General features: G+C 69.2%; 44 protein-coding genes and 6 pseudogenes (1 of these 50 only partly in view). 29 read left to right on the plus strand and 21 right to left on the minus strand.

Annotated features, from left to right (window positions below; translation table 11 throughout):
• Positions 1–120: the beginning of a hypothetical protein gene (locus ACWCPI_RS33570; RefSeq protein ID WP_451041724.1), read on the minus strand. The gene continues 240 nt to the left of window position 1, outside the view; 120 of the gene's 360 nt are visible here — the first part of the coding sequence; the start codon lies at positions 118–120; its stop codon lies off the left edge, out of view.
• A gap of 338 nt (positions 121–458) precedes the next feature.
• Between ACWCPI_RS33570 and ACWCPI_RS33575 the strand changes: the two genes are divergently transcribed.
• Positions 459–3,266: a BTAD domain-containing putative transcriptional regulator gene (locus tag ACWCPI_RS33575; protein WP_451041725.1), complete on the plus strand. Its 2,808-nt coding sequence runs from the start codon at positions 459–461 to the stop codon at positions 3,264–3,266.
• A 26-nt stretch (positions 3,267–3,292) separates the two neighbouring features.
• A pseudogene (locus ACWCPI_RS33580) lies at positions 3,293–3,437 on the plus strand (IS630 family transposase); the annotation flags it as partial.
• A 38-nt stretch (positions 3,438–3,475) separates the two neighbouring features.
• On the opposite strand, the pseudogene ACWCPI_RS33585 reads toward ACWCPI_RS33580, so the two are convergent.
• Positions 3,476–3,739: pseudogene (locus tag ACWCPI_RS33585) on the minus strand (hypothetical protein); the annotation flags it as partial.
• A gap of 197 nt (positions 3,740–3,936) precedes the next feature.
• Here ACWCPI_RS33585 and ACWCPI_RS33590 point away from each other — a divergent pair.
• A pseudogene (locus tag ACWCPI_RS33590) lies at positions 3,937–4,349 on the plus strand (ATP-binding cassette domain-containing protein); the annotation flags it as partial.
• 551 nt (positions 4,350–4,900) lie between these two features.
• Here the strand turns inward: ACWCPI_RS33590 and ACWCPI_RS33595 are convergent.
• The 4 genes from ACWCPI_RS33595 to ACWCPI_RS33610 form a co-directional block, all read right to left on the minus strand.
• Positions 4,901–5,350: a hypothetical protein gene (locus tag ACWCPI_RS33595; protein ID WP_451041726.1), complete on the minus strand. Its 450-nt coding sequence runs from the start codon at positions 5,348–5,350 to the stop codon at positions 4,901–4,903.
• A gap of 77 nt (positions 5,351–5,427) precedes the next feature.
• The gene (locus tag ACWCPI_RS33600) at positions 5,428–6,537 is read right to left on the minus strand and encodes a helix-turn-helix domain-containing protein (protein WP_451041727.1); all 1,110 of its coding nucleotides are present in this window, start codon (positions 6,535–6,537) and stop codon (positions 5,428–5,430) included.
• 183 nt (positions 6,538–6,720) lie between these two features.
• The gene (locus ACWCPI_RS33605; protein ID WP_388811572.1) at positions 6,721–6,999 is read right to left on the minus strand and encodes a hypothetical protein; all 279 of its coding nucleotides are present in this window, start codon (positions 6,997–6,999) and stop codon (positions 6,721–6,723) included.
• 1,326 nt (positions 7,000–8,325) lie between these two features.
• Positions 8,326–8,565, minus strand: coding sequence for a hypothetical protein (locus tag ACWCPI_RS33610; protein WP_451041728.1), 240 nt, complete (start codon positions 8,563–8,565; stop codon positions 8,326–8,328).
• A 586-nt stretch (positions 8,566–9,151) separates the two neighbouring features.
• Here ACWCPI_RS33610 and ACWCPI_RS33615 point away from each other — a divergent pair.
• Positions 9,152–9,406 (plus strand): hypothetical protein, encoded by a 255-nt coding sequence (locus ACWCPI_RS33615; RefSeq protein WP_451041729.1) that lies wholly within the window; start codon positions 9,152–9,154, stop codon positions 9,404–9,406.
• Positions 9,407–10,118: 712 nt separating this feature from the next.
• Here the strand turns inward: ACWCPI_RS33615 and ACWCPI_RS33620 are convergent.
• The gene (locus ACWCPI_RS33620) at positions 10,119–11,372 is read right to left on the minus strand and encodes a cytochrome P450 family protein (protein WP_451041730.1); all 1,254 of its coding nucleotides are present in this window, start codon (positions 11,370–11,372) and stop codon (positions 10,119–10,121) included.
• A 509-nt stretch (positions 11,373–11,881) separates the two neighbouring features.
• Complete coding sequence (locus ACWCPI_RS33625; RefSeq protein WP_451041731.1) at positions 11,882–12,397, minus strand: N-acetyltransferase family protein; 516 nt, start codon at positions 12,395–12,397, stop codon at positions 11,882–11,884.
• A gap of 880 nt (positions 12,398–13,277) precedes the next feature.
• On the opposite strand from ACWCPI_RS33625, the gene ACWCPI_RS33630 reads away from it, so the two are divergent.
• From ACWCPI_RS33630 to ACWCPI_RS33650, 5 genes are all read left to right on the plus strand, one after another.
• The gene (locus ACWCPI_RS33630) at positions 13,278–14,231 is read left to right on the plus strand and encodes an alpha/beta fold hydrolase (protein WP_451041732.1); all 954 of its coding nucleotides are present in this window, start codon (positions 13,278–13,280) and stop codon (positions 14,229–14,231) included.
• A 96-nt stretch (positions 14,232–14,327) separates the two neighbouring features.
• Positions 14,328–15,884 carry a GMC family oxidoreductase gene (locus ACWCPI_RS33635; RefSeq protein ID WP_451041733.1) on the plus strand — a complete coding sequence of 519 codons (1,557 nt, stop codon included), beginning with the start codon at positions 14,328–14,330 and terminating at the stop codon, positions 15,882–15,884.
• Between the two features lie 567 nt (positions 15,885–16,451).
• Positions 16,452–17,153, plus strand: coding sequence for an RNA polymerase sigma factor (locus tag ACWCPI_RS33640; protein WP_451041734.1), 702 nt, complete (start codon positions 16,452–16,454; stop codon positions 17,151–17,153).
• Positions 17,150–18,256, plus strand: a complete 1,107-nt coding sequence (locus ACWCPI_RS33645; RefSeq protein WP_451041735.1) for a CU044_5270 family protein — start codon at positions 17,150–17,152, stop codon at positions 18,254–18,256. The genes ACWCPI_RS33640 and ACWCPI_RS33645 overlap by 4 nt, the downstream gene beginning before the upstream one ends.
• A 541-nt stretch (positions 18,257–18,797) precedes the next feature.
• Positions 18,798–19,604 (plus strand): calcium-binding protein, encoded by an 807-nt coding sequence (locus ACWCPI_RS33650; RefSeq protein ID WP_451041736.1) that lies wholly within the window; start codon positions 18,798–18,800, stop codon positions 19,602–19,604.
• Positions 19,605–20,452: 848 nt separating this feature from the next.
• On the opposite strand, the gene ACWCPI_RS33655 is transcribed toward ACWCPI_RS33650, so the two are convergent.
• Complete coding sequence (locus tag ACWCPI_RS33655; protein ID WP_451041737.1) at positions 20,453–22,369, minus strand: pentapeptide repeat-containing protein; 1,917 nt, start codon at positions 22,367–22,369, stop codon at positions 20,453–20,455.
• Between the two features lie 566 nt (positions 22,370–22,935).
• On the opposite strand from ACWCPI_RS33655, the gene ACWCPI_RS33660 reads away from it, so the two are divergent.
• The 3 genes from ACWCPI_RS33660 (at position 22,936) to ACWCPI_RS33670 (ending at position 28,621) form a co-directional block, all read left to right on the plus strand.
• Positions 22,936–24,039 carry an AI-2E family transporter gene (locus ACWCPI_RS33660; RefSeq protein WP_451041738.1) on the plus strand — a complete coding sequence of 368 codons (1,104 nt, stop codon included), beginning with the start codon at positions 22,936–22,938 and terminating at the stop codon, positions 24,037–24,039.
• 441 nt (positions 24,040–24,480) lie between these two features.
• Positions 24,481–26,400 (plus strand): hypothetical protein, encoded by a 1,920-nt coding sequence (locus ACWCPI_RS33665; RefSeq protein WP_451041739.1) that lies wholly within the window; start codon positions 24,481–24,483, stop codon positions 26,398–26,400.
• Between the two features lie 328 nt (positions 26,401–26,728).
• Positions 26,729–28,621, plus strand: coding sequence for an ATP-binding cassette domain-containing protein (locus ACWCPI_RS33670; protein ID WP_451041740.1), 1,893 nt, complete (start codon positions 26,729–26,731; stop codon positions 28,619–28,621).
• Positions 28,622–28,734: 113 nt separating this feature from the next.
• Here the strand turns inward: ACWCPI_RS33670 and ACWCPI_RS33675 are convergent, their stop codons facing one another.
• Positions 28,735–30,468, minus strand: coding sequence for a S8 family serine peptidase (locus ACWCPI_RS33675; RefSeq protein WP_451041741.1), 1,734 nt, complete (start codon positions 30,466–30,468; stop codon positions 28,735–28,737).
• A 725-nt stretch (positions 30,469–31,193) separates the two neighbouring features.
• Here ACWCPI_RS33675 and ACWCPI_RS33680 point away from each other — a divergent pair.
• From ACWCPI_RS33680 to ACWCPI_RS33715, 8 genes and pseudogenes are all read left to right on the plus strand, one after another.
• Positions 31,194–31,541, plus strand: a complete 348-nt coding sequence (locus tag ACWCPI_RS33680) for an ASCH domain-containing protein (RefSeq protein ID WP_451041742.1) — start codon at positions 31,194–31,196, stop codon at positions 31,539–31,541.
• A gap of 150 nt (positions 31,542–31,691) precedes the next feature.
• Positions 31,692–32,541 (plus strand): IS5 family transposase gene (locus tag ACWCPI_RS33685; protein ID WP_451041743.1). Its coding sequence is split into 2 segments (ribosomal slippage): positions 31,692–32,102 and positions 32,104–32,541, totalling 849 coding nucleotides; the frame shifts between segments, so codons are not numbered across the junction.
• A 31-nt stretch (positions 32,542–32,572) separates the two neighbouring features.
• Positions 32,573–32,962 (plus strand): hypothetical protein, encoded by a 390-nt coding sequence (locus tag ACWCPI_RS33690; RefSeq protein WP_451041744.1) that lies wholly within the window; start codon positions 32,573–32,575, stop codon positions 32,960–32,962.
• A 376-nt stretch (positions 32,963–33,338) separates the two neighbouring features.
• Positions 33,339–34,139, plus strand: coding sequence for a hypothetical protein (locus ACWCPI_RS33695; protein ID WP_451041745.1), 801 nt, complete (start codon positions 33,339–33,341; stop codon positions 34,137–34,139).
• 105 nt (positions 34,140–34,244) lie between these two features.
• Positions 34,245–34,615: pseudogene (locus tag ACWCPI_RS33700) on the plus strand (IS5/IS1182 family transposase); the annotation flags it as partial.
• A 6-nt stretch (positions 34,616–34,621) separates the two neighbouring features.
• A complete protein-coding gene (locus ACWCPI_RS33705) occupies positions 34,622–34,768 on the plus strand; it encodes a hypothetical protein (protein WP_451041771.1) in 147 nt (48 codons plus the stop codon).
• Between the two features lie 653 nt (positions 34,769–35,421).
• The gene (locus ACWCPI_RS33710) at positions 35,422–35,658 is read left to right on the plus strand and encodes a Rho termination factor N-terminal domain-containing protein (protein ID WP_451041746.1); all 237 of its coding nucleotides are present in this window, start codon (positions 35,422–35,424) and stop codon (positions 35,656–35,658) included.
• Positions 35,659–37,774: 2,116 nt separating this feature from the next.
• Positions 37,775–38,707, plus strand: coding sequence for a PIN domain-containing protein (locus ACWCPI_RS33715; protein WP_451041747.1), 933 nt, complete (start codon positions 37,775–37,777; stop codon positions 38,705–38,707).
• A 64-nt stretch (positions 38,708–38,771) separates the two neighbouring features.
• Here ACWCPI_RS33715 and ACWCPI_RS33720 read toward each other — a convergent pair whose 3' ends face one another.
• Positions 38,772–40,862: a HEAT repeat domain-containing protein gene (locus ACWCPI_RS33720; protein ID WP_451041748.1), complete on the minus strand. Its 2,091-nt coding sequence runs from the start codon at positions 40,860–40,862 to the stop codon at positions 38,772–38,774.
• Positions 40,859–41,536, minus strand: a complete 678-nt coding sequence (locus ACWCPI_RS33725) for a DUF7019 family protein (protein ID WP_451041749.1) — start codon at positions 41,534–41,536, stop codon at positions 40,859–40,861. The genes ACWCPI_RS33720 and ACWCPI_RS33725 overlap by 4 nt, the downstream gene beginning before the upstream one ends.
• 193 nt (positions 41,537–41,729) lie before the next feature.
• On the opposite strand from ACWCPI_RS33725, the gene ACWCPI_RS33730 reads away from it, so the two are divergent.
• The gene (locus ACWCPI_RS33730) at positions 41,730–42,272 is read left to right on the plus strand and encodes a GNAT family N-acetyltransferase (protein WP_451041750.1); all 543 of its coding nucleotides are present in this window, start codon (positions 41,730–41,732) and stop codon (positions 42,270–42,272) included.
• A 118-nt stretch (positions 42,273–42,390) separates the two neighbouring features.
• On the opposite strand, the gene ACWCPI_RS33735 is transcribed toward ACWCPI_RS33730, so the two are convergent.
• The 8 genes and pseudogenes from ACWCPI_RS33735 to ACWCPI_RS33770 form a co-directional block, all read right to left on the minus strand.
• Positions 42,391–42,936 carry a hypothetical protein gene (locus ACWCPI_RS33735; protein ID WP_451041751.1) on the minus strand — a complete coding sequence of 182 codons (546 nt, stop codon included), beginning with the start codon at positions 42,934–42,936 and terminating at the stop codon, positions 42,391–42,393.
• A 499-nt stretch (positions 42,937–43,435) separates the two neighbouring features.
• A pseudogene (locus ACWCPI_RS33740) lies at positions 43,436–43,591 on the minus strand (VOC family protein); the annotation flags it as partial.
• A complete protein-coding gene (locus ACWCPI_RS33745; RefSeq protein ID WP_451041752.1) occupies positions 43,591–43,980 on the minus strand; it encodes an ATP-binding protein in 390 nt (129 codons plus the stop codon). The pseudogene ACWCPI_RS33740 and the gene ACWCPI_RS33745, both read right to left, overlap by 1 nt.
• A 309-nt stretch (positions 43,981–44,289) precedes the next feature.
• Complete coding sequence (locus tag ACWCPI_RS33750; protein ID WP_451041753.1) at positions 44,290–45,285, minus strand: hypothetical protein; 996 nt, start codon at positions 45,283–45,285, stop codon at positions 44,290–44,292.
• A gap of 342 nt (positions 45,286–45,627) precedes the next feature.
• Positions 45,628–46,407, minus strand: coding sequence for a glucosamine-6-phosphate deaminase (locus tag ACWCPI_RS33755; protein WP_451041754.1), 780 nt, complete (start codon positions 46,405–46,407; stop codon positions 45,628–45,630).
• Position 46,408: 1 nt separating this feature from the next.
• Positions 46,409–48,097, minus strand: coding sequence for a phosphoenolpyruvate--protein phosphotransferase (gene ptsP, locus ACWCPI_RS33760; protein ID WP_451041755.1), 1,689 nt, complete (start codon positions 48,095–48,097; stop codon positions 46,409–46,411).
• On the minus strand, positions 48,094–48,360 hold the full coding sequence (locus tag ACWCPI_RS33765) for an HPr family phosphocarrier protein (RefSeq protein WP_451041756.1): 267 nt from the start codon (positions 48,358–48,360) through the stop codon (positions 48,094–48,096). Before ACWCPI_RS33765 ends, ptsP begins: the two co-directional genes overlap by 4 nt.
• Before the next feature lie 47 nt (positions 48,361–48,407).
• Complete coding sequence (locus tag ACWCPI_RS33770; protein WP_451041757.1) at positions 48,408–49,658, minus strand: PTS transporter subunit EIIC; 1,251 nt, start codon at positions 49,656–49,658, stop codon at positions 48,408–48,410.
• A 313-nt stretch (positions 49,659–49,971) separates the two neighbouring features.
• Between ACWCPI_RS33770 and ACWCPI_RS33775 the strand changes: the two genes are divergently transcribed.
• From ACWCPI_RS33775 to ACWCPI_RS33805, 7 genes and pseudogenes are all read left to right on the plus strand, one after another.
• Positions 49,972–50,700, plus strand: coding sequence for a GntR family transcriptional regulator (locus ACWCPI_RS33775; protein ID WP_451041758.1), 729 nt, complete (start codon positions 49,972–49,974; stop codon positions 50,698–50,700).
• 246 nt (positions 50,701–50,946) lie between these two features.
• On the plus strand, positions 50,947–51,177 hold the full coding sequence (locus ACWCPI_RS33780; RefSeq protein ID WP_451041759.1) for a PTS transporter subunit EIIB: 231 nt from the start codon (positions 50,947–50,949) through the stop codon (positions 51,175–51,177).
• A complete protein-coding gene (locus ACWCPI_RS33785; RefSeq protein WP_451041760.1) occupies positions 51,174–51,638 on the plus strand; it encodes a PTS sugar transporter subunit IIA in 465 nt (154 codons plus the stop codon). The genes ACWCPI_RS33780 and ACWCPI_RS33785 overlap by 4 nt, the downstream gene beginning before the upstream one ends.
• The gene (locus ACWCPI_RS33790) at positions 51,635–52,399 is read left to right on the plus strand and encodes an HAD family hydrolase (protein ID WP_451041761.1); all 765 of its coding nucleotides are present in this window, start codon (positions 51,635–51,637) and stop codon (positions 52,397–52,399) included. Before ACWCPI_RS33785 ends, ACWCPI_RS33790 begins: the two co-directional genes overlap by 4 nt.
• Positions 52,396–53,412, plus strand: coding sequence for a Gfo/Idh/MocA family protein (locus ACWCPI_RS33795; protein WP_451041762.1), 1,017 nt, complete (start codon positions 52,396–52,398; stop codon positions 53,410–53,412). Before ACWCPI_RS33790 ends, ACWCPI_RS33795 begins: the two co-directional genes overlap by 4 nt.
• The gene (locus tag ACWCPI_RS33800) at positions 53,409–54,440 is read left to right on the plus strand and encodes a Gfo/Idh/MocA family protein (protein WP_451041763.1); all 1,032 of its coding nucleotides are present in this window, start codon (positions 53,409–53,411) and stop codon (positions 54,438–54,440) included. The genes ACWCPI_RS33795 and ACWCPI_RS33800 overlap by 4 nt, the downstream gene beginning before the upstream one ends.
• Positions 54,441–54,614: 174 nt before the next feature.
• Positions 54,615–54,860, plus strand: a pseudogene (locus tag ACWCPI_RS33805) (lanthionine synthetase LanC family protein); the annotation flags it as partial.
• A gap of 353 nt (positions 54,861–55,213) precedes the next feature.
• Here ACWCPI_RS33805 and ACWCPI_RS33810 read toward each other — a convergent pair.
• A complete protein-coding gene (locus ACWCPI_RS33810) occupies positions 55,214–55,633 on the minus strand; it encodes a winged helix-turn-helix transcriptional regulator (RefSeq protein WP_451041764.1) in 420 nt (139 codons plus the stop codon).
• Between the two features lie 87 nt (positions 55,634–55,720).
• Here ACWCPI_RS33810 and ACWCPI_RS33815 point away from each other — a divergent pair, with 87 nt between their 5' ends.
• Positions 55,721–56,542: an NAD(P)H-binding protein gene (locus tag ACWCPI_RS33815; RefSeq protein ID WP_451041765.1), complete on the plus strand. Its 822-nt coding sequence runs from the start codon at positions 55,721–55,723 to the stop codon at positions 56,540–56,542.
• Positions 56,543–56,633 lie beyond the last annotated feature (91 nt).

Genomic DNA, 56,633 nt, shown 5'->3' on the forward strand with positions numbered 1-56,633 from the left:
GGTGCCCTGCGCTGCCCGGCCGGTGTGGGCGTTGATGGTCGCGCCAGCCCCAGCCGTGGAAAGGGTCGCTGTAGCGGCCGACACGGCGAGAACAGTCATGACATTGAGCACTTTTCGCATGTTCGCTCCCTTTTTCGGTGCAGGTGTGGTGTTCTCACCATGCCTCGGCTGTCTTGGGAGAACCTTCGGGATGTCTGGAATCAGGCTGCACCCGCTGGTCAGCAGCGGGTAAACCGGAATGACTTGACCATGACGGGAGCGTGGGCGCCGACGAGCCGCGGGCCAGGATCCGCAACGCCTCGCTCGCGTCGACTGGTGGTCGCGAGCAGCAGACGCGTCAGCCAACCGTCTGCGGGCTTTGGGTTGCCAAAGCTTGATCAGACATCAAAACGCCATGTCAGTGCCGGACGGGCCGGTGGCTCGACAGGGCCACAGTGGGCGGGGGGAAGAAGTTGGCGGTGCAATTCCGGGTGCTGGGCCCCATAGAGGTATGGCGGGGTGAGACGCCGATCGATGTGGGGCACGCGCGGCAGCGGTTGGTTCTGGGGGCCCTGGTCATGGAAGTCGGTCGGGTGTTGCCCGCAGGCGTGCTGGTCGACCGGGTTTGGGGTGCGTGGGGGCCGCGGCGGGGCCGGGATGTGCTGTATGGGTATGTGTCGCGGTTACGACAGGCGCTTGCCGATACCGGAGCAGGGCCGATAAGGGAGCGGGACGGGTACAGGCTGAAGGTAGAACCGGAAGCGGTGGATGTGGTCCGGTTCCGCGACATGGTCAGCCGTGCCCGTGCGATGAGTGGCGGCGAGGCGGCCGTAGCACTGTGGCAGGACGCACTCGAGCTGTGGCGTGGGGACGCGTTCGGCGGGACGGACGCCCCGTGGTTCAGCGCCCAGCGGGCTCTGCTGGACGCCGAGCGACTGGCTTCCCAGTTGGACCTGGTGGAGGCGCGGCTCCAACTGGGACAGCACGCCCAGGTTGTGGCCGAGTGTGCCGCAAGGGTGCAAGCCCATCAGCTGGACGAGCGCGCGGCTGCACAGCTGATGCTGGCCCTGTACAGGTGCGGGCGGCAGGCGGAGTCGCTGGAGTGTTACGAGCGCACCCGGCGACGGCTGGCGGACGAGATGGGGATCGATCCGGGCGCATCTCTGCGAAAGCTCCACCAGCAGATTCTCACTGCTGACCCGGAGCTCGATCTTGCCCCTCCTGCTCCCGTCACGATGGTCACCACAGGCACCGGTCCGCCCGTCCCCCGGCAACTACCCGCTCCTCCATCGTCTTTCGTAGGTCGTGCCAGAGAACTCGCCCTGCTCGATGCCTGGTCGGAGCAGTCGTCCGATGAGGATCCGGTGCTGGTCATTTCGGCGATCGGTGGTGTGGGGGGCGTCGGGAAGACCTGGCTGGCGTTGCGCTGGGCCCACAAACACCGCGAGGCCTTCCCCGATGGGCAGCTGTACGTGAACCTGAGAGGCTTCGACCCTTCAGAGCAACCCGTGTCACCGCAGACGGCGATGCGCGGCTTCCTCGACGCTCTCGGCGCCGATCCCGCACGCATTCCGGCGGATCTGGACGCCCAGGCCGCGCTCTACCGCAGCCTGATCGCCGGCAAGCAGATGATCGTAGTTTTGGACAACGCTCGCGACACAGCCCAGGTCGCCCCGCTGCTGCCTGGAAGTCCGACGTGCGCCGTCCTGGTCACCAGCCGCAATCAGCTCACCGGGCTGGCTACTGCCCACGGCGCGCGCCCGTTCACTGTGGACGTCCTCAGCGACACCGAGGCGCGCCACCTCCTCGTACGCCACCTCGGCGGGGATCGCGTCGCCGCCGAACCAGAAGCGGCGACCGCCCTGCTGCACCATTGCGGGGGCTTGCCGTTGGCCATCAGCATCCTGGCTGCCCGCGCCACGACGACCTCTCGTATGCCTCTGGCCGAACTCGCCGAAGAACTCCATGAGGCACAGACCCGACTCGACGCCCTGGACACCGGCGACATCACCGCCGACGTCCGGGCGGTGTTCGCCTCCTCGTATCAAGCGCTCGACCGGGATGCCGCGCAGGTGTTCAGGCTGCTCGGAATCGCGCCGGGATCCGACATCAGTCTGCCCGCCGCCGCCAGCCTCACCGCCCTTGAGGTCCCACGGATTCGCGAGCTTCTGAGCAGACTTCAGGCCGCCCATCTGGTTCACGAAGACGCCCCCGGCCGCTACCGCATGCATGACCTCATCCGTCTCTACGCAGCCGAACGGGCGCGAGAAGAGCTGACCGAGGGAAGTGAGGAGGCGCTGCTGCGGCTGGCGGATTTTTACCTGCATACCGCCCACGCCGCCGCCGGGCATCTGGACCCGCAACGGGATCCCATCCTCCTGCCGGATGCTCAGCGCGGTGTCACGCCGCAGAGGATTGCAGATCACAGTGCCGCCCTGGACTGGTTCACCGCTGAGCACGGCTTGCTTCTCAGCATTGTCGACAAAGCGGTCAGGGCTCGTTTCGACGCGCATGTCTGGCAGCTTGCTTGGGCCCTGGAGACGTTCTTCGACTACCGCGGTCACTGGCAAGAGTGGGCAGCCACCCAACACGCAGCGCTCGAAGCGGCGCAGCGGCTCGGCGACCGGTACTGGCAGGCGGGCGCGCACCGCAGCCTCGGCAGTGTCTACACCCAGATGGGTCGGCTCGACAGCGGACACACTCATTTCCTCCGTGCCCTCGACCTGTATCGGCAATTGGGCGATCGTGTCAGCCAGGCCCACACCCACCGTGGCCTGGGCTGGGTGTGTGACCGGCAGGGACGCCGGCGCGACGCGCTCGACCACAATGAGCAGGCGCTGATTTTCTACAGAGACAGCGGTCACCGGGTCGGCCAGGCGAGAGCACTGAACAACGCTGGTTGGCTGCACATCATGCTCGGCGACTACCGGACGGCACTCGACTATTGCTCCCAGGCGATGGCCCTCAATCAAGAGATCGGTGACCCGCACGGCGAGGCAGGTGCGTGGGACAGTCTCGGCTACGCTCACCACCACCTGGCCGAGCACAGCGATGCCATCCGCTGCTTCCAACGGGCCCTCGAACTGGACCGAGGGTGCGGTGACCGGTACGGCGAGACGGAGATCCTGTGCCATCTCGGTGACACCCACCTCGCTGCCGGCGACCCCGACGCGTCTCAGTTGGCCTGGCACCAGGCCCTGGAGATCGCTGATGAGATCGGCCACCCCTCCGCTGACGAACTCCGGAACAAACTCAGCGGCAAGCCGGTTGCTGAGGCCGACCGGTAGGCGGCGAGCCGGTGCGACGCGGCTGACTCTCCAACGTCGACTTCAGCGCCCTCCGAACACCTCATCCAGCGCAACCGAGGCGGTCTACGGCGTATCCGGTACCGCAGCGGCCAGCGGCCTCATAGACGGGGCTGCCTCGCCGAGACCGGATTGACCATCAGACCCGCCTGAGCAACGGCGAGACATCACAAGCTCAACCTCAGTGAGAGGTCGGTCTCGTAGTCGCCCAGCAGGATGGTTGCTGCGTCGCTGCCGCGCTGGTTGCCGATGCGGCCGTAGTCGTCGGGGGCTTGGACCTTGGTGAACTTGCCGTCCTTGTAGATCAACAGGCCGTCCTCGCAGCCGATGCCGATGGCCTCGCCCTTGACCACGACCTCGCCGTGGACACCAGGGTCCAGGGCGAGGGCGCCGGTGCGCCGGTCCTTGACCGCTACCGCCTCGGTACCGGGCGCCGCCTTGGCCCTTGCGTCGGACGAGGTGCTGTCCTTTCCTCCACAGGCGGTCAGGACCGCAAAAGCCGCCAGGCGAGGGCCGTGCTCGTGAAGGCTCGGTTGCGTATCGGCTTGTTCACGGGTGTGTTCCTTTCGGCGCCGCGCGAGCGCGGCCGGGGGGGGAGGTCGTCGAGCACGTGGACGGCGTGGACGAGACAACGCACCGCGCCGACGCCGACCGCTGGGGCGACCGCGGGCCGTGGCGCCGGCTGACGCGGCAGGATCGAGTCAACGTGGACCAAACCATGGAGCGTTCGGCATCACCGACCTCGCCACCCGCCAACTCGGAGAGCTCTCCGGCGGACAGCGACAACGCGCCCTGATCGCCCAGGGACTCGCCCAGGAGTCGGACCTGCTCCTCCTGGACGAACCGACCACAGGCCTGGACCCCGAGGCACGTGACCGGATCGCCGCGCTGCTGACGGAGCTGCTCGCCGACGGCAGGACCGTCGTCCGGGCCACACACGACCTGGAAGCCGCCCGCTCGGCGGACGCCTGCCTCCTGTTCCGCGACGGTCAGCTGGTGGGTCAGGGTCGCCCCGAGCCACTTCTCACCGCCTCAACGCTCGCCCAGATCTGGCAGCCGACGTGAGGCGACGGCCCCTTCCTCTCTCGTAGCCGCGGTGCTCACGTGCCGCTGTCGCACGTAACCGCGGCCGCCACAGGTCAGGGCAGGCCCGGCCCAGGGCTCTCGTACGTCGATGGGTATACGCCGATGAGAGCCGACCCACCCTTCGAGCCCTCTCCCCCCAGTCCCACAAGGCGTGGGCTCGTGGCCACGAAACAGGGCCACCACAGCCGGCAGGACCGGTGCATCGCCGGCACCGCTCCTCACCCGCCGCACCCGGCGGGGCGGTGCATCGTCGGCACCGCCCCGCACTCGCATTGCCCGCCGCGCCCGCCCGGGCCCGCGACGAGGGGTCCACAGCCCTCCGGCCGGCCGCACCCAGAACGGGTTTGCCGCCGCTGCGCGTCGTTCGCGCTTTGAGGGCGCCAGGCCGGCCGGTGGTGCGCTCATCATGCCCCCGGGGCCGCCGGTGACGTGCCCATCAACCCCCCGGGCCGGCCGGTGATGTGCTCATCGCCCCCCGGGCCGCCGCCCGTCCCGAAGCCCCGTCGGCCGCGACCGGCAGGCGCACCGATTCAGGCAGCGCGGAGGGTTTCGGGCCTTGGTGCGAGGTGTCGTACGGCATGGCGGCGCGCCGGGGTCGCCGACAGAACCAGATAACGCACCTTGCTCGCGTCCAGGCCCATCACGCAGGCGGCGGCCGTACTGCTGTAGCCGAGCCGGCAGTGCAGGACCAGCGCGTCGTACTGCTGCGCGGGGCAGCTGTCGAGCACGCCGGGCACCGGGACCGCGGCCCGGACACGCGCGCGCAGCACGGTCCAGGCCTTGCCCGGCGGGTTGAGGTTGCTGACGATGTCGCACCAGCCGACGGCGAGTTCGCCGAGCACGCCGCAGACCAGCCGGTGCGCCTGCTTCGGTGGCAGATGAGCGCGCGCGTAGTCCAGGTAGCTGTCGCGGTTGAGGACGCAGAACGCCTCGAAGGCAGGCGGCAGCGCCGGGTCGAGGCCGGTCGGTTCACGCCGCACGGTATGGCTGGTTCGCGGGCGTACACGGCACGTCGGAGCGGTGGGAGTACGGACAGGCTGGCGTGTGGTGTGCATGATCATCCGATCACCTCGGTGACGGGGCCGCCCGCGGAAGACAGCGGGGCGGCCACAGCGGCACATGCGGCATTCCAGAGGGGCCGAAGCGGCTGGGCTTCGGCGTCGAGGGCGTGCGCGAGTTCCTCCACGTCTTCCCAGGACGGCACGGCGGTGCCGTGGAACATGCCGGTGATGGCATGCGCTGTCAGACGGGTGTGCTCGCCGAGCTCGTCGGCAGGTGGCCGGGCAGCGGCCAGGTGCAGTCCGCGCAGGGCCGCCGGCAGACTCTGACGCTGGGCCGGGAGGTGGGCGCGGGCCGCCTCCCACAGGGGCCGGACCTCCGCCGGATCCCCTTCGCAGGCGAGCGTGAACAGCCGCGCGACCTTCCATGACGGGCATCGTTCGCCGCTGAGGACCCGTGAGACGTAGGAGGCGGACACTCCGGTGTCGTCCGCCAGTTCGCGCCGGGTCTTGCCGCTGACGTGCTGCAGGTGCGCCAGAGCGCGGGTGAGCACGGCGGCAGGGCCTGCCCGGTGACGGGCGGGGTCTCTGGCCCGGGACGGAGTCACGTCCGCTGCACCATCGGGCGTGCGGCGGTGCCCGGGTATACGGGCGGCCGAGACCGTACGAGGCGCAAGGGTGGGCGCTGAGGCGGCCTGGCGCGGCAGGCGGACGCGGGTACGGGTGCGCAGCGGGCGGCTCTCGATACGGCGACGCACGGCGTCTGCAGAGAGCTTGCGGGTGATCTGTTCCGAGGGCAGACCCAGGCACTGGGCGATGTCGGCGTTCTTCTGCCGCTGGTCGCGTGCCTGCTGGATCAGGGCGGCCTTGAGGTCTTCCAGGTCACCCTCCACGAGACGCAGCAGCGTCAGGGCGGACAGGGGCTGGCGGTCCCGGGTCAGCTGCAGCATGTGCGCGACCACTCGGGCCAGGTCATCGGCGACCTGGGCGGCGAACGCGTCATGGGCGAGCGTGTCGGGGGTGGGCGACTTCTCGCGGGCCCTGCGGTACGCGCGTCCGCAGGCGTCGCTGCAGTAGTTTCGCGGACGCCCCGAACCGGCGCTGCGGCCTATCGGGTTACCGCAGCCGGGGTTGAGGCAGTAGACGGGACCGGGGTCTTTGGGTGTCATGACAAGGGCATCCCTTCCAAGAAGTACCGCTGGGAACCGCGACGTACGGAAATGGGCAGATTCGGCAGATGCCGTCCACCGCCTGCTTCTCCCCTATCCGCACCCGCGGTTGCGTGAGCGCCACAGGCCCGGTGTCCGCCGCCCGGCCGGCCGTTGCCGCCGGGCGGCGGACACCTGTTCTCGTCAGGCGCTGCGAAGCCGCCGGTAGCGCAGGTGCGAACGACGGGTTGCCGCCAGCAGCACGCAGACCGCCGCTGCGGCGAGTTCGTACGCCTCGGGCCGCAGGACCAGCACGACTCCCAGGACAGGGGCCGCGATGAACGCCCCTACCTGCATCATGACTTCCTTGTCACGCAGATCGCGGGTTTCAACCGCGGCCTGGTGCGGGATGTTACGGTCGGACCGCTTGGGCCAGTGCCGATCCAGTGGCTGGCCGAAGCCGGAGATTCGGTCGGGGAGCATTCCAACTCCTTGGTCGAAGAGAAGAGTTGAGTTGGGCCCCGGTCTGGTATGCCGCCGTGCCGGGGCTCACTCGTGCGTGGTGGGGACGCTACATGCTCACTCAAACGAATGCCTACCACTACGGTACGTAAATGACATCGCTGCGGTATCCGACCGCTCCGCACGTGCACAACGGTCAACACCGCACACACGGCGATCAGATTCGGTCCTCACGCCTCCCCGAACGCCCAGCTCTGCGCCAGGACAACACAACCAGCCGCAAGACACGGTCACCCCGCCAGCCCCACACGCCGTGGCGGCAACTCCGCCCGGCCCCTTGAAAGGATCCGGCCCCGCCGGGCGGCCCCACCCCACATCGCGCCCCGCCCCACCGGACGGCTTCGCCGCACCGGACATGACCTCATGAACCTCCCTGCACCAGCGGCCGTCCCACCCCCCGATCGCTCAGGCCGCGGAGCCGAGCCCATCCGCCCGCACAGGCTGACCGAAACACACAAGCCGGCTGCACAAATGGTGGTGAGCCGACAGGAACGGAGCCGGTCGCGTTGCTGCCGCCGAAAACGAAGCGATCGACGACAACCGCACAACGACAGGGACCGGTGAAGGTCCTCGACGACGACCGCACACAGGCAGGGACCGGTGAAAGTCTTGGCCCAGCCCGCGAACGACCCGCTGGGGGCGACGGCAGCCCGCGGCACCGGGGACCCAGGGGACCGGGACAGCCCCGCCATGAAAGATGCGCCAACGCTAACCCCACGGCGCAGGCGGACAGAGGCGGGATTGCACCGGTCACCCGGTCGGGGCGCCGGACAACGAGGCAGGAATCGGCCTTCGCGGCCGCCAGGCGGTCGGCCTCCGTCCCGAGTCCGCCGATGAGCGGGCGGGCCGGCCGGGGCTGGAGCCGGTCTTGCGGACGGCGAGGTGGTACAGGCGAAGGCAACACGCGGCGACGCAACTGCCGCCCCCTCCCCCTCACTCCCCCGGCCAGCCCGCCACCAGAACCCGGGCGCTCACGCGGTGGCCGGTGAGGAGGAGCAGGCACGCTGCTCGTCAAGGCTCCTGCCGTCGATGATCACCAGCACGGCACTACGCCGCAGCCCTACTCACCCGGGGCGCCAGGTGCCGGGCAGTGTCGAGCAGCGCCTCGGACCCGGCGGGCACGTCCACGACGTCACGCCGGCATGGACGCCACCCACCTACGACACGGAGCCGCCCACCCCCTGGACGGGCTCGGCGATCAGGACGGCGGGCGGCTCGCCCCCGTCGGCCGCCGGCATCCACCTCCCCTGGCTCGTCTGCCCGCTCCGCACACCCATCCGAGATTCGTCAAGGAATCCGGCTCGCACAGGCGAGAGCCTTGCGGATCTCACTGACGGGGTCGGTCTCGTGGTACGGCCGCTCGCTGATCTCGATGTGGTCCAGGAATTCCTGAGACCGCACCGCGTACGCGAAGTGGAACAGGGGCTCGACCAGCTCCAGCGCGCGTTCCGGCGCCGAGCCGGGCTCGTGCTCCCGCCAGGCCCGCGTCCACACCTCGGCGATCTGCGTCCACCGCTCCGCGTCCACGAACTGAGCGGGCGCAGCCGTCCAGGGCCGGGTGGCCGAACGCGGAGTCGGCGTAGTCCACGATCACCGTCCGGCTGCCGTCAGAGCGCCAGTTGCCGGTCGAATCCGGGCATCTTCTGGGTCAGGCCCGAATGCGGCTCGCAACCGCTCGTGGTCTCGGGGCTGGGCCTGCTGCGTCATTGGTCGTGGCAGGCGCAGGACGATCACGGCGGTGCCGTCGGTGAGGCCGGCTGGGGGGATCAGGTCTTGCAGGAGCGGGTCCGCGAAGGTCCGGGGGCCGGTGGTTTCGTGCCGGGTCAGGAGGCGGCGAGGCGGTGCCGGCCATGTCGATGTCTTCGCGGCGGCCTTCGATGCGTCCGTCGTTTCACAACACCAGGCGAGCCGTCGTTGCAGGAGAGGCGGCCTGGGGACGGGGTGCGTGTTCGGAACAGGCTGTGAGCGGGGGGGCGGCAGCCTGGAGGAGGAAGGTGAGGGTGCCGCGGATGTCCGGGCACCGATCGCTCCACAACCCCGTTCGGGCTGTCCGCCTCAACCGATCAGCCGTGCTCAGGAAGCACTGTGCGGCACGGGCATGCAGCGTGTCCCCATGAACACACAAAAGGACACCCAGGTGAGTACGCTCACGGGTCGGCCGAAGAAGCCCGGCCTGCCGCTACGTACATTCAGCGCCGTCTTGGTCATCGCAGTGGCGTCCGGGGCGATGACGGCGGCCTCCGCAGTGGCTGCGCCCCTCGATCGTCAGGAGGCTGCGAAGACGATGGTCGGCCATTCGAGTTCGCGTGGAGACGGCGGCACCGACAACTGCATCCTCACCATTGCGCTCCCTCTCTGCTTGGGTTGAAGCCCCGGTGATGCGCTCATGGGGCGACCTTGACTGCGGATACCAGTCGTCTCGAACGAATCCAGGACTCCGGAAGTAGGCCCTCCAGATCCATATCCCCCGGCATGCTCGCGGCCTGCGCCAGATGGGTGACGAACTCGGTCAACGTGTAGGCGTAGCCGTCACGTACCCGAATCCGTCCTCAATCGGGTTGGCCGGCCCCCTGCGGTCGTGCCGAAGAAGGCGAACGAGCTGCTCGCCACCACGCTGCTGGACCTCGTGACGCTGAGACGGGATCGGTCCGGACAGGACGTGACCTCCTGGCTCATGGCTCATGGGGCCCACCATGGGACCCACCCCGCTGGGCTCGCCGACGAGGAGATGGTGCACACCCTCGTCCTCCTCATAGGCGTCGGCACCGAACCCCAGCAGCACCTGATCGCCACAGTCTGCGGCTGCTGCTGTCCGCAGAAATTGCTGGACCGCCTCCCCGACCTGCACTCCGTCAGCCGCCGATCAGTTGGTACAGCGACCGGGCCCCTTCCACCGTGCGCTGGTCACGCTGCCCGTGACGTTCCCGTCGGCTGTCGTGGGCCGATCCGCCGCGAACGGCGAGCAGCCCTCGCGCCTTGTCGCCGGTCCCGCGGCGGGCGGGCGCGCCGCAGGGCCGGCGATCCGACCGGCGCGGCACGGCTTGGCCGCCCGGCTACTCAGCTGGTGGCGGAAGGAGTGATCAGGACAGATGAACCGGCAGGGAGCGGTGGCCGTTGGAGATGAAGGAGTCGACCGGCTCCAACTCCTCGCTTGCGACGGCGAGTCGCAGCCCGGGGAAGCGGTCGAACAGAGCGGGGAGGGCGACTCGCGCTTCGAGCCGTCCCAACGGGGCGCCAAGGCAGAAGTGCACGCCGTACCCGAAGGACAGGTGCTCCTTGTCGAGGCGGGTGACATCGAAGGAGGCGGCGTCGGGGCCGTACTTCTGCGGGTGCCGCCCGGCGGCGGCGTACGCGGCGAGGATCGCCTCGCCCTTGCCGATCACCACCCCGTCCGGACCGCCGAACCGGCTCATCACCAGGTCCTCGACGGCGTACCGGAGCGGCAGGCTGGCCACCGGGGCCTCCACGCGCAACGCCTCTTCGACCACGTCCTCCCAGGAGGCGCGGCCGGCCCGGACGTGCGCCAGCTGGACCGGGTGGGCGAGCAGCAGGTGGATGGCGTTGTCGATGAGGTTGACCGTGGTCTCGTGCCCGGCGCTGACCATGAGCACCAGGGTGTCGAGCAGTTCCTGCTCGGTGAGCCGGGTGTGGCTCTCGTCGTCGTGTACGGCGATCAGCGCGGTGGTCAGGTCGTCTCCGGGGGACCGCCGCTTGAGAGCCACCAGTTCACGCAGCGCGGCGTAGAACCGTGTGTAGACGTCGGTGACTTCCTCAGGGGTGGCGGAGGTGTGGAAGACGCCGTCCACGACGGCGCGCAGCTCGGCGCCCTGCTCCTCCGGCAGCCCGAAGAGCTCGCTGATCACCCTGATCGGCAGCGGATAACAGAACCGCTCACGCAGATCTACGACTTGGCCACGCCGTCCGGACTCCTCCAGCGCCTCCAGCAGGTTCTTGGTGATCTCCTCGATACGGGGCTGCAGCGCAGCGGTGCGCCGGGCGGTGAACGCCTTGGAGACGAGGGAGCGCAGCCGCTTGTGCTCGCCGCCGTACGCAGTGAACATGTTCTGGACCGCGACCCAGGTGAACAACGGCCACTCCGGCGAGACACCGCCGTCGATCCACCGGGACCAATGCCGGCGCGGGTCCTTGGACACCCGTGGGTCGGTGAGCAGGCGCTTGAGCAGCTCGGGGTCGCTGACGGCCCATGCCTGCACACCGTCGGGCAGTTCGACGAGGGTCACCGGTCCGCGCTCGCGGATACGGGCGGCCTCGCCGTGGATATCGCGACCGGTCGGATCGATGACCAAAGGGCTGGACTGTCCGGGTTGTCCCATCACTGTCTCTCCCATGCTCGCACGCGGATACGAACCGTGAACCTACTCCGGTGAAGTGCTGTGCCACGAGACCGCGGGCGGCCTGCTGCGCACCGCCACAACTTCTCTGCCGTGCGGCGAAGTCCGCCACCGGTAACCGCTTCGGGCCCGGGGCCGGACAGCGCCCGACCGCTGGTGCCCCGACAGGCAGCGTTCGCCCCGTCGCGACACCCGGCACGCGCTCTCGCCGCACCGGGCACATGCCCAAGTTCGTCCAGTACGAGGGCTTGTGCCCGGTGACGGAGCGGATGCGGTTCGCCGTCGGCCGGGGGCCCGGGCTCGCCGGTCAGAGTGCTGGTGCCGGCCGCCGCCCCGCCCTCGGCCCACTACGACTGCGGCTGTCTGGGGGGCAGCGGCTCGAACTCGTCCGGATGTCAGACGACTTCGGACCGCCGTCCTCGGGAATGATGTCACCGTCGGCGATCGCATGAGGCTTGCCAGATGATCACGCGACGCCTGTCGATGCGGCACTAGAGCGAGATGCGGAGGTCCACCACAGAGCCGGTGGTGTCGATCGGCGTCGCGTCCAGTTTCTCCAGCACGTGCAGCATCGGCTTGTTGCACGCCGCCACCGCGGCTGCCAGCGTGTGGTGCCCCTCGCGGCGGGCAACGGCGGCCGCGTGTACGGCCAACGCGGTACCGAGCCCCCTGTCCTGCCACGCGTCCTCGACCAGGATCGCAAGTTCTCCCACCCCTTGCTCATCGGTGCGCATGAGGTTGGTCATCGCGATGATGTGATCCGTACGCCCGGTCGGAGTGGTCACCAGCGTCGTGCCGCGCTCAGGATTGGACAGCTGGCGCCATTCGGCAGGTGAGAGCCCGGACTTACCCGCGTGGTACCGCAGGGCTCGACTGCGGAGGGAGCAACGGTGGTGCAGTTCCTGGACCGGTGCCAGGTCGACGGTGGCCGCTTTCCGGGTCCGGGTGGCCGTGCCGTCGGTCAGTGTGATCGGGTGTGCGGCGTCTCGACGCCTTGCGTCGGACATACGTGACTCTCCCTACGATTGCGATCGTGACTGTTTACCGCGGGTACCGGGACGCGAGTACGACTCGCTACCGGAGAAGTCTTTTGCTGACTTCGAGCCGACTCAAGAGGGCTTCACGTCAATTCGGCTGCGCTGAGCCCATGTTGAATAGCGCATAGAAAACGGAAGAATGACTGAGCCGTGTCCGTCGCGGCCGACGAATGCCGAGTGTCGCTCCCCCCATCACCCCAGGATTTGCAGAGGCGGTCATCCAGCAGCGCCGCCAGGGCCGGACGACGAGTGGCCCGTGCTTTGCGGAGTGACCCGACCTCCGCGTGGCGGAGGAACAGCCCTCGCCACGGCCGCCATGCGGATCTGTAGGGGGCGGCCGTCGAGACAGGCCGCGGCCAGGGGGGAGGGCTCGCTCATGTCCCCTCCCCCCGGCCGTCCGTACGCGCTTCCACCACTGAGCACGATGACGGCTCACCCCGAAGTCGCGCTGCGCCCCGGGCCGCATCGCCTGTCCTGCCCCCTCCCTCACCGACGCCGCTGGGTACGGTCGGTGCGCATGATCCGCGGATCGTCCACCCTGGTCCGCGGTGGGGCGTCCGCGGGTTCACCGAGAGGGTCGGCCAGGTGGTGCCGTCTCGCTGCCCGACGGGAAAGGCCGCACATTCCATGGCCCACACGTATGCGTCCACGGCTCCGGTCGGTGCTGCGGGACCAGGACTGGACGACGGTGCCGGAGACTCCCCGTCGACCGAATCCCGGATCAGGGACAGCGAGTCCCAGCCGATTCCATGAGCGTCGCCGTCCGCTTCCACTCGGCCATACACAATGGGCGCCGTCATGCGCGTCGGCCCGGACCGGCCGAGCACGAGGGCGAACTCAAGGGATTTCGATGAAATCGAGACTGGTCTGGGGTGCTGCCGGGGCCGCCGTCGCCGCCCTGGCGGCGCGGGCGGTGGCCGACGGGATAGAACGTCAGCCCGATCCCGTGCCCCGCGACGTGCTGCGCCGTGAGCCCGAGGGCGACGAAGTGTTCCTTTCCCGGCCCGACGGGACGGTGTTACGCGCCGTCGTCGCCGGCGAAGGGCCCCCCGTGGTGTTGGCCCACGGTTACGGTGTCTCGCTCCTGGAGTGGAACATGGTGCAGGCCACCCTTGTGGCACGCGGCTACCGTGTCATCGTCTTCGACCAGCGCGGCCACGAGGGCTCCACCTGCGGTGCGGACGGCATCGGCTCCGGTCCGATGGCACGGGACTGCCTGGCCGTCCTGGAGCATTTCGGCGTGGAGGACGGAGTCCTGGTCGGGCATTCCATGGGCGGGTTCGTGGCACTTCGGGCCGTGCTCGATCATCCCGGCGTCGCCCGGCGGCTGCGCGGTCTGGTGCTGTTCGCGACCTGGGCGGGCCGCATCTACGACGGAGCACCGCACAACCGGCTGCAGATCCCGCTGCTGGAGACGGGCCTCCTCCAGCAGCTGGCACGCACCCGGACCGGCGGAATCCTCTTCGGGGCCGCCCAGTGCGGAAAGCGCCCCTCCCCAGCCATGATCGACGTCTTCCTCGACGTCTTCCTCCGCCAGGACCATGCCTTGCTCCTGCCGGTCGTCCGGGCCTTCGCGCGCGAGAACCGCTATCCGCGACTGCCCGAGATCACGGTTCCCACCGTCGTCATGGTCGGCTCGGCCGACCGCAGCACACCGCCCAGCCACGCCCGGCGCCTCACCGCGGGGATACCGGGCGCCCGCCTGGTCGTCGTACCGGACGCCGGACACATGCTCAACTGGGAGAACCCTCAGGCACTGGTGGAGGCCGTCGTCTGCCTGCACGAGGCCGACCGAGCGGGCTGACACCCCCTCGACATTGGCCGAGAGCGCGGTGTGCTTCCCGTGCCGTTACCGCTTGGGTGAAAGGATCGGTCAACCGGGTGGGGCGAGGGGGCACAGGTGTACGACTACATCATCGTGGGCGCCGGATCGGCCGGCTGCGTGCTGGCGAACCGACTCACCGAGGACGGGAGCGCGCACGTTCTGCTGATCGAGGCGGGGCCCGTCGACGATGCCGCGGAGATCCGCGTTCCCGCGGCGTTCAGCCAGCTCTTCCAGACGAAGTACGACTGGAGTTACCTCAGCGAGTGTGAACCGGGGCTGGACGGCCGCCGTCGCTATCTGCCCCGGGGCCGCATGCTCGGCGGCTGCTCCTCGATGAACGCGATGATCTACATACGGGGCAATCGCCGCGACTACGACGCGTGGGCGGCAGGCGGCGCTGACGGTTGGAGCTGGCAGGACGTCCTGCCGTACTTCCTTCAGGCCGAGGACTTCACGGGCCCCACGTCACCGTGGCACGCCACCGGCGGGCCGCTCACGGTCAGTCAAGGCCGCTCACGGCATCCGTTGATGGACGCCTACGTGGCGGCCGCACAGGAAGCCGGCCACCCCTTCACCAGCGATTTCAACGGCCCCGAACAGGACGGCGTCGGCTACTACCACCTCACTCAGCGCGCCGGTCTGCGCTGCAGCACGGCCGACGCGTACCTGCGGCCGGCCCTGTCCCGGCCGAACCTGGAGGTGCTGACCGGCGCCCAGTGCACCCGCGTGCTGCTCGACGGCGACCGTGCGACCGGCATCGAGGTGGACCGCGACGGCGAACTGCTGCGCCTGCACGCCGAACGCGAGGTCGTGCTGTCGGCCGGTGCGTACAACTCTCCGCAGCTGCTCATGCTCTCCGGCATCGGCCCGGGCGGCGACCTGGCGGCCCATGGCATCACGCCGCGCGTCGACCTTCCCGTCGGGGAGAACCTGCAGGATCATCCGCATGTCGGCCTGTGCTTTCTCACCGACACCGAGTCGCTGTTCACCGCCGCGACGCCGGACAACGTCAGCCTGTTGGAGAGCGCGGGGCGGGGACCACTCAGCTCGAACGTCGGCGAGGCCGGCGGGTTTCACCGTACTCGTGAGGGACTCGACGCCCCTGACATCCAGGTGCACGCCACACCGGTGATGTTCCATGACGAGGGCCTCAGCCCCGTGGCCGACCACGCGTTCATGTTCGGTGCGGTCCTGCTCGCTCCGACGAGCCGGGGCAGGGTCTCCCTGCGCTCTGCGCTCCCCAGCGCCAAGCCCCGCATTCTGCACAACTACCTGACCACCGAAGAGGATCGCCTCACGATGATCCGAGCCCTGCGGATGCTGCTCGACATCGCCGACCAGCCCAGCCTGGCCAAGCACCGCCGTGCCGGCTTCCGCGTGCCGCGCTCCACGGACGACGCCGGCCTGCTCGCCTTCGCCCGGCGTGAGCTGCAGACCCTCTATCACCCGGCGGGCACCTGCTCCATCGGGCCCGTCGTGGACCCCCGGCTCAGGGTGCACGGCACAAGCGGCCTGCGGGTGGTGGACGCCTCGGTGATGCCCACCGTGGTGCGGGGCAACACCAACGCCCCCACGATCATGATCGCGGAAAAGGCCGCAGACATGATCCGCGGTCTGCCGGCACCGGTGTGACGGCAGCGTCATACGGATTGACGCGGCGTCCTTGGCCAAGGCGTCCCACGGCGCCATGTCCGGGACTGGCCGCAGTCGACGCAGTCGACAGTCGACCATCGTGCATCGACCGCGCGGACTGCGCGAGCTCCCCTCGACGTGGAACGACATGGACGGAACCAGTACTGGCACGACAGCTCCGCGAAGCCGCCGCCCGCACCGAGTCGGACCCACGCGTGCGTCAGCGTGCGCCGCAACTCGGCCACCGTCCGTGGTGGACGCACGCCACCACCACGCCCCTGCCGCCCCTCAACGGACCCACTGAACCGCCTCCACGGCCACACAACGGGCGTGGATGTGCGATGCTGCGTCGCGCGACGCGACAGGGCGTTCGAGACAACTGCTCTGAGATGCTCCCTGGGCGGTCGGGCCGCAGGTGGGCTTGCCCGGCGCCGCCGTGCGCGCAGTCGAGGAAGCGCAAGGGGTCGTCCGTCATGTCGGCTTGGCAGGCGCATCCGGGTCGAGTGTGGCGCAGGTCACGGGAAGTCGGTGCGCGGTGCCGGACAGCTCATTGAGGTGAGCACTCATATGCGTACCCGGGTACGGGCCGGGGATCCGAGCGCGTTCGCCGAACTCTTCGACGCCTACGCCCGCGCGGTCTACAACCATGCCTTCCGGCTGACCGCCGACTGGTCCACGGCCGAGGACGTGATGGCCGCGACCTTCATGGAGGCATGGCGGCTGCGCGACAAGGTCGATGCGGAGGGCGGTTCCCTGCGGCCCTGGCTGCTGGGCATCGCCACCAACACCGCGCGCAACCAGTACCGGAGCAACCGCCGGTACCGGGCCGCGGCGCAGGCCGCCGCGGCCGCCGAACTCGCGGTGCCCGACCACGCCGAGGAGGTGGCGGGCAGGCTCGACGATCGGCAGCGCCTCGCAGCGGCACTCACCGCCCTCGCCTCGCTGCGCCGCCCGGAGCGCGAGGTCATCGCGCTCTGCCTGGGAGAGGGCCTGGACTACGAGACCGCGGCGGAGGCGCTGGGCGTTCCGGCCGGCACCGTGGCCTCCCGACTCTCCCGCGCCCGCAAGAAGCTGCGCAAGCTGGCCGATGCCGACCGCGGCGGTTCTCAACCCGCAGGCCACGCAAGGCAGTTGAGGGGCCCTACGGCAACGGCACTCGAAAGAAATCTCGAAGAAAGTCTCGTGAAACGGGAAGGCGGCCGCCCCGACCGACAGACAAGAGGCGATCACGCACACGCGATCCGGCCCGCACAGGGAGGAAACCGATGAACGCGAACACGTCCCGGCAGAACGCTGCCGAGCGGGAAGAGGGCGCCCAGCTCTTCGACCGGACGACGCGCGACTTGCCGTCGGGCCGCCACCAGTTCCACAAGGAGCGCATGATGGCCCGGATTTACGAGACCCAGCAGGCAGAGCACACGGGCGTGGGGACGGAGACGGTGACCCCCGCGAAGGATCGGCGGTTCCGTCTGCCGCGTCCGGCGATCGCCCTGCCCGCGCTGGCCGCCGCCGTGGCCGTGGCGGTCGCCGCCGGTGTGGTGACCTCCGGCGGTGAGGCCGGGGACGGCGGTGTCGCCACGGGACCGGCTCTGACCACCACCGTAGGCGCCGCGTCCGCCAAGGGCGTCCCGCACCTGCTCGACCAGATCGCCCTGGCTGCGGCCGAGGTGGAGCAGCCGGCCGTCAAGCCCGGCCAGTACATCTACATCGAGTCCAAGACGGCCGAGAGCTTCGTGAGGACCGTCGGCGACACCAGCACCCTGGCCAGCCACGAACTCCACACCCGCCAGGTGTGGGAGTCCCCGGACGGCACCAAGGGCTGGCTGATCGACCCTGCCGTCAACGACGACCCCGAGGGCGAGACCCTGAGCCTCCCCGACGAGCAGGGCAACATCCCGAAGGCGAACCTGAACGCCCCGTCATACGCCTACCTGGCCAAGCTGACCATGGACCCCGACGCTCTCCTCGCCAAGATCTACAAGGAGACCGAGGGGCAGGGCAACACTCCCGACCAGCAGGCGTTCACCACCATCGGTGACCTGCTCGGCGAGAGCTACCCGCCCGCAAAGCTGTACCCGGCTCTCTTCAAGGCCGCCGCGAAGATCCCCGGCGTCGTCGTGGTCGACGACGCGGTGGACGCGGCGGGCCGGCACGGTGTGGCAGTGGCCCGTCTCGACGAGGCCAGCGGTGTGCGCGAGGAGTGGATCTTCGACAGGAAGACGCACGTCTACCTGGGTGAGCGCACGGTTCAGGTGAGCGGGACCAGCGGTGAGAAGGGCCTGATCAAGCCCGGCACGGTCATCTTCACCAGCGCCATCATGAACCGCGCCATCGTCGATGGCATCAAGCAGACCCCGTCACAGGCCGGCTGACGTATCCGATCCACGCAGCGATGACCGGTACCTCCGGTGAGTCCACCGGAGGTACCGGGAACCTGCCGTTCAGCCGGCCCCGAGGCTGTGGCTTCTTCCGGTTGATGACCCGGACAGGGAGCGGACAGGGACCGGACAGGGACCGGGAGCGTGGTCCCCTCGGGGCCCCGGCAGGCAGCCGTGGTCGGGCCCGTCCGTACCGCACCGTGACGTTTGGGCGTGCAGATGCGCTGGATATTGCGGACCAGTCTGTGTGACGGCTGTGCCTGAGCCATGCCAACGTGATCGGGGAGATGAGGGTGGTACCGCGTGCAGTACGTCATCGATGTTCGCTGACGAGACGTGCTCTTGCCGGGGTTCCTGTCCCTGCGGCGGCCGCGGTCGTGACGGTCAAGACACCGCGACGACGTCCGTTCACACTGCGGCGGTGTGGACCGCAGCAGCAGACCTTCCCGTATCCGATCAAGTCCGTCACCGGCCCCTGACCGGCCTCAACCGCCCGCTGGGCGGGTTCCCGCTCTTCCCTCCGCGAAGGAGACACATGCGCAAGCGTGCTGCCTTTGTTCTGCTCAGTTCCGTTGCCGCGGCCGCGCTGGCCGCCTTCGTCATCCCCGGTGCCTACGCGGACGAGGCCCAGGACGTCCAGATCACCAACGTCCGCTTCGACGGTGGCGCGAACATCGTGGTCGATGTCTACGCCAAGACGATCACGGTTTCCGGGACCTTCACCCACCCGTCGGGCATCCATGACGCGGACTTCGTCCTGTGGCGTGGACCGGATGGTGCGAACCCCTACGAGACCTACGACGACCGCATCGTGTCGAACCAGTACTACTCCCATGCGGACTGCGTCGCCTCAAGTGCCACCACCTCCACCTGTTCGCAGACGATCTCCCTCGAACCGGACTGGAGGTACGGCGGCACCGCGCTCACCAACGCCCACGCCGGCACCTGGAGGGTCAGTGTGCAGGGGGTGGCCGGTGACGACAGCTGGACCCACACGGCGAGCCACTCGACGACTCGTCTGCAGCGGCACTCCAAGCTCACCGTGAACGCAGGCCCCGAGCCGATTGCCAAGGGCCAGCCCCTCACCGTCACCGGCAAGCTCACCCGGGCCAACTGGGACACGCTCGATTACCGGGGGTACACCAACCAGCCTGCCAAGCTCCAGTTCCGCAAGGCCGGTACTACGACCTACACCACCATCAAAACCGTGTATACCTCCAGCACCGGCAACCTGACGACCACGGTCCCCGCCTCCGAGGACGGCTACTGGCGTTGGAACTTCGCAGGCACCTCCACCACCCCGGCCGTCAAGGCGACCGGCGACTTCGTGGAGGTGCAGTAGTCCGGACGCCGCTCCCGCGGGTTCAGACCCGCACGGCGATCAGCGGCCACTCTGGCCGTCGGACCGGGTCGGTGAGGGAATCCAGGGTTGCGCGCCGATCGGTCGGGGGCGGCCCGCGCGCGACCAGCCCGTCGGCCTCAGGAGCATCCAGCAGGCCAGTCACGTTACGAGGGTGGCCTGCAGCTGCCCGACCAGCTTCCGCTGGGTCAAGGGCCCTGATGGAAAGGTGCCCACAGCAATCCGGCGCGCGCCCTGGTCAGACCACGCTCCGGCACGCCGCGCTGCATCATCACGCTCAAGACGCTGCGTCCCGACCGGAGGTGGTCGACGACTGTCTCGCTGGGACCAGCATGGCCCTGGACGCGTGACCACGCCGGTCGGTCGAACGGCGCTGGGCCGAGCTTCATCGGGACCCAAAAGCTGCTGGACACCACGGAGGTGGAGCCGGCGCCCACCGGCCCCAGCACTGTCGTGGCGGCCCAAGCGCAGCTCGTCGACGAGGCCGGTGAGTGCCCCGGTGAGGTTCTGGTCTTCACTCAGGGCGGCTACCTGTCGTGGCTGGAAGTCTGTTCATGGAGCGACGACGTCGAGGTGACGCTGGCCTCCCTTCGGCCCTGCTGGAGGCACGCTCTTGACTCGTGTCGGCGGCATCCAGCGGGCCCGGCTGCGACACCACGATCCGAACGCCATCGCGATGTCAATTTCATCAGCGACAGACAGCAGTGATTATCTGGGGGTCAAAGGGTTTCTGTGCAGCTCATAGGCATGATTGACGGTGCAGGCAAGTAAGGCACGTGAATGGTTCGGTCGAACGTTGCAAAGGGCCACGCTTGGCTGGGGCAGGGCTGTCAGCGTTTGACGCGGTTGCGGATGGCGAGGACGGCCAGGCCCAACAGGACGGGTTCGGTGAAGCGTGAGGTCATCTCGATGTAGGTGCCGGCGGTGGTCAGGTCCTGGCCGGAGGTGCGGAACACCACCGAGTTCAGCGTGACGTTCAGGGCTTTCTCGAAGCGCTCGCTGGTGAACCGGTTGCCGGTGGGGTTCTGGGGATCGTCCTTGTCGATCTCGAAGGTGACCTTGCCCCCGCCGGCCGGGACGGTGCCGGTCGCGGTCTGCTTCGGGGTGTCCTGAGCGAGGCCGAAGGCCATCAGCAGGATGATGGTCAGGAGCATGGCGACGCCGAGCCAGGCCAGGGCCCGGGAGGCGCGCAGGCCGTAGCCGGACAGCGCCCAATAGGCGGTCAGTAGCCCCCGTTCACTGCGGGGGATGTCGTCCGCGTGGCGGCGCATCTCCATCTCGCCGTAGTAGAAGTCGGCCGCCCCTGGCTCGTGCTTTCCGTCCTCGAAGGCCTTGCGCAGCGCCCGGTATACCGGAGCCAGTTGCAGCGGCCCAGCCCGCCCGGGGCCGAGGACCCAGCCCTGCACTGCCCCCGGCTGGCTGGCACGCCAGTGGTGTTCCTCGGCCAGGACGCGGCGCTCGGTGAACCGCACGGGCGGCCAGCGCCGCCAGTACACGGCGAGCGGTGCGGTGTTGAAAGTGCAGGCCCCCTCCAGGCGGAGTTGGTCCAGGTGGACCGTGCCGGTGAACAGACATTCCCACAGATCGAGGTCGGCCAGGACCAGATGGGCCGCGTCCACCCCGCGCAGCGACGCCACCCGCACCCCGGGGTCGTACGCGCTCGGAAAGAGATCTTCGGCGAGCGGTCGGCCGTCGTTGAGCACGAACAGACCCAGCTCGGCGGCGATCGTGAGGGGGTACTCAAACACGGCATGCGCGAAGTCCACCGTGGCATAGCGCAGGCGGATCTCCGCCGTCGATGACCAGCGGGTGCGACGGCACTCCAGACGGCGCACAGCGAATGAGAGGGTCACCGGGCTGCCGAACATCGCACCGGACAGCACAAGCCGCCCAGCACACACCAAAGGCCCGAACTGGTCGGCCTTCACGAAGGTCGCCGAGCTGAACCTGGCGTCGCCCTTGAAGGTCGCCGAGCTGAACTCGGCGTTGCCCTTGAAGGTCGCCGAGCTGAACTCGGCGTTGCCCTCGAAGGTCGCCGACGTGAACATGGCGATGCTCTCGAGGGTCGCCGAGCTGAACCCGGCGTCGCCTTTGAAGGTCGCCGACCAGAACCAGGCGTCGCCCTTGAAGGTCGCCCAATCGAACCAGGCGTCGCCCTTGAAGGTCGCCCAATCGAACATGGCGGTGCCCTCGAAGGTCGCCGACCCGAACATGGCGATGCTCTCGAAGGTCGCCGACTCGAACCCGGCGACGCCCTTGAAGGTCGCCGACTCGAACCCGGCGACGCCCTTGAAGGTCTCCGACCTGAACCAGGCGTCGTCCTCGAAGGTTGCCGAGCTGAACCAGGCGTCGTCCTCGAAGGTCGCCGACTCGAACCCGGCGGTGCCCTCGAAGGTCGCCGACCCGAACATGGCGGTGCCCTTGAAGGTCGCCGACCCGAAATCGGCGCTGCCCTCGAAGGTCGCCGACAGGAACCAGGCGTCGCCTAAGCGGGGGTGACCGGTTGCGGAGTCGCGAAGGGCGTTGAGTAAGGCGATGAGGAGGGACCCGGTGAAGGTGGTGCCCCGGTGGTCGATGTCGGCGCCGGGCGTCAGGCTGGCCAGATAGGCGTCACGGTCGGCGTCGGCCAGGTGGGCGAGACATTGGGTGTAGCCGGGGACGTGGATGCCGCGGCAGCCGACAGGGTCGGCAGCAGGGGCTGCACCGTGTGCGCAGTGCGGCCAGGCTGGCGGTACGGATGTGCTCATGGTGCGGCGGCTCCACGGTGTCAGGTGCCCTTATGGACGCCCTGGGGACGAGAACGGTTCAGGCTCGACGATGATGGGTAGCGTCGGGGATCGGGACCCACCCTTGCGAACATGCCGTACGTGCCTGAACGACCCGTAGCTCTGTCAGGCATGGTGCACTGAGGCGCACATGCCTCACATGCCTGTCGCCCGCTCGACACCTGAGATAACAGTTGCTGCGCCTGCTCCGTACGGGCTGACATGCGCGACCAGCACGCGTGACCAGCGGCCACGCGCCGGCCGAGACGCGGCGTTTGTGGCGCGCCGGGTCCGCCCGGGTGGCCGCCTACGACACGTCGCTGACGGACCGGTACTCGCCGTTCCTGATCGACATGGGCGGGCAGGAGTTCCCGCCGACGGGCTCTTGGCCGACCGAGTCCTGCCGAAGCGTCCAGTGCCGTAATCCCGCCGGCCCGCCGCACCGGGTGGACCACCGCGGACACGTCAGGCAGACGCAGGCGAGCCCGTCGGCCCGATGCCGGAACCGGCCACGGCCGGTTCCACCTGGGTACCAATAAGGTGGCCCCATGTCTGCCACATTGAGTCCCACGAGAGCCAGAGCCGCGCTGCGTACATCGGCGCGTATCTCCGTGGAGTTGCTGCTGGTCCTCGTGATGCTCGCAGCGGCGCTGTGGCTTCTGGGCCGAATATGGTCGGTGGTCTGGCCACTGGTCATCGGTCTGCTCCTCACCACACTGACCTGGCCTCCGGCTCGTTTCCTGCGTCGTCACGGGTGGTCACCCGCCCTGGCCGCGTCGGCTGTGACCGTACTGTTCCTCCTGGTCGCCGTGGGCGTCGTGGCGCTGATCGCGGTGCCGGTGGCGTCCCAGTCCGGCGAGCTGACCGACGGAGTGGTCGAGGGTCTTCAGAGGCTGCGCGAGTGGGCCGCCGGGCCGCCGTTGAACGTCGGCGACGACCAGATCACCAAGGCCATGGACACGGCGGTCGCCCGCGCTCAGGAGGGCCTCGGCAGCATGGTCACCGCGGTCGTCACCGGGGTGAGCACCGTGGTCAACGGCTTGATCACCGCCGTCCTCGCCCTTTTCCTGATGTTCTTCTTCCTGAAGGACGGACCGCGGTTCCTGCCGTGGCTGGCCCGCCAGTTGCCCGGCCGACTCGCCACCGACGTCCCGACCGTGGCCGCGCGCTCTTGGGACACCCTGGGCGCGTTCGTACGGTCCCAAGCAGCCGTCGGGCTGCTCGACGCCGTCCTGATCGGGCTCGGCCTGTGGATCGTGGGGGTACCGCTGGTGCTCCCGCTGGCGGTCCTGACCTTCGTCTCCGCGTTCGTCCCGATCATCGGTGCCCTGTTCGCCGGTCTCGTCGCGGTTCTCATCGCGCTGGTCTCCAACGGCCTGACCGACGCCTTGATCGTGCTGGGCATCATCGTCGCGGTACAGCAACTCGAGGGCAACGTGTTCCAGCCCATGATCCAAAGCCGTGGGCTCGGCCTCCACGCGGCAGTGGTGCTGCTGGCCGTGACGCTCGGCGGCAACCTGGCCGGCATCGTGGGAAGTCTCCTCGCCGTACCCGTCGCCGCGCTGATCGCGGTCGTCTGGAACTACGTGCGCGATCAACTGAGCGAGCCGCGCGAGGAGTCGGACGAGGAGCCCGTGGGCGTCCCAGCGTAGCGATGTGCGCAGCAGCGCGAGACGTACTTCGCTCTGCCCGAGCCGCACGGGAAAACCGGCTGGCACCCGCCGCGTCCGCTGGGTGAGAGCCCCGAGCCGATGCCAGTGGTTCCGCGCCTTCCGCGGGACTGTAGCCCGTGGCCCAGCCGGCCAACTCCCTGCCAGGCCGACGCTTCGGCGGCTCCGGGAGCGGGCGGCGGGGCGCCGGTTCCGGCCCCGCGGCGGGGACGGCCCCGGCCCTTTCCTGTGACCGCCCCGGTCGGTACAGCTTGTCGACGGCCGTGCTCGTGGTCTTCGGGGTACATCGACTCGCACTCCGCATCCCCGTACTGCCTGCGCCTGGCGTGGCCTTCACAAGCCGAGGGGGACGCCGGCGTCAGGGTCGGTGGGGCATGGACTGAGGGCCTTGTACCACCGCGGGCCGGCGGGGATCATGATCGCGTGCAGCGCCGAGAGCAACTCCACGAACTACTCGCAGGCGCCGGACTCACGGTCGTCGAGGATGTGCGCCCGGGCGACCTGTTCCCGCCGGAGGCCGGCTGGCGGATCGCGCGGGGCGTCGCGGCGCCGGACGGTGTGGCCCGGGACGAGCTCGATGCCGCGTGGTGGCGTCGTCTGTGCGATGTCGACGGCGAGTTTCTGGTGGTCGTCCTCAGGCACCGGATCGGCGGCAACGACTCCTGGTGGACCCGGGTCCGGTACACCGGGAACGGTGTACCGGAGCTGACCGGCGCCCCCGGGTTCGTGGCGCTCTCCCTCGACGGGCAGGTGCTGCTGGCGGTGGTGCCCTGCGCGGACGGGTCTCGGGTGACGGCCCTCGACCGACTGCCGGAGCGGCTGGAAGAGGCGGCCGAGGCCGCCGGGCGCGAGACGGAGGCCGAGCGCGCCGAGGTGTGGGCGGCGGTGCCCGGCCGAGGTGCGTGGCCTCTGCACTGGGCGGAGGGGATCGGGTCCAATCCGGCTGCGACGGACGACATGCTGATCCGGCTGCTGGATGTGGATGAGGGCTTCCTGCACGGATGCGACCGGCCCGCCGTCCTCGACGCCGCCGTGGCGCACCCGGATCCGCGGGTGCGGTCAAGGCCCGCCGACACCTTCCGGCCCAAGCTCACCTCCGATCAGTGGGTACGCCTGATCCGCGCCGAGCCGTCGCCGAATCGACGCGTGCTCTGGGCGGAGCATGCCTGCACCTGGGGCGCCGAACTCCCCCAGGACCTGTACCACGACCTACTCGCCGGCCCGTCCCGCGCGCGTGCCGCCGAACTCCCGGGACTGGCCGCACAGCACCTGTCCGGCCCCGCGGCCGACACCGATCCCCGGGTGCGGGCGGCGGCCTGCGCCCGGTGGGAAGACCTCGATGCGCCGCTGCGGGAGCGGCTGCTGGCCGACACCGACGACACGGTGCGTACGGCTGCGCTACTCGCCCACCACACCACCGTACCCATGCCTCGCGAGGTTCTGGCCGCCCTGCCCGACCCGCAGCGGGCGCTCGAACGCTGCCGTTTCGCAGCCGAGTTGGAGGCGGAGCTGGTCTGCGACGGGGACACGGAAGTACGTCGGGCACTGGCCGCCAACCCGGGCCTGGGCGCGCACGCCGTCGCCGTCCTGGCGCGGGACCCGCAGGACGACGTCCGCTCCGCGGTGGCGCTGCGCCCCGACCTCACGGAGGAACAACGTGCCGCGATCCGCCACGACTTCGATGTGACGTCGATGTCGCACACCCTGCCCTGGGTCGAGGACCTGCACGGCGACGCCGACGCGATGCGCCGCCTCGCCGCGTCGTCCCACCCCCTTGTCCGCCGTAGTGTGGCCCGAGCCCGGCACCTTCCGCCGGATGTCGTGGCGCGCCTGGCGCGGGACGAGGACCGGGTGGTCCGCCTTTTCCTCGCCGAGTCGTGCGAGGACGCACCGGCCGACATGCTGCTGGACGTCTGGCGCTGGTGGGACGGCAGCTTCAGCCACCCCGACCGGCCCCGCAGCCACCCCAACTTCCCCCGTGCGGGCCTGCTGCGCTACACCACTGACCCCAGCGGGCGCATGCGCCGCCTGGCCCTGGACGATCCAGAGTCGACACCGGCCGACGTCGCCCGCCTGGCGCGGGATCCCGAAGCCGAGGTGCGCAGCCGAGCGGCTGAGGATCCCCGGCTGTCACCGGCCGACGCGGTACGGCTGCTGAACGACCCAGCGGCCCACGTCCGCAGCACCGCGGCGCGCAATCCACGGCTGCCGGCCCGCGTCCTGGCCGGACTGCTGCATGACCGCGACACGGCGAGCGCAGCGGTCACGAACCCGGCGATCCCGGTCCCCGTCCTGCACCGCATCCTGGCCGCGGCCGCGACAGCCGTGGCGGCCCGGCGCTGAGACCGCACGATTCGGGAGGCGTCACCCGTACGGAACTCAGTCACCCATCTCAAGCTGTCCGCAGGATCGATTGACGGGGCGTAAGCCGTTGTGGCTGCCTCGCTCGGTTCACGTGCCGGCTCAAGCAAAGTGCATCAGGCCGTTGTCGGCGTTTCGGCCAACCACTCCGCTTCGCGCTCCTGTTGCTGGAGGCGGGTCGATGCATCCCACACACTCCGCCACCCGCTCAGTATCCAGAGTCGGCGGCGACCGAAAGACATGCGTTCGATATCTCGGTCGGCTCGTTGAGCCTGACGACCACGCCGGACGACGATCAAGGGGGATCACATTGACCTCGGCCGATGGGCAAGAGCAGCAGAAGACCACCACGCCACCGCCGCCGCCACCGGCGGAAATCACCTACAGCGGGCAGTACTCCGTGAACCCGCTCGCCGAGGTGTCGTTCCGGCGCATGTGCGCGCAGATCCCGGCCGTCCTGGGCCGGATCGCCCGGCTGTCGTGGCGGACCGACCGGCGAGCGGTGCAGCTCCTGCTCGGCTGCCAGGTGGTCACAGGCATCTCGGCCGCCGGGCTCCTGGCCTCCACCGCCCACGCCATGGAGCCCATCCTCGGGGACGGCTCCGCCGCCGACCGGCTGCGCGGGGCACTGCCGGCGCTGCTGATGGTCGCGTTCGCCGCCGCGATGGGCCGCGCCGCGGGGGCGGTGGCCACGTACGCCGAGCGGCGGATCACCCCTCGGCTGACAACGGAGACGGACAGTGCTCTGGTGGAGGCCGTGTGCCGGGTCGAGGCCGCGGCGTATGCGGAGGAGGGGTTCTCGGACCGGCATGAGGCGGCCGAGATGGGGGTGATCCGCACCCAGGTGATGGTCACCGACGCCCAGCGGTTCATGTCCGCGCTGATCCGCATGGTCACCGCCGGAGGTGTGCTCTCGGTGCTGAACCCGTTGATGCTGCCCCTGCTGCTGCTCGCCGTGCTGCCGGCCGGTGTCGGCGCCGTCCTGACTGCCCGGGTCGACTACCAGATCCACTACGCCAACATCGCCGACCGCAATGTGCGCGGCATGATGCGCTGGTGGGCGACCACGTCGAAGTACGGTGACGAGGTCCGCGCCAACTCGATGACCGACTACCTCGTCTACTGGTACCGGGCGCTGTCCGATCGGTGCGACCGGCGCACCCTGGCAGCAGCGCCGCGGACGCTGAGGATCGCGCTGCTGTCCGCGCTGGCCGGCGGTGCCTTCCTCGTCGCGACCTGGGGAGCCCTCGCTTGGCTGGCGGTGTCCGGGCGGATCGAACTCGCCGTCGCCGCCACGGCCGTTGTCGCCGTCCAGACCACGCTCGCCGCGCTCTCCCAGGTCGTCATCAACGGCGCCGCGGTCTTCCACACCAGCCTTTACCTGAGCGACATGCAGTCCTTCCTCGACGACGCCGCCGCTCGCGCCCCCAAGCGCGGCCACCGCAAGCTCGCCGCGCCGGTCGAGGAGATCCGGCTCGAGGAAGTCGTCTACCAGTACCCGGGCAAGGACAAGCCTGCCGTGGACGGTGTCTCCCTCGCCCTGGAGCGCGGGCAGATCCTCGCGATCGTGGGCGCGAACGGCTCGGGGAAGTCCACGCTCACCCGGCTGCTGACCGGGATCTACCTGCCGGACAAGGGCAAGGTCACCTGGAACGGCACCGACCTGGCCGACGCCGACCCGGCCACGGTGTGGGCGAACGCCGGTCTGGTGCCGCAGATCTTCGCCCAGTGGCCACTGCGGGTCCGGGAGAACGTCACCCTCGGTCAGCCCCGCACGTACGACGACATCCCCGTGTGGGAGGCCATCGACGCGGTCGGCATGCGCGAAGCCGTCGAAGACCTCCCCGCGGGCCTGGACACCCTCCTGTCCCGCGAGGTCTTCGGCGGCTCGGAGCTCTCCGGCGGGCAGTGGCAGCGCGTCGCCTGCTCCCGTGCCCTGTACCGCCGCCCGGGGCTGCTGATCCTCGACGAGCCCACCTCCCAGATGGATCCGCGCGGCGAGCACCAGATCTTCGAGCAGGTCAAGGCCATCGCGGCCGACCGCATCACCATCGTGGTCACCCACCGCCTGGAGAACACGAAGATCGCGGACCACATCGTCGTGATGGAGCACGGCCGGATCACCGAACAGGGCCGGTACGACGACCTCGTCCACGCAGGGGGAACATTCGCCGAGCTCCTGGAACTCTCCCAGGACCGCTGAAGGGGAGGCCGCGTCCAGTTCAGCCCGTAGGAGTTCGTGGAGCCACCCCAGTCAGTACGGCCCCCGACATGGGTAGTCGGTCGGGGGCCGTGGTCGCGTCCCCTATGTCGTTGCTAGCCAGAGAAGTCGATCAGGCCACGCCCCCAGGTGTCCGCGTCCGGCTTCTGCTTGTAGGCGAAAGTCGACAGCGTCTGTGCCGGGTCCAGGTTCCTGTCGCCGGACAGCAGGAGCGCGACCGCACCGGCCGCGAAGGGTGCTGCCATGCTCGTGCCCTGCATCGCCACATGGTTCTGGTCGATCATCCAGCGGCGACTGTTCCTGGAGTCGCGGGACTGCATGGAGACGATCATGGCGCCGGGCGCGGCGAGATCGGGTTTGGCCTTGCCGTCACGTCGCGGCCCCAGGCTGCTGAATGGTGCGATGTCGTCCGGCTTCAGCCAGCTGGCCTCGCGGCTGGTGCCATCGATGTCCGTCCAGCGAGTCCTGGTCGTGTAGGCGGCCACCGTGATCGCGCTGGTCGCGGTACCGGGAGAGCCGATCGTCATGGAGTTCGTGGCATGCGGACCGGAGAATCTGCCGTCGCCGAGGGCCCAGACGTCCACGCGCGTCGTTTGGTGGGCCGCCTTCTTCCCTCGGACCAGCAGGGTCCAGGTGCGCGAGCCCGCGGCGTTGACCGGGGGTCGCAGGCGCACGGTGAACTGGTGATCCTGGTTTCTGCTGTCGGGCCCAGGGGTGCCGATCTGCACCCTCCAGTTACCGAGCTTGTGGACCTTGTTCGGGTTGCCCTGCGGGCCGTTCGGCAGAATGCCCTGGAACGGCGTGGTCAGCCCTTCCGGTGCGGCTACCGCAACCTCGACCTCGTCGCTGCCCGCGTACCAACCGTTGAACCACAGCTCCTGGACGACTCCGTCGCGGTCGGGACTGTGCAGACAGGGAACCCTCAGCGTCTCCCCTGGGTTCGGGGCGAGTTGGGCATGGATGTTGTCTTCTCCCTCGTTCCCCGCCGCGCAAATAACGATCCTGCCGGGACCTGACTCGTCGTCGATCGCCTTGGCCACGGCGTCCGTTCCGTCATGAGGGTCGCTGTGACCGCCGAGGCTCAGGTTGACCACGGCTGCCTTGCCGAGTTCCTGGGCGAGGCGGAACACGTACTGGATTCCGTCGATGATGCCCACGTTCGTCATGTTCGTCTTGACCACGACGACGTCCGCTTCCGGCGCCACACCCTGGAACTTGTTGTCCGAGCCGGCGGCGATGCCTGCGACGTGGGTGCCGTGCCCGTGGTCGTCCTTGGACTTGACCAGGTCGGCCGTGTCGGCGTACTCGATGCCGTATCGGCCTTCGGGCACACCTGGTCCGCCACGTGCCTCCTGGTCCCATATCCGAAGGATGCGGCCGGCGAATGCCGGGTGCCGCGCGTCGATCCCGCTGTCGACGACACCGATGATGACGCCCTTGCCGGTGAGCTGGTTCGTCGTCCGGAAGGCAGGAAGTCCCACCTTTCCCGGGGCTACGTCCATCAGCGGATGAACCCTTTGCGCCGGGGCGACGCGCTCGACTCCCGGATGCTGGGTCAGGGCCGGCAGGTCGCTGAGCGGGACAATGGCCGTACGCACCCTCGCCCCACCGGCGTTGACCTCGATTCCGGTGGTGCCCTCCAGATCACTGAAGTCAGCGTCCGGCGAACAGTCCAGGGTGACCACGACCCGAGCGGGCTTGGCGAAGTCCCGTGGCGCCACAAACCCCGGCATCTGGTCTTCCTGCACGTGGTCAGCGAGCTCTTGGCGCCCCTCGGCGTACTCGTCGTAGGCCATGGCAAGTGACGGAGCGAGTTTGCTGTAGTCCATGAGCGTTCTCCCTCATCGGGCTCATCGGGCTCATCGGCGATCGAGGTCACCGCTCACTCGTGACACACTTCCGCCGCCAGTGGGCAGATGAGTGGTCGCGGAACGTGGCAGAGCCTGCGCCGAGCGCCGTGCCGGCGGCTGCTGTCGCGCGAGGGGGAAGAGAATGCAAGCGCACAGGGCCTTCGCCGCCGACCTGTTGCTTGGATGCAAAGAACACGACCAGGTTCCCTCCGGGCCAAGGCTGCTGCAACTGGATCAGTTGCGTGAACCACTGAATTTGCTCTTGCAAGGGGTTCATCTTGTTGGGCACACAGGACCTACTGACTGATCCGGCAGGTATGCCGTCCGCTCCTGTGGGGTGAGGTCGGTGTTGGGTGGATGTCTCGGGTGTAAATCATCCGTCAGCGGGCTCCTTCGAGGTTCGTCAGGACAGGGCGCGCGCAGCGGGCCGGTCGCGCGGTGGGACCGTTGCGGAGCTTGGTGAAAGTCCACCCCAATTCTTGAGAGGGGCGGAGCAGTACTCGACCGAGGCGCGGGTGGCCTCGAAGCCGGTGACGACCATGGGGTCATCCGGGTCGTCGTCCAGGCCGAGGAAGCCGAGATCGGCCACTGTGCCGAGGCCGGCAGCGGCTAGTGCTGTGACCGAAACGTTCACCGGCCCGGGGCCGGGGCATCCACCGGATCTGTGACACGGAGGGTTCGCTCGTTCCGTTATGGTGCGCCGAATGGACGACAGCACTTCCCGGCAGCACTCAACGGCGACTCAGACCCTGTACTTCCATCCCGACTATCTCGATGCAGTACGCGCCGAACAGAAGACGACCACGGTACGTTTCCGCGACCCGGTGGAGACTGGCCCGGTGAACCTGGTGTTCGAGTTGGACGACGAGGTAGCACTACCGGGTGTCGTCACGCGCGTCATTGCCAGGACGATGGCCCAGCTGAGCGAGTCGGACGCCCGAGCGGACGGTTTTCGTGATCTCGCCGAGCTTCACGACAGGCTGCGGTTTCACTACCCCCACATCGGGCCGACCGACACCATCGCCATCGTGCACTTCCGGTTGGCCAAATAAGTGCGTGAGTGACTCAGGCATCGACTGGAGTGACTCCCCGCATGATCACACCGCTTCGGGACGTGGGCGGCCCCAGCGCTGCTGACGCTCATTGCGGATGCGGGCACGTTCACGGCCAGGCGGTTTCGTTCGGATCAGCCGGTCGTTGGTTTGGGCGTGCCGTTGAGTGACGCGCAATGGGCGCGGATCAAGCCGTTACTCCCGGACCACACGCCCAAGCGGGGTGGCCGGTGGAGAGATCACCGCGAGGTGATCGACGCCATCGCCTTCAAGCTCCAGACCGGAAAGCAGTGGATCCACCTGCCGGACAAAGACGGGAACTGGAGCGGCCTCTACAACCGGCTGCGGATGTGGGCCGTTGACGGCACGTGGGAGCGAGTGTTCACCGCGCTGATGGCCCAGGCCGACGCGGACGAGGACCTGAACTGGTCGGTCTCGGTGGACTCGACGATCGTGCGAGCTCATCAGCACGCGGCCGGGCCCGCAAAAGAGGCCCCAGTCGGCGAGCCGGACGACCACGCCATCGGCCGGTCTCGCGGTGGCCTGACCACGAAGATCCACCCTCGCGGCCGATGGACGCTGTTCCCCTCTCGCCTTCGTTCTCACCGCCGGACAAGTTGGCGACGCGCCCGTATCCGCCGACGTGATGGCCCGGCTACGCGTTCCCCGACGCCGTGGACGGCCCCGGACCAGGCCGGATGTGGTAGTCGCTGATAAGGCGTACTCCTCACGCGCGATCCGCGCGCACCTGGCCAGGCGCGGCATCCGGGCCGTGATTCCCGTCCCGGCGGACCAGAAAGGCCACCGGCTGCGCCGCGGCAGCCAGGGCGACAGACCACCAGCCTTCGACCGGGAGATCTACAAACAGCGCAACACCGTCGAGCGGTGCATCAACCGCCTGAAGCAGTGGCGAGGCATCGCCACCCGCTACGAGAAGACCGCGACCATCTACCTGGCTGGGTTGTATATCGTTGGCATCTTTCTCTGGCCAGCATCATGATCAGCATTTGGCCCAGTCCGAGGGATAAGCCATGAACGACAGCTATCGAAGCTTCCATGGGTTCGAGAACGTCAGTCTGGAAGACAGCTACGTACTGGACATCGCGGTCCATCCGGCTGTCCTGACCCTCAAGCTCGATCTACTGCTCTTGCCTGGTCACCCTGAACACCGGGCCGCTTTGGCGGGTGAACGTGCCTGCTTCCGGCGGGCCACGGTCGTCTTCTCGTCCGTACGTGCCCTGCACTGGACGGGCCAGGGTGTCATCAAGCCCGCGATGGACGCGAGCGGCAGTGCCGACCTGGGATCAGTCGACTCTCTAATCAGAGTCGACAACAGCTACACGCTCCTGGGCGACTGGGGCGAGATCAACCTGCAGTCAGACGCGCCTTCCTTGTCCATCGATCCGGGCCCCGCCACTTGATCCAAACAAAACGGCCTAGGTGGATGTGAAGCACAGCCGCCCGAACTGATGCCCACGAAGCCCGGTGAACGTCTACATCCACACCGGCTCAGCCTCAACACCCCACCCACAAGGAAAATTTCCTGATCACAGGCTTCTGCAACACGCTTCAGGGAGACGTCCCGTGATCGAACTTCAGGTGTGCTGCGATGTCGAACAGCTAACGGTGGCTGCCTGTGCGGCCTGGAGGAAGCTGTGTGCGTGCGCTGCACGCGCGGGTTCGCAGGGTTGGGTGATGACAGTGGGGGGATGGCGGATCTAGGATCCGCCCTGATCGAGGAGACGGGGGCAGAGTGATGGTTGAGGACAGTGCGGGGAACGTCCGCCGGGGTTTGAGATGACGACGCCTCATCTCGTCTTGCGGGGCGGTGGCGTGGTGGCGCGGTTGGTTCACGACGGGGTACTGCTGGAGCGGGCGGGCGAGGAGTTGGCCATACCGCTCACGGCGATCGAGCGGGTCACGGTGGACGGGCGGCGTGCCGCGATCGAACTGACCGTGCCGGACGGCACGGCGCCGCATGTCCACTGTGTCGAGGACGAGAGTGTGGTCGCGGTCGCCGCGTTTGCTGACACGGTCAACCGGCTATTGCCGAGGCGGGCGTCGGGCGAGCCGCGTGCCGACGGCTCCACACTCGTCAGCATCCGCTCGCTTGCGGTCCAGGAACGGCGGATGACCGCCGGAGGCGCGGCCCTGATCGTCCTGCTCCTGGCAGCCGGCGTTGTGATGGTGGCTGTGGGTGTAGCCGGAGGAGCGCGCTACTCGGCGATGCTGGTGCCCGCGTTCATCGGCATCCTCATTGGCTGGCTGACTGCCTACCTACCCGGTCGGAGTCTGTGCCGGACATGGTGGCTGCGAAAGCACAGCATCGCGGTGATGGCGCATTTCTCGCACAATGTGGACGGGATGAGGGCGTACCGCTACACGGACCTCAGCGGGGAGAGTCACTTTCACACCACCACCAGTCACGATCGGCGGATTGAGGTCATTTACGACCCGGCCGATCCCTCCCGGGCCATGGTCCGTGAGTCCCTCGCGATGCGCTGCATGACGGCCGTCCTGGCGCTTGTGGGGCTCGTTACCCTCGGCGGCACTCTGTGGTACGCGTACACCGTGATCACTGACGCGTTCAGCGGCTGACGTCTGACGCACAAGCATCGCCCTCTGGGCGGGTAGATACGAGGGGTGAGGGGCAGCTCCGGGAGCATCGGCTGATCCGAAAGAAATGATCTCGCGACGGCTGGTGTGATCACAGCGTCGGAGCCTTCCTGGATAGGCCCGTTCACCGGGCTGAGCCCGCGGCAGTTCGGCAAGCTGCTCACGGCACTGCGGTGCGAAGGCACAGACGCGGTTCGCAAGGGTCGGCCACGCGCCTGCGGTTGGAGGGCCGGGTTCTGCTCGTTGTCGGCAGGCTGGCGCATTGACGTGACACTGCGGCAGCTCGCGCCGGTGTTCGGCATCTCGAAGTCGGCGGCCGGTCGCATCATCGACCGCCTCGGGCCGTTGCTCGCGCTCCCGCAACGCAAGCGGTTCCCCAAGGACACCGTGCCGATCGTGGATGGCACCTTGTCCCCACCCGCTACCACAGCATCGCTGAGCAGTCGAAAACTTACAGGTGTCCGGTGTGCCTGCCAAAGTGCACACCGGGGAAGGGCAAGCGGCTACCCGCCGACGCCACCAAACTCACGACCTATGTCGACTGGCTGCTGGACCGTAGGGAGCTGATGGCGCTCGGCCGCGCGTTCGGCACGTTCAGTCAGGGATATTGATCCACCAGTTGGTCGCTGTTGTCCCACTCGGGCATTTGACGTAGGGCGACACAGTGCCGGGCTGCACCCAATCACCGGTGTAGTAATTACCGTTCGTGCAGCGCACCAGCGGCTGGTACGCGTAGGTGTGCGCGCACCAGGCCCAAGAGCCTGACCGATCTGGGAGGAAGCCCCCCGAACAGCCAGGCGGAACGTAACCGTCAGCAGATGCCGGGGGCGTTGCCCCGAGCACGATTGCCGCGGCCGCCGCAGCGGACGAGGCCAGAACTGCCAGTCGTCTCCGAGCCCTCATAGATCCTCTTCCTTTCTGTAGGCGGTGATCTTTTCCGTGAGATTAGGGGCACATGTGTTGTTCGACAGAGGTACTGGCCGGACAAACAACGTCCGAAGAATGGCTAGCGCTCGACGGGGTTCACAATTCTGCTCCTTCAGGAATCAGACCTTCCGTAACCGCGGAGTCTTCGTGGAGAGGGTCAGGGGCGATGCGCCGGGCCACCGCACAAAGTCGCGCTCCACGGCCTACACCGCGAGCATGAGCAACTGCACGTGGGGCTGGCGAAGATCAGCCGCTCGGCGTGTTCGCTGCTAAGCAGGGATCTCAGAGCATTGGTCTCGTAGGCCTTTTGCGGGCGGTGGGCCGATCAGCTGGCGAGGTGGTCCCGCGTGACCTGACGCAGCGCGCGCCGCCGACTGCAGTGCGGGCGTCGGCTCCCGCCTGCAGCCAGCGCGACACCGGTAAGAGCGAGCTGCGGCGCCTGAACAAGGCGGAGGTGTACCAGCGGGCTACCGACTACGACGTCGCCGGCCGCTCCAAGATGAGCCGGGAAGAACTCATCGACGCCCTCGCCCGCGCCGGACTCCGTCCCCTAGAAGAGCGCCGGCCCGCCTGACCCGGAGTCGTGCTGCGCTCGTGGCGTGCCCCCTTCGGAGTCGATGCGAAGCGCTCCCGTGCCCGGGTGGACGTGAACATCACCTGGTAGTGAACGGGGTGCGCGCGCCCAGTTCTACAGGCGGGTTGGGCCGCAAAACCCTTCCCGCTCAACCGTGTTCCCCGCACACACAGCGCATCCCGCGGGCCGCGCCCGTGTCCAGTCGGTCGTACAGCGAGGCGTTCAGGCAGCCGAGGTCCGTGCACCAGGCACGGCCGCCATTGGAGGTGAGGGCGCCAATGTGCTCAGGGCATGCGCCCGCCGATTACTGAATTGGCTGGAATATTGCTTTTTTACATTCTATTGCGCTGCTTAGGGTGCTCCCGTTTGGTCATCGCAAGCCGGGCAGCCGACTTGCCGTATCGAGGAGCGGTTTTGAAATCTTTCGCGGTCCGCAGCAGCGTTGTGGCCACCGTGGTTGCCGTGGGAGTGGCCGTCTCGGCCAGCCCCGCTGTGGCAGCCGGATCAAGCGCCACATGCGTCCAGAACTACTGCACGACCGTGGCGACTTCGTTTCCCGGCGGCACGATATCCGTCGATGCGGACGTACACGGCAGTGGTAAGTCTCGGTGGCAGCTCTGGGGACCCAACGGTTACTACTGCTCGCTCAACTTCGAAGCGTCCGCTCCTCCCCAGTCATGGGTCTGCTTCAATGCACCCGCTGGCACCTACAGCGCCGCCGTTACAGGACCTGCTGGACCTTCGAATATCGGTATCCGTTGGTGACTGCCAATCCGCTCGCGCAGAGTGCATGAAGTAGGAGCTGCGATCCCTCCAACGAGGAGCAGCTGACACAATGCGCCCCTCGGTGTCTGTGGTGCTGGCGTGCGAGACCACGCCTCCATTTGGTTGCCCCACGGCTATGGCTGCGAGTGCCCTTCACACGGAGCGGGCCGACTGCGGGAGTGGGCCTCGGCCGCTGCGAGAACTGCGGACACACTCCCGCAGATAAATGAGGCACTGGTCGGATGCCTGGTCGCAGCTCAGTGCCCGCAGAGGCCCGGGCCGGCCCCGAAGATGCTTGATCGGCTGGATCCGATCATGTGGTCTACCTGTTGAGCGAGAAGTTGTCCGTTCGGCTGCCACCGCCGTCCCGGAGCCATCGGGCGGGCCAAGAAGGAATTCCAGTGACTGTCCCAACTCGCCCCGCCCTTTCCCATGGTCATCCAGGTACCAGTGGAAGTCGGCGACACCGGCTTCGGCTATCCGTGGCCGCGGGCGGTGACCCTCTGACTGTACGGCGAGATGGCGACCGTTGCACTGGGCGACTCCTCCGGGGCCGTTGAACTTGCTCAGTCCTGACCGCCATGCAGCGGTTCGCGCCCGGCGGCACCCCCGCCGGTCACACCAGAGATCGTGGAACGCGGGGGCCAGCCGCGACGCCGGCGAGGAACGCCGCCCGCTGGTCCGCCCGGGGCTCCTGGGTCCGCTTCCGTCCGTGTCCAGTCGATCCACCTGACACCCGATCCACCCGATCCGGATCTGCCGTGTGCGTGTGCCTCCACCCCGCATCCACCCGTCACACTTCGCCCCCGTCGGAACGGGTCGCTCGGCCATGGGTGGCGTCCGCTGCAAAAGGGGTGGCTCGCCTGAAGAGCCGCTCGGTACGGTGGCTCGGTGTGCTTCTACGCCATGACCCGCTACAAGCTGCACTACGCGTGCGTCTCGTGCCGTGTCAGCTTCAACCAGCATGGCTGTCCACAGCGGAAGCACCTGTGCCCCAACTGCGCCCGGCCGCTCGTTTGCGCGGGTCATGACTTCGCCCCTCCGCCCAGGCGTGATGTCCGCGGGTGGTCTGTGGCGGCTGCGGTGTTGGGGGAAGGGCTGCGCTATGAGGGGCGATCGGCCTGCGGGTGTGGCAAGGAGCCCAAGTACCGCCCGCGGACAAGAGCGGAACTGCGGGTGCGTCGGATCGTTGCCGCAAGGGAAGGGCTCGCGTTGTCCGAGACATTGTCCCGACCGGACCCTCTGACTCCGTAGGCTGACTGACCTCGCACATCTGTTTCAGGCGGCGATGGCTGATGAGGGCTGCTGCAACGCCCACGTGCGGACGGCCCGTACCGTGAGGAGCTCATGCATGTTGTTGAGGCCCGGAACGACCTGCGCTGAGGCGATCACGCTGTTGGAGCGCCTGACCCATCAAGGGCTCAACGACGTCCAAAACGCCGTACCGTACGTGGTCGGCGACGCGGCGCCCGGGATGCCTCAGGAACACTGGGACGCCGTCGCTCGGATGCGGCGCATGTACGACGAGTGGACGCTTCAGGCCGGGAGCGAGCTGCTGAAGGCGTTCGCCGACCGGTCGGTGGCGGCGCGGCTGCGGGGCGAGCGGTACAACGCGATCATGCACGGTCAGTTCACCGCCGACCGGCTCACGGTGCTGACGAACACCGAGTTGCAGGAACTGCGCAGCTACTTCATGGACCTGGCCAACGAACTGCGCCGGACGCAGGAGCGGTTCACGCGCCACCGGGTGCGGACGGTGGTGCTGGACACCAACGACCTGCTGCACTACATGCGCTTCGACAAGATCCCATGGCAGCGGGTCTTCGGCCCCGGCACGTCCGTGCTGATCCCGCACGTCGTGCTCGACGAGATCGACAAGAAGTCCTACGAGACTCACGACACCAGCGTCCGGAAGCGGGCACGCGGCGTCTTCACGCTCCTGGAGCAGACCCTGGCCCAGATCGAGACCGCCGGCCACGCGGTGGTGAACGGGGACACCATCGTCGACGTCCTGCTGGACGAACCCGGGCACGTGCGGCTGCCGAACAACGACGATGAGATCGTCGCGCGCGCCTGTTTTCTGCAGCAGGCCGTGGCGCCGTCACCGGTCACGGTGGTCACCGGGGACAACGGGATGCGAGCTCGAGCGCTGTCCTGGGGGCTGAAGGCCCGTGTCCTGGACGAGAAGTACAAGATCGAGCGGCTGAGTGCTGCGGAGAAGGGCGCAAACGAGCAGGCCATCACGTTCGACGTTCCCGACGAGGACGGGGACGGGGACCGATAGACCCGGCGCCGGCCGACAGCCTCGGCCGGCGGATCGGACGCGCAGCCGGAGAGACACTGTGGACCTACCGCAAGCCCGCGCGCAGCAGCACGCGCAACGCCTCCCGCGCCTCGTCCCGGTAGGGGCCGGCGACGAACGACCGCTGATGCTCGAAGTGCTCGACGACGATCGCCTCCGCCTCCGGCGCGCCGCTGCGGGCCAAAGCGAGCAGGGCTGGGCCGTGGGGGTGCCGCATCATCGGGTCGGAGAGCAGCTTCAGCAGGTGGGGCAGTGCCTCGGCGACGGGGCGTTCAGCGAGGGCGCGTTCGGCCGTGGCCCGGACGGGCTGCGGGTGGGGCCCGTGTGCCAGCCGGGCCAGGGCTGTGGTGGACTCCGGCCCGGGGCAGGCGGCGAGCGCCGGGACCAGGGCGCAGAGGGTGGCGCTCGGCCAGCGGTTCTGGCGCGCCAGGCCGGGAAGGGCGCACAGGGAGGCGGCTGCCGGTGGGCCGATGCGCGCCAAGGAGGCGACTGCCGCCCGTACGGTCTCAGGTTCCGGGTCGGCCGTCAGGTCCGTGAGGGCGGTGATCGCTTCTTGCGTGGGGAAGCTCCCGAGTGATGCGGCTGTCCGCAATCGGAGTGACTCGGAGTCCGAGCGGGCCGTGTCCAGCAGTGTCGGGAGGGCCTCGTGGGCGCCGATCCGTCCCAGCGCCGTGACGGCGCGCGCTCGCAGGGCGGGGGCCTCTTCCGTGTCGCCGGCCAGGGCCACGAGCGCCGGGACGGCCCGGCGGTGACCGAGCAGGCCCAGCGCGTCGGCGGCGGCGCGGCGCAGGGTGGGCGGCTCGTCGGTGGCGAGGGCTGCGAGCAGCCCGGGGGCGGCGCCCTCGTGCCGCAGCAGGCCGAGGGCGATCGCCGCTCCTCGCCGGGACACAGCAGTGCCCGTGTACCCGCGACCGCCGCCCGGCCCGTCATCGCTCTCGCCGAGCAGTTGCAGCAGCTCCGTCACGGGCGGCTCTGGCAGCCGGGCCAGCGTGGCTGCGGCGGCCTCGACGGTCCGACGGTCCGGCAGCGCACGCTTGAGCAGCGCCGCCCCCACCATCTGCCCGGCCCGCAGGTCGATCACGCCGAACGCTCCCAGCGCCCGCACGGCGGCCCTGCGCAACGCGGCCGGCCACGCCGGATCCAGCAGCGGCAGCAGTCCCTCCGCCTCCCTGACGAAGCGCAGGTCGCCGAAGTAGGACGAGGTGAACAGCCGCGGCTGCTCGGTCATCACGTCGCAGATGGCGACGCATGCGGCCTCATACGGGTAAGCCTCCCGCGGATACGTATGCGGGAAGTTCTCCCGGTGCTCACGCGGCCAGCTTCCCTGTGGGTCCTGCAGGAGTCCCCGCATCCGCGCACGCCCCTGCTCGCTTCGGGCCAGCAGCCGCCCGGCCAGCCGCGCCGTCTCGTGGTCAGCGCTGCGCAACCGCTCCACCAGCGGTTCGATCCTGGAAACATGCAGCCATTGCTCCGGCTCAGGCAGTTCGAGCAGCGCCTGCAGCGCCGTCCGGCGGATCGGGTGCGGCGTCTCCCCCATGGTGACGATGTGCAGCAGTGCGGGCGCTGTACGCGGATCACGGAAAGCGGCCAACAGCCCGACCGCCGCGTCCAGCTCGTACGGCAGCAGCCGCCACAACCGGGCCAGCACTGGTTCCAGGGCCTTGGGATGGGGCGCCTCGGTGAGCAGCCGCACCACGTCCGACTCCGGTCGCTGGTCGAACCGTACGAGCAGCCGTTCACTCGCCTCCGCCCACGCCCCGATCGCGACCAGCGCCTCGAATGCGGCGGTCTCCAGCCGGTAGCGCAGGTTCTCGCTGACCTCCCCGTCCAGCAACCGGCACAACACCGGCACGGCACGCTGTTCCTGTCGCCGTCCCAGTGCCCGCACCGCCTCGATCAGCGGCCAGGACCGGTCATGGTTGTACAACCCGAAGTCCGGGTCCGCCACCAGCGGTTCACACCGCTCCAGGTAGCGAATCAGCGCCGCCCCGCTCTCCGCGCCGAAGGTCGCCTCGCCCAGCACCTCGGCCGCCCGCGCCGCCGTGAGTTCGTCGGGCCCTTCCAGCGCCCGGCACAGCCCGTCGAGATCGCCGGCCATCCACAACCGCGCGACCCCGGTGTCCCTCATGCCCTTCATCCGCCCGGCTGCTCCTCCGACAGGGCCACGTACAACGGCGTCCCCACCACCACCTCCCGCTGCGCCCCCGTCTCGTCGGTCACCCTCCCGCGCAACAGCTCCCGCGCCAGGAACTCGCACCACATCGCGGGTCCGGCGAGCCGGTCGCACACCTGCGCCACGTCATGCAGTACGCCGCCCGCGGGCCGCGTCGCCGGCACCCCAGCCGTTTCCGCCCGCGTCGCCTCCTGCAGGAACCGGTACAGCGACGGCAGCCACGAATGCCCCACCCGCCCCAACTCCGGCGCCGCGCTGTGCCCCACCAGATGGTGCGCCGACCCCACCAGCGCGACCAGGGTGTCCCCCTCCACCCCCGACATCAGCACGGGCCCCTCGGCCAGCCCATCCCCCGACACCCGGAGTCCCGCCTCACCCCGGAACCAGAAGCCGGACCCTGCCTCCTCCTCGGCTCCCGGCGACATCCATCCGACGTCGTACTCCCGCTCCAGAAACCCCTCCACCACATCCAGCCGCTCGTACAGTCCCATCTCCTGACGCGCAGGCCGCTGCATGGACACCCCGGCGACCTTCAGATCCACCTTGGCCTCCCCCGCCAACCGCGACAGCAGCTTCTGCGGAATCTGCGCGTGGAGCATCTCCACCTTGGCCTCGGACACATACACGTAGTACCGCAATCCCGCCTCCCTCACCTCAACTATCGCTTCAGCGTATGCAGTTACGCAGTTGCGGCGTGACCGTGTCGGCGTACGGGGCCGCGCTGGCGGAGGCGTCCGCGTCGGTTGAGGAACCGCACCATCGGCAGCAGGGCGTGTGTGGAAGCGCCCGGCGAGGACGGCGGAGTGCCCGGCGCGGATACAGAATGATCGGATGGTCACCCTTGAGACTCCGCGATTGATCCTGCGTCGCTGGCGCGAGGAAGACGTTGCGCCCATGGCTGCCATCCATGCCGACCCCGAGGTCATGCGGTGGATCCGTGACGGCAGCGTCCGTGACGGTCATCAGACTCGCGACGGGATCCAGGCTTGGGAGAGCGAGTGGGAGTCACAGGGCTTCGGCCTGTTCGCCGTAGAGATCCGGTCCACTGGCGAGCTGGCCGGGTTCACCGGGCTTTCGGTGCCAGCCTTCTTGCCGGAAGTGTTGCCGGCGGTTGAAGTCGGCTGGCGGCTGGGACGTTCGCACTGGGGGCAGGGCTTGGCCACCGAGGCCGCTGCGGCCGCTGTACGGTTCGCGTTCGAAGAGCGAAGGCTGAAGCGGATCGTCAGCATCTCCCAGGTGGGCAACGACGCCTCCGAACGGATCATGACGAAACTGGGGATGCGTCCGTTCCTCGAGACCGTCAGTCCCACCGGCGGTCGGCCCCTCCGGGCGTTCGAGTTGTCCGCGGACCAGTACGTCACAGCCGCTCGTTGACGGCGGCAATGAGGCACCAGCCTCGTGTGGACCGGCTCAACTAGCAACGGGTTTCCGCCCACGACGGACGGCCGGGTCCGACGTCCGCTGCGAGTCGCCGGACCCTGCGCCGTCCACGTCAGACAGGGATGAGGGTCAGGTTGCCGTTGGTGTGAACGTGGCTCACTCCCTGGATGGTCAGGCATTCCAAGGGATTGTGGGGACCGACGGTCTCGAACAGAGTGCTGTATCCGGCGAAGTCGCCGGCAGTCACCGTACCCACCTCTGTCGTGACGATGTTGCCACCCACGATCGTGGCGGTCCTGCTGTAGCTGATCGTGCTGAACCCGTGAGTGCCACCGTTCCAGTAGACGGTGAACACGCCCGTGGCCGGCGTGAGGAGGTCGGCGCAGGAACGAACCGCATGGAAATGCGCGCCGTACGAACCTGCCGAAATGCTCACATCGCCGATGCATGGTGCGAGCTTGCCGTCCACCTTGACCTGAACCGTCTGGGGCGTGGCGCGCAGGCCGGGTTTGTAGTGGACGTCCGTCGACGAGACGCAGGTGAGGGTGGCGGCCTCGGCCGCTGCCGATGGTCCTGGGAAGAGGAGGATGCCGAGGAGGCCGGCCACCGTGGCGGCGGCGGTGAGCATGAGCCTGCATCTGACGATGGCTGGGAGCATGGGGATCCCTCCTGGCCGGAAGGCCGACCGAGTCCGATGAGAGATGGAGCGTGGGTCGTGCCCTGCCGCAGAGGCGAGGCAGGGCTGCGGGTGTCGGGACGGGCGTGGCCCCGCCCACCACGGGGGGCGCTGGCGAGTTCCGCGACTCTCGTTGCCTACGGCGGCCCACGCGGGAGCGGAGGCTCAAGACCACCGTCAGGGGCCGACTTCCTGGGCGCCAGGGCGTTTCGAGGGGCGCTCGCAGCAGTCGGGCAGCGCCTTCCAGTCAACGCGCGCCGCGGGCGGTGACGGTGTGCCCCGGTAGTCATCGGGGCTGCGCCTGGGAGGTCAGGCGCCTTTGCGGCCGCGGCTCTTGGTGGTGCCGCAGCCCGGGGTGTCGGCCGGTCAGGTCAGCCCGCCTCGTCACCGCCAGGTGGCCGCCGAGACCCCGGGTGTCCCTCTTCTCCTCGTCGAAGAACCTCCACCGCAGACCTCACCCACGTCCCCTGACCGATGCGCGTCAGAGCGGGTCGAGGCGCGCCTTGAGCAGGCAGAACTCGTTGCCCTCGGGGTCGGTCAGGACATGCCACTGCTCCTCCCCCGTCTGGCCGATGTCGGCCGGGCGCGCACCGAGTTTCAGGAGGCGTTCGACCTCGGCGTCCTGATCGGGCGCAGTCACGGACACAGTTCGGCCCACCTCGTCACGCCTCTGGTGTGCGTCACGGTGCCGTGCCGTGCGGCGAGGGCCGCCACGATGAACATCCCGCGACCGTGTTCCTCCGGCGGTTCAGGGCGCTGCGGACGACGAGGCTGCGAGCCGCCGTCCTCGACCTCGATGCGCAGCGTGCTGCACCGAGCGCAGCGCAGGCGCAGGACTGCGGGCGGCAAGGCGTGCGTCACCGCGTTGGTGACGAGTTCGGAGATGATGAGCAAGGCGTCCTCGCACGCCGATGCTGACAGCTGCTGGCGCACGAGGAAGTCCTGCGCGAGGTGGCGGACCCGTCTGACGTCTTCGGCTCCGGTGGTCACCACGACGAGGCGCCGGGTGTCCTGGTCCTGCGCCATCGGCCGGGCCTCTTGCCGAGGAGCCTCCCCTGGCCCAGGGAACGCAACGCCGTGGCCCGCGTCGAGCAGCCGGACCGGACCGGTCGGTTCGGGTAGTGCCTGGGCAGTCATGGCAACCTCGCGTCATCGGCGCGTCTTCGGCGTGTGCGTCGACCGGTCGACCTGGCCGGTTCAACCCTGGCCGGTCCACTCGTTCAAGTGGTTATTACCAGATATGACCAGTTTGAACTTGCCTGACGGAGCTGTCAACCCGCGCCGAATCGGCATCTCGAAAACTCGCAGGAAGGGCGCGGATGACGCCCACATGCGTCAGCGACTGCTTCGGCCCCCGGCCTTGAACGCCCGGTGGTGCGTCTTCTGGAACTCGTGCAGTGGATCACCGTCGAGTTCCCAGGGCCAGGCGGTGGCCACTGCGGACATCGCCTCGAAGACCTGCCACGCATCGCCGAAACGGGTGGCCTTGGCCAGGACGTAGGCGAGGAGGTTGAGATCGGCGAGCGCGGTGGCATGGGTGAGAAAACCGGGTTGCGGCCAGGTCGCGCGGGCGTGGTCGACGAGTGCACGCTCGTGTTGCTGGTTCCAGTGCCGGTGTGCGGTCAGCGCGGTGATCCCGCCGGCTGCCACATCCCTGCGGTAGCGCGTGAGGGAGTAGGTGAGGCTGAGCGCCGCCACGGGAGCGCCGGGAGGTGCGGCGATGGTGACGGAGTCGAGGAACTGCACGGTCAGGGCACTTGATCCGCACTCCTCCGGAGACACGTAGTGCAGCATGTGCCGGTGTGCTTCCCGGTTCCAGGGGTCCCGCTCCTTGACGGCTTCCCAGACCTGCTGCACCACCACCCCGGGTGACCGCTGCATCCGGTGACAGCTGAGCATGGCGACCCAGGGGGCGGGGTCCGCGGGCGCGAGTACCGCCGCACGCCGGGCCAGACGCACGATGCCTTCGGTGTCGAGAACCGTGCCGGTGCTCTGGGCCCGGTGGATGTCCGCGAAGATCTGGAGGAGCAGGGCGTCGGCGGCGTCCGGGGCCCGGCTTCGCCACTGACGGGCGAGCACGGGGGCCTCGGGGACGGTGCTGAGCACGAGCAGGCGGTGCATACGCCGGTCCCAGTCGTCGCCCGCGTCACGCAGTGTCTGTTCGATGGGGTACGTCAGCGCACCGCGGTCGTTGGACTCCTCCAGGTTGTTGCCCTGGGCAGCGATCTGGGCCGCGAGTTGGGCCAGGGTACGGGCTAGCCGGCCGTCGTCCAGCTCCGGGCAGAGTCGGCGGGGCGGTCGTGGGCAGCGTATGCGGAGCCACATGGTCATCTGCTCGTTTGCTCCTTCCGTCTGGTCGTGTGTGTCGCGGCAGAGCGGGACGGCCACCGCCTCACGGCGGCAGTCCAGCGGTGCCACGCGGGCGATCACAGCCGGGGGTCTCCGCGCGGTACTCTCCGAGGGGCGCCGTAGCCGGCCGGTGCGTCTCCCCACTCGGCCCGCCTGGCTTGACCACCTCACCCCGGCAGTCGTGATTGACCTGATCGCGTGACTGACCTGATCGCGTGACCGGCGTATCCGGGTAGGTCGCCGAACCCACCGGCGATTGCATCCGCGCCGCGGAGGAGGCCGCCGCCTGCCCCGGCCACGGCCCCCTCCCTGGGGTGGGTGTCCTCAATACCTGTGCCCGACAGGCCTGTGGCGGGCGATGCAGCGGTAGTAGGCCCGTTGTTCCAGCCGTGCGGCGGCCAGTTCGTCCACCACGACGGTGACGTGGGGGTGAAGTTGCAGGACGGAGGCGGGGCAGGCCGCCGTGACGGGGCCTTCCGCGGCAGCGGCCACGGCGTGGGCCTTGTGCGGACCGGTGGCGATCAGCACGAGGTGGGACGCCTCGCCGATCGTCGCGAGCCCCTGGGTGATGACGTGGCGGGGAACGGCGTCGATGCTGCCGAAGAAGCGTGCGTTGGCACGGCGGGTGTCGTCGGTGAGGGTCTTGAGCCGGGTACGGGACGCCAAGGAGGAACCCGGCTCGTTGAAGCCGATGTGACCGTTGGCCCCGATGCCGAGCAGCTGCAGGCCGACAGGCCCCGCCTCGGTCAAGCGGTGTTCGAAGCGGCGTGCCTCCGCTGCGGGGTCGCAAGCCGTACCGGAGGGTAGGTGGAACCGTGCGGGATCGAGGTCGACCTGGTCGGCCAGCTCGCGTCGGATCACCGCGGCGAGGGACTGCGGGTGGTCAGCCGGGATTCCGACGTACTCGTGGAGCAGGAAGGCATGCACATCGGTGCAGCTGAGGCCCTCGTGGCGATGGCGGCGGGCCAGGTCCCGGTAGACGCCGAGGAGCGAGGAGCCCGTGGCCAGGCCCAGTGTTGCGAGACCGTCGTCCAGCGCCTGCTGGACGATGCCGGCCACGGTGCGGGCGGCGTCCTGCGCGTCAGGGCGGATCACCACCTCCATGTCACAGCCCTTCGCCGTCGGGCACGTCGGCACCGAAGGCCTCGCTCAGCTCCCGCACGGCGGCACGAGCCGCGGCCGGCCCGGTGGTGTCCCGTACAGCGGCCGCCAGCCTGCGGCACTGCTCCAGCGTGACCTCGGCCAGGGTGTCGCGGACATCGGCGACGGCCGGGGCGGCCATGGACAGGCTGCTCACCCCCAGGCCGACCAGGACCGCGGCCAGAAGCGGGTCGGCCGCGGCCTCGCCACACACGCCGACCGGCCGTCCCAGGGCACGGGCCGCGCCGCAGACGCCCGCGACCAGCATGAGCAGGGCGGGCTGCCACGGATCCAGGAAGGCGCCCAGGGCATCGGACGTCCGGTCGGCGGCCAGGGTGTACTGGGCCAGGTCATTGGTGCCGATGCTGGCGAAGTCGACGTACTCGAGCAGCTGGTGGGCGCCGAGAGCGGCGGAGGGTACTTCGATCATGATTCCGACGCTTCCCGCGCCCAGGCTGCGGGCGAGGCCGGCGAAGGCGGCGGCTTCGTCCGCCGTGGACACCATCGGCGCCATGATCCTCAGCCGTGCGCCGGTACGGCGCTCCGCCGCGACGAGGGCCTCCAGCTGGGTTTCGAGGATGCCCGGCCGTAGCACCGCCGTGCGCAGGCCCCTGATCCCGAGAGCGGGGTTGTCCTCCCGTGGCAGCCGCAGGAAGGGCAGCGGCTTGTCGGAGCCGGCGTCAAGGGTCCGCGCGGTCACCTCACGCCCTTCGAAGTGAGTGAAGATGCGGGAGTAGGCCTCCACCTGCTCGTCGAGCGTGGGGGGTTCGCGGCGGTCCAGGAACAGGAACTCGGTGCGCAAGAGCCCCACGCCTTCGTTGTCCGCCTGCGCCGCACGCGTGGCGTCCGCCGGTGTGCCGATGTTGGCGAGGAGGCGGACGGCGTGCTCGTCCGCGGTACGGCCCGGGCCCTCGGTGCTCGGGCGCGTGCGGGTACCGGCCCGTTCGAGGGCGCGCCGACGGCGTTCGGGTGACGGATGGGTCTCGACGGTCCCGGCCCGCCCGTCCAGCAGAAGAGGTGTGCCGTCCGGCAGGTCGAGGGCCTGTGGGCAGCCGACCACGGAGGGCAGGCCGAGGCTGCGGGCGAGGATGGCGGTGTGGCCGGTGGGGCCGCCTCGTTCGGTGAGCAGCCCGACCACGTCGCTGTCGGCCAGCTGGGCGGTGTCGGCCGGGGACAGCTCTGCGGCGGCGAGGATGAACGGATGTCCGGGCCGGGGGATGCCGGGCATCGGCACACCCGTCAGGAGCGCGACGGCCCGGTCACGAATGTCACGCAGATCGGCCGCGCGTTCTGCCATGTAGCCCCCCGTGGCCTCGAGCGGGGCGCAGTAGGCCTCGATCGCGAGGGAGAGGCTGTGGGCGGTGGGCGTGCCCCGGCCTATGTGATCGGCGGCGGCGCGGACGAGTGCGGGGTCGCCGGCCATGGCGGCGCCCGCTTCGAGGATCGCGCCCGCGGTTCCGCCTGTGGCGACGGCGCGCAGTTGCGCGGCCACATCCGCGAGCGCTCGACGTATCCGCTGCACTTCGTGACCGGGGTCGTCACCCGGTGCTTCGTCGGGGTCGGTGACGACCGGTGGCGTCATGCGGATCAGCGGTGCGCACGCCAGCCCGGGGCTCACGCCGTACCCGGTCACCGTGACGGAAGTGGGGCTCACGCGTCGAGCTCCTTGCCCAGCAGATCCGCCAGGCCGTCCAGGACGGCCTCGGCCTGCTCACCTTCCGCGGTCAGCGTGACCTGGTCGCCGTAGCCGGCGCCGAGCGTCATGACGCCCAGCATGCTGTCGGCGGCCACCGGCGGCCTGCCCTCGACGGCGATCGTGACCGGCAGGGGCGCCTGGGAGGCGGCCTGGACGAAGGTGGCGGCGGGCCTTGCGTGCAGGCCGCTGCGGGAGCCGATGGAGACGACGCGCTGCGCCATGGAACGGGCTTCCTTTCGATGGGGAGGTGTGGGAGTACGGGGCCGGGTCAGGCCGCGGGCTGGGGGTGGCGTTCCTGGCCGGTCTCCGGGCTGTCCTCCTCGCGGCCCGGGGTGCGCAGGTTCCAGCGGCGGATGACGAGGCGGAACAGGACGTAGTAGACGGCGGCGTAGGCGAGGCCGATGGGGATCAGCAGCCACGGGTCGGTGGCCTTGCCCCAATTGAGGAGGTAGTCGATGAGCCCGGAGGAGAAGGTGAAGCCGTGGTGGATGTCGAGGGCGTTGACCAGGGCGAGCGACGTTCCGGTCAGCACGGCATGGACGAGGTACAGGGGCCAGGCGACGAAGAGGAAGGCGAACTCGATCGGCTCGGTGATGCCGGTGAGGAAGCTGGTGAGCCCGGCCGAGAGCATGATTCCGCCGACGGCCTTGCGGTGTTCGGGGCGCGCTTCGCGCCAGATGGCCAGCGCTGCGGCCGGCAGGGCGAACATCATGATCGGGAAGAACCCGGTCATGAAGAGGCCGGCCTCGGGGTCGCCGGCGAAGAAGCGGTTCAGGTCACCGTGGACGACCTGGCCGGCGGAGTCGGTGAAGTCGCCGAGGATGAACCAGACGACGGAGTTGAGGATGTGGTGCAGGCCGAGCGGGATGAGCAGCTTGTTCGCCGTTCCGTAGATGCCGCCGCCGATGATGCTGTTGTCGTCGACGGCCTCGCCGACGGCGGTGAGACCGTTGTCGAACAGCGGGTACACCAGACTCATCAGGACGCCGACCACCAGTGCGGTGACAGCGGTGAGGATCGGGACCAGCCTGCGCCCGCTGAAGAAGCCCAGATAGGGCGGGAGCACGGTGCGATAGAAGCGTTGCCAGAGCAGGGCGGCGAGCAGGCCGATGACGATGCCGCCGAGCACGCCGAAGTTGACCACGGCCTGTTCGCCCGCGAGGTCCTTCTTTCCGTCGAGGACGACCGGGGACATCGCGGTGAAGACGCCGTCGAGGACGAGGTAGCCGACCACTGCCGCCAGGGCCGTGGAGCCGTCCGCCTTCTTGGCGAACCCGATGGCGATGCCGACGGCGAAGATCAGCGGCAGATGTGTGAACAGGGCTCCGCCGGCGGCGGAGATCACGTGTGCGGTGTCCTTCAGGGCGGAGAACCGGCCCAGGACATCGTCCTGCCCCAGTCGAAGCAGCAGGCCCGCGGCGGGAAGCGTGGCGATCGGCAGCATCAGGCTGCGGCCGAGTTTCTGCAGGCCGGCCAGGCCCGGGCGGCGGCCTGCGGATGTGGACGTGACGGTGCTCATGACGTACCTCGGAGGTGAGCGGAGGCGGGAGGCGCGGAGAGCCGGGCAGAAGCGCAGCAGCACAGAACTGCTGGATGAGCGGGGCTCCGCTGGTAAGGTCTGGTCATAACCAGTTGCCCTCAGAATGGCCCTGGGCACTCGACGTGTCAATGCCTTGCGCAGCGGAACTCCAGCCTGCACAAGCGGGCGGACGAGCGGCCGCGACACGGGGCTGCGACGAGTGCGGCCGCACCGGAGGTGACGCATGGCGCATACTGGTAGTGACCAGCCAGGAGGTGCGACGGGACCTCCGAGAACCGAGAGTGGGGTCGCAGTGACTGCACAGCAGATCGCAGGCAAAGGCATGGTGCCCAAGCACGCCCAGCTTCGAGCGATCCTGGTCGACATGTGCACCAACCAGCTCTCCCCCGGGGACGCGCTGCCGAGCGAGCGGCAGCTGTGCATCGACCACGGGGTGAGCCGGGTGACGGTGCGCGAGGCCCTGAGTCAGCTCGTGACGGAAGGGCTGGCCGTGCGGGTTCACGGGCGCGGCACCTTCGTCGCCGAACGGACCCACCGCTCAGAACTCGGTCTGGCCTCCTTCCACGAGGACATGCGCCGACTCGGCCTGGAGCCGGGAACCGTGGTTTTGTCCATCGACAAGGAACCCCCCTCCCCCGCGACCGCCTCGGCACTGCGGATGCCCGAGGAGCAACAGGCGTGGCACGTCCGCCGCCTGCGGCTGGCCGACGGGACCCCCATCTCCGTCGAGGACGCGTGGTACGACGCGACGCTCCTGCCCGAACTGGACTCGGTCGACTTCACGGCATCCGTCTACGACACCCTGGACTCCCGCTTCGGGTACCCCGTCGACCGCGCGGAGCAGACCGTCGGAGCCGGCCCGGCCTCCACGGAGACGGCGGCGCTGCTGGGTATCCGCAAGGGCACTCCCGTCATGACCTTCGACCGCATCGCCTTCAGTGGCGAACGGCCCGTCGAGCACGCGTACTCATGGTTCCGCGCCGACCGCTACCAGCTGCACATGACACTGTCCGACCGCTGACCTCGTCGCGCGCCCCGAGCGAGCCGGTTCACTGCCGATCGTCACTCGTTTGTCATGCACACACCATGCTCGACATCCTTCACCGGCCGGCTCGGCCGGGTCGGGCCGCACGGATCCCTCCCCTCTTCGCCTTGCCACTGGAAGTTTCAGCCTCTACCTTGTGGTCAGTACTGGTAATGACCAGTAGCGAAGCATGGCGCAGGGAAATGCGCCGTTCGCCACGCTCATCCATCGAGGGGCACTGTCATGTCCAAAGCACGGTTGATCGTCGAGGGGCTCGGCGGTGCCGGGAACATCTGCGACATAGAGGCCTGCATCACCCGGCTCCGCACCGAGGTGAACGACGCGGACGCCGTCGACATCGGCGCTCTCAAGCAGGCAGGGGCTCTGGGAGTCCTTGTCTCCGTCGGTGTCGTACAAGTCGTCGTAGGTCCGGAGGCCGACGCACTGGCCGAGGACATCAAGGAGTTGCTGTGAGCCTTGCGGTCTACGCCCCGCTCTCCGGGACGCTCACTGCGCTCGGCAAGGTACCGGACCCGGTCTTCGCCGCCCAGATGGTGGGCTCGGGAATCGCGGTGGAGCCTACCGCGGACGCCGGGCGCGTGGACGTCGCCGCTCCTGTCACCGGCCAGGTCGCCACGGTGCGCCCGCACGCGTTCGTCATCCGAACCGTCAGCGGGGCGGCCGTGCTGGTGCACCTGGGCATCGACACCGTTCGGCTGAACGGAGACGGCTTTCGCACACATGTCCGCGAAGGAGAACACGTCGAAGTCGGCCGCCGTGTGATCACCTTCGACCCCGGCGCGGTTCGTACGCGCGGTCTGTCCGCGGTCTGTCCGGTCGTCGTCCTCGACAGCGCGCCCGGATCCGCGCAGGCACCGTCGGTCACCGGGCCGGTGCGGGCCGGGGCCTTGATGTTCAGCTGGGCGGCGTCGTGACGGCCGCCGGCCGCGACGCACCGGGGCACAGGGACGTACGGGCGTCCGGCGCTCGGCCGCGGTGCGAGGCGGTCCTGCTGGATCTGGACGGAACTCTCGTGCTCAGCGAAGAGGTCCACCGCCTCGCCTGGCAGGCGTTCTTCGAGACCTGGGGCGTGACGGTGACCGACGCCGATTACGAGCAGCACTACATGGGGCGACGGCCCGGCGATGTCATCGCCGGCGTTCCCGGGCCCTGGACGGGCACCGACTCCGCAGCCGCGCTGTCCACCATGACCGCCTTCACACTGGAACACGCCGACGGCGTCCGAGCCGTGCCCGGCGCTGCCGGCCTCATCCGGCAACTGCGCGTGAAGTATCCGGTGGCCGTCATCACCAGCGCCGGCGCCGGGTGGGCGGACCATCTCCTCGGCAAGGTCCTGGACGTACGGCACCTGGTCGACGTGGTCGTCACCGCCGAGGACACCACCGCGGGCAAGCCCTCCCCCGAGGGCTATCTGAGAGCCTGCGCGGCCTTGCGCGCACGCCCCGGGCGCTGCCTGGCCTTCGAGGATTCGCCGTCGGGAGTCCGTGCCCTGGTCGCCGCCGGAGTGCGGGACATCGTCGGCGTCACCACCACCGCCGCCGAGGACGACCTCACCGGCGCGGGAGCGCGCTGGACCGTTCCCGATCTCACCTCCGCCAGCGTGCGCGATGTCCGCCGCGCCCTCCGGGGACGCACGGCCACAGGGGCCGGCACCGACGAGGAGAACCGAGTATGAGCAGACTTGATGTCGCCGTGATCGGTGCCGGGTTCATCGCCCGCACCCATCTGCCGGCCTGGATCGCCCTCGGGGCACGGATCCGCATCCATTCCACCGACGGCCAAGCCGCCGTACTCGCCGAGGAGTTCGGCCTGACAGAGGCCGCCTCACTCGAGGAGGCACTGGACGGGGCGGTGGTCGCCGACATATGCACCCCCACCACCACTCACCACGACATCGCCCTCTCCGCGTTCGCGGCGGGAGCGCACGTCCTGTGCGAGAAGCCGCTGGCTCTGACGCCGCGGGACGCCCGCGAGATGGCCGACGCCGCCCACGAGGCGGGACGTCTGCTCTGTCCCGGACACGTCGTGCGGTTCTTCCCCGCCTACGTCCGCCTCCGCGACGCCGTCGAGTCCGGCGCGCTCGGCCGCGTGGCCGTGGCCCGCTTCACCCGTGCCGGCCGCTTTCCGACCTGGAGCAGCTGGTTCGCCGACCCCGCCCTTTCCGGAGGCATCGTCACCGACCAGATGCTTCACGACATGGACATCGCCAGGTGGCTCTTCGGCGAGGTCGTCACCATCCACGCCACCCAGCGCGGCAACCCCGGCGCCGACGACGGCCCCGTGGCCACCGGAAGCGCCACCCTCACCCACGCATCCGGCGTGATCTCCCAGGTCCTGGGCGCATGGGGCCCGGCTGCGACTCCGTTCCGCTACACCTTCCACGTCGCCGGTTCGCACGGCACCCTCACCCACGACTCGCTCGCCCACCCCTCGCTGCGGGTGACCGGGGCACCGCGCGGGTCCGGCGCCGGCGTGCCGACAGGTGACTTCGGCGAAGACCCCTTCGCCGCGCAGATCCGCGAGTTCGCCGCGGCCTTCGAGGGGGGTCCCGTGCCACGGGTGACCGCCCGCGACGGGATCGCGGCCGTCGAGATCGCCGCGGCTGCCCGCCGCTCCGCGGCCACCGGCCGCGCCGTCACCATGCAGGACCCGGCCCCGCACGCGTTCACGGAAGGAAACCCCCGATGAAGGTCGCCCTCCTGTCCTTCGCCCACGTTCATGCGGCCACCTACATCCAGCTGCTGCGCGACCGGGACGACGTCGAACTCGTCGTGACCGATCCCGACGCCGAACCGGGCGACGCCACACGCGGCAAGGCCCTGGCCGACGAGCTCGGCGTCAGCTATCTGGCCGGCTATGAAGAGGCGCTCGCCGAACGCCCGCAGGCCGTCATCATCACCAGCGAGAACGCCCGCCACCGCGAACTCGCCGAACTGGCCGCCGCCGCGGGCGCTCACATCCTGTGCGAGAAGCCCCTAGCCACCACGCAGGACGATGCGCAGGCCATGATCGCCGCCTGCGATCAGGCCGGAGTCAGTCTCATGACCGCGTACCCGGTCCGGTTCCACCCGGCATTCGCGGCCCTGCGGCAGGCGCTGGCCGACGGCGCTGTGGGGCCACTGCTCAGCGTCCACGGCGTCAACAACTCCCGTCCTCCCGGCCTGGTCCGCCCCTGGTTCACCGATCCGACCCTCGCAGGCGGTGGCGCCGTCATGGACCACACGCTGCACATCGCCGACCTCCTCGACGTCCTCCTGGACGGGGAACAGCCCACCCACGTCTACGCCGTCGCCAACACCCACCTCTCCCCCGACGCCGATGCCGACGCCGACGAACCGGCCGTCGAGTCGGCCGGCCTGGTCACCCTCACCTATCCGAGCGGTCTCGTCGCCACCATCGACTGCAGCTGGAGCCACCCCGCGTCACATCCCACCTGGGGCGGCCTCACCCTCACATGCGTCAGCCAGCGCGCCCTCACCGAGTTCGACGCCTTCCCGCCACTGCTCACCGGCTACGACACCCCGCGCTCCACGCCCCGCTGGGAACCCTCCGCCATCGACCTCGACGCCGCCATGCTCGACGCCTTCCTCACCGCCGCCCGTACCGGACAGCGCGCACAGCCCGACGGTCGGACGGGACTGCGTACACTCCGAACCGCCCTGGCCGCGTACACGTCCCTGCGCACCGGCCAACCCGCCACCGTGGACGCGGCTTGACCTGCACTCATGTGGCGGGGCCGCGGGTGCCGCACTCGGTGACGAGCGGTCGCCCCAGGTATCGGTGGTACAGGGCCAAGTGGTGCAGGAAGGCGAGGGTGAAGTCGAGGTGCCGTGCCGTCATGCCCGCCTCGCTCGTGGTCTTGGTGGCCCTGAGCGGCCTACGGGGCGCCAGGCGTGGCACACGCGCTGTGGCTCGCGGGCACAGCCCTGGGCGACCGCGGTCTGCACGATGTCGCGCCCGAGGCCATGGCCGCCGTATTGAGGCGCCGTGCCCACAGGCGCTTCATCGACTCGCCGACGTTCTGCCACGGCGTGGCAGGACTGCTGCAGCTCGTCCTGCGCTTCGCCCACGCCACGCGCCAGCCCTTCCTGCGCGACGCGGCGGACCAGCTCGTGGAGCAGTTGCTCGCTGCCTGACGAGCCGGACCGCCCGTGGGGTTACGCCGCGCTTGATCCCGGGAACGCCCCCGGTGGACCGCCCGGGGCTCGTCGACGGCGCGGCGGGCGTGGCGCTTGTGCTTCTTGCCGCGGCGACAACTGCCGCTCCCACGTGGGACAGACTGTTTCAGCTCTCCTGAAGGTCTTCGACGGCATCGACGACGCCCGCAGGCCGCGGGCATCCGCACCGACCCGGCGTGTCCTCGGTGCAGTTGTCCGCTTCGATGAACAACAGCGGTAACCCCACGTCCGGGCGGTGAGGCGAGGTCGGCCTACACGCATCCCACACGGGGGCTTCCACATGACCGTCGGCGGGAGGGCGACGTTTCTCGTCAGCGGATGTCGTGGTCGGGGTGGGTCTCGTCGTACGCGCGCCGCGCCTCGGCGATGACGGCACGGTGGGCCAGCGACCAGTCGGCGAGCGCCTTGACCAGGTGGGTCAGGCCGGTCCCGGTCTCGGTGAGGCGGTAGTCGACCTGGGCCGGGACGGTCGGGTACACGGTGCGCAGCACGAGGCCATCGCGTTCGAGCCTGCGCACCGTGAGGGTGAGCATGCGCTGGGAGATGCCGTCGATGGCGCGCTGCAGTTCACGGAATCGACGCGGCCCGCTGGCAAGTTCAACGATCACGAGCACCGACCATTTGTCGCCGATGCGGTCCAAGACGTCGCGGATCCCGCAGTCGGGGTGGTCCTCGCGTCCGCAGGGGTCGAGGTCGGCGGGGGTGGTTACTCCAGTGTGCGTGAGTGACATCGAACTGCCTTCTTGTGGCCAGGGGGCGTGCGATCAAGGATCAAGCGTAGTTACTGATGAGAACCACGACGGAAGACTGCGATTGACATGATCTTGGTGACCGGAGCAAACGGGAACCTCGGCTCGGCCACCCTTGCGGCGCTGCGCTCCCGCGGTGTCGCCGCGAGGGGCGGCAGCCGAACGCCGGGCGAGGGGATGCAACATCTCGACTTCGACGACCACATGAGCCTCGATCTCACCGAGGTGTCGACCCTGGTGTTGATCTCTGCCGGGTACGCGGAGGACGACCAGGTCGTCGCGCGGCACGCGGCGGTCCTGGACGCGGCCGTCCGCGACGGCGTCGGCCACGTCGTCTACACGAGCCTGACCACCGCCGGCGACCATCTCGGTTTCGCACTCGCGCACCGTGCCACCGAACGCCTGGTGCAGGCGAGCGGATTGTCATGGACGATCCTGCGCAACGGCCTGTACGCCGAACTGCTCGGCGGCTTGCTGATGTGGGCCGAGTACGGGGTGGAGTCCGCCTTCGGGGACGGCGCCCTGGCCGCGGTCGCGCGGGAGGATCTCGCCGATACCGCGGCGCTCGTTGCGGCGAATCCGGCAGGACACAGCGGGCGCGTCTACGACCTGGTCGGCATACCGATCACGGCGGGTCAGGTGGCTGACCAACTCGGGGTCCCCCACCACACCATCGGTCTGGGCGAGTACCGGCGCAGGCTCCTCGATGAAATGCCAGGGCTCCTGCCGTTCCAGCCGCCCATGCTCGCCTCGATCGCCACCGGCATCCGACACGACTTTCTGGGCGGCACCGCGCCCGACCTCACCGACCTCCTTGGCCGCCCGGCCCGCGACCCACTGGCTACGGCTGTTGCGGCCGCATCCGCCACACGACCGGACACAAGCGCCTAGGCAGTTTCGTTTGGATCATCGGGCGGACCAAAGGAAGATGCCCGCGATGTGGAGTCCGGCCAGGTAGATCGTGGCGGTCTTCTCGTAGCGG

Source organism: Streptomyces sp. NPDC001920, assembly GCF_053594495.1.

Coding starts and splice junctions, on each gene's coding strand:
- ACWCPI_RS33600 (WP_451041727.1), bottom strand. CDS start 6,537: ATGACACCCAAAGACCCCGGTCCCGTCTACTGCCTCAACCCCGGCTGC.
- ACWCPI_RS33605 (WP_388811572.1), bottom strand. CDS start 6,999: ATGCTCCCCGACCGAATCTCCGGCTTCGGCCAGCCACTGGATCGGCAC.
- ACWCPI_RS33615 (WP_451041729.1), top strand. CDS start 9,152: ATGAACACACAAAAGGACACCCAGGTGAGTACGCTCACGGGTCGGCCG.
- ACWCPI_RS33620 (WP_451041730.1), bottom strand. CDS start 11,372: ATGGGACAACCCGGACAGTCCAGCCCTTTGGTCATCGATCCGACCGGT.
- ACWCPI_RS33625 (WP_451041731.1), bottom strand. CDS start 12,397: ATGTCCGACGCAAGGCGTCGAGACGCCGCACACCCGATCACACTGACC.
- ACWCPI_RS33630 (WP_451041732.1), top strand. CDS start 13,278: ATGAAATCGAGACTGGTCTGGGGTGCTGCCGGGGCCGCCGTCGCCGCC.
- ACWCPI_RS33640 (WP_451041734.1), top strand. CDS start 16,452: ATGCGTACCCGGGTACGGGCCGGGGATCCGAGCGCGTTCGCCGAACTC.
- ACWCPI_RS33645 (WP_451041735.1), top strand. CDS start 17,150: ATGAACGCGAACACGTCCCGGCAGAACGCTGCCGAGCGGGAAGAGGGC.
- ACWCPI_RS33650 (WP_451041736.1), top strand. CDS start 18,798: ATGCGCAAGCGTGCTGCCTTTGTTCTGCTCAGTTCCGTTGCCGCGGCC.
- ACWCPI_RS33655 (WP_451041737.1), bottom strand. CDS start 22,369: ATGAGCACATCCGTACCGCCAGCCTGGCCGCACTGCGCACACGGTGCA.
- ACWCPI_RS33660 (WP_451041738.1), top strand. CDS start 22,936: ATGTCTGCCACATTGAGTCCCACGAGAGCCAGAGCCGCGCTGCGTACA.
- ACWCPI_RS33675 (WP_451041741.1), bottom strand. CDS start 30,468: ATGGACTACAGCAAACTCGCTCCGTCACTTGCCATGGCCTACGACGAG.
- ACWCPI_RS33680 (WP_451041742.1), top strand. CDS start 31,194: ATGGACGACAGCACTTCCCGGCAGCACTCAACGGCGACTCAGACCCTG.
- ACWCPI_RS33690 (WP_451041744.1), top strand. CDS start 32,573: ATGAACGACAGCTATCGAAGCTTCCATGGGTTCGAGAACGTCAGTCTG.
- ACWCPI_RS33695 (WP_451041745.1), top strand. CDS start 33,339: ATGACGACGCCTCATCTCGTCTTGCGGGGCGGTGGCGTGGTGGCGCGG.
- ACWCPI_RS33715 (WP_451041747.1), top strand. CDS start 37,775: ATGTTGTTGAGGCCCGGAACGACCTGCGCTGAGGCGATCACGCTGTTG.
- ACWCPI_RS33720 (WP_451041748.1), bottom strand. CDS start 40,862: ATGAAGGGCATGAGGGACACCGGGGTCGCGCGGTTGTGGATGGCCGGC.
- ACWCPI_RS33730 (WP_451041750.1), top strand. CDS start 41,730: ATGGTCACCCTTGAGACTCCGCGATTGATCCTGCGTCGCTGGCGCGAG.
- ACWCPI_RS33735 (WP_451041751.1), bottom strand. CDS start 42,936: ATGCTCCCAGCCATCGTCAGATGCAGGCTCATGCTCACCGCCGCCGCC.
- ACWCPI_RS33745 (WP_451041752.1), bottom strand. CDS start 43,980: ATGGCGCAGGACCAGGACACCCGGCGCCTCGTCGTGGTGACCACCGGA.
- ACWCPI_RS33750 (WP_451041753.1), bottom strand. CDS start 45,285: ATGACCATGTGGCTCCGCATACGCTGCCCACGACCGCCCCGCCGACTC.
- ACWCPI_RS33755 (WP_451041754.1), bottom strand. CDS start 46,407: ATGGAGGTGGTGATCCGCCCTGACGCGCAGGACGCCGCCCGCACCGTG.
- ACWCPI_RS33765 (WP_451041756.1), bottom strand. CDS start 48,360: ATGGCGCAGCGCGTCGTCTCCATCGGCTCCCGCAGCGGCCTGCACGCA.
- ACWCPI_RS33770 (WP_451041757.1), bottom strand. CDS start 49,658: ATGAGCACCGTCACGTCCACATCCGCAGGCCGCCGCCCGGGCCTGGCC.
- ACWCPI_RS33780 (WP_451041759.1), top strand. CDS start 50,947: ATGTCCAAAGCACGGTTGATCGTCGAGGGGCTCGGCGGTGCCGGGAAC.
- ACWCPI_RS33795 (WP_451041762.1), top strand. CDS start 52,396: ATGAGCAGACTTGATGTCGCCGTGATCGGTGCCGGGTTCATCGCCCGC.
- ACWCPI_RS33800 (WP_451041763.1), top strand. CDS start 53,409: ATGAAGGTCGCCCTCCTGTCCTTCGCCCACGTTCATGCGGCCACCTAC.
- ACWCPI_RS33810 (WP_451041764.1), bottom strand. CDS start 55,633: ATGTCACTCACGCACACTGGAGTAACCACCCCCGCCGACCTCGACCCC.
- ACWCPI_RS33815 (WP_451041765.1), top strand. CDS start 55,721: ATGATCTTGGTGACCGGAGCAAACGGGAACCTCGGCTCGGCCACCCTT.